50 protein-coding genes and 1 tRNA gene (2 of these 51 only partly in view) are annotated in these 57,671 nt (G+C 71.8%); 35 read left to right on the forward strand and 16 right to left on the reverse strand.

Going from position 1 to position 57,671, the window contains the following annotated elements; genetic code table 11:
* From ACZ7LY_RS09810 to ACZ7LY_RS09860, 11 genes are all read left to right on the forward strand, one after another.
* On the forward strand, positions 1–171 hold the final stretch of the coding sequence (locus ACZ7LY_RS09810) for an adenine nucleotide alpha hydrolase family protein (RefSeq protein ID WP_471623994.1). The gene continues 738 nt to the left of window position 1, outside the view; 171 of the gene's 909 nt are visible here — the last part of the coding sequence; the start codon falls outside the window, past its left edge; it ends in the stop codon at positions 169–171.
* Entirely contained in the window at positions 168–500 is a 333-nt protein-coding gene (locus ACZ7LY_RS09815; protein ID WP_471623995.1) for a hypothetical protein, read from the forward strand. The genes ACZ7LY_RS09810 and ACZ7LY_RS09815 overlap by 4 nt, the downstream gene beginning before the upstream one ends.
* A gap of 54 nt (positions 501–554) precedes the next feature.
* Positions 555–1,070, forward strand: coding sequence for a hypothetical protein (locus ACZ7LY_RS09820; RefSeq protein WP_471623996.1), 516 nt, complete (start codon positions 555–557; stop codon positions 1,068–1,070).
* Between the two features lie 17 nt (positions 1,071–1,087).
* Entirely contained in the window at positions 1,088–1,642 is a 555-nt protein-coding gene (gene traA / locus ACZ7LY_RS09825; RefSeq protein WP_471623997.1) for a plasmid transfer protein TraA, read from the forward strand.
* A 12-nt stretch (positions 1,643–1,654) separates the two neighbouring features.
* A complete protein-coding gene (gene traB, locus ACZ7LY_RS09830; RefSeq protein WP_471623998.1) occupies positions 1,655–3,751 on the forward strand; it encodes a plasmid transfer protein TraB in 2,097 nt (698 codons plus the stop codon).
* 177 nt (positions 3,752–3,928) lie between these two features.
* Positions 3,929–4,378: a hypothetical protein gene (locus tag ACZ7LY_RS09835; RefSeq protein ID WP_471623999.1), complete on the forward strand. Its 450-nt coding sequence runs from the start codon at positions 3,929–3,931 to the stop codon at positions 4,376–4,378.
* A gap of 88 nt (positions 4,379–4,466) precedes the next feature.
* The gene (locus ACZ7LY_RS09840) at positions 4,467–5,192 is read left to right on the forward strand and encodes a DNA methylase (RefSeq protein WP_471624000.1); all 726 of its coding nucleotides are present in this window, start codon (positions 4,467–4,469) and stop codon (positions 5,190–5,192) included.
* Complete coding sequence (locus ACZ7LY_RS09845; RefSeq protein ID WP_471624001.1) at positions 5,189–6,025, forward strand: bifunctional DNA primase/polymerase; 837 nt, start codon at positions 5,189–5,191, stop codon at positions 6,023–6,025. Before ACZ7LY_RS09840 ends, ACZ7LY_RS09845 begins: the two co-directional genes overlap by 4 nt.
* A gap of 2 nt (positions 6,026–6,027) precedes the next feature.
* The gene (locus ACZ7LY_RS09850; protein ID WP_471624002.1) at positions 6,028–7,503 is read left to right on the forward strand and encodes an ATP-binding protein; all 1,476 of its coding nucleotides are present in this window, start codon (positions 6,028–6,030) and stop codon (positions 7,501–7,503) included.
* Between the two features lie 453 nt (positions 7,504–7,956).
* Positions 7,957–8,145, forward strand: a complete 189-nt coding sequence (locus tag ACZ7LY_RS09855) for a helix-turn-helix transcriptional regulator (protein WP_471624003.1) — start codon at positions 7,957–7,959, stop codon at positions 8,143–8,145.
* A gap of 67 nt (positions 8,146–8,212) precedes the next feature.
* Complete coding sequence (locus ACZ7LY_RS09860; RefSeq protein ID WP_471624004.1) at positions 8,213–9,622, forward strand: tyrosine-type recombinase/integrase; 1,410 nt, start codon at positions 8,213–8,215, stop codon at positions 9,620–9,622.
* Positions 9,623–9,759: 137 nt separating this feature from the next.
* Here ACZ7LY_RS09860 and ACZ7LY_RS09865 read toward each other — a convergent pair.
* Together ACZ7LY_RS09865 and ACZ7LY_RS09870 are read right to left on the reverse strand one after the other, a co-directional pair.
* A tRNA-Ser gene (locus ACZ7LY_RS09865) sits at positions 9,760–9,844 on the reverse strand.
* 111 nt (positions 9,845–9,955) lie between these two features.
* On the reverse strand, positions 9,956–11,563 hold the full coding sequence (locus ACZ7LY_RS09870; protein ID WP_471624005.1) for a S1C family serine protease: 1,608 nt from the start codon (positions 11,561–11,563) through the stop codon (positions 9,956–9,958).
* Positions 11,564–11,860: 297 nt separating this feature from the next.
* On the opposite strand from ACZ7LY_RS09870, the gene ACZ7LY_RS09875 reads away from it, so the two are divergent.
* From ACZ7LY_RS09875 to ACZ7LY_RS09885, 3 genes are all read left to right on the forward strand, one after another.
* A complete protein-coding gene (locus ACZ7LY_RS09875) occupies positions 11,861–12,688 on the forward strand; it encodes a glycerophosphodiester phosphodiesterase (protein ID WP_471624006.1) in 828 nt (275 codons plus the stop codon).
* A gap of 159 nt (positions 12,689–12,847) precedes the next feature.
* Positions 12,848–13,399, forward strand: coding sequence for an ATP-binding protein (locus ACZ7LY_RS09880; protein WP_471624007.1), 552 nt, complete (start codon positions 12,848–12,850; stop codon positions 13,397–13,399).
* Between the two features lie 201 nt (positions 13,400–13,600).
* Positions 13,601–14,563 carry a DUF5926 family protein gene (locus tag ACZ7LY_RS09885; RefSeq protein ID WP_471624008.1) on the forward strand — a complete coding sequence of 321 codons (963 nt, stop codon included), beginning with the start codon at positions 13,601–13,603 and terminating at the stop codon, positions 14,561–14,563.
* Positions 14,564–14,887: 324 nt separating this feature from the next.
* On the opposite strand, the gene ACZ7LY_RS09890 is transcribed toward ACZ7LY_RS09885, so the two are convergent.
* Complete coding sequence (locus ACZ7LY_RS09890; RefSeq protein WP_471624009.1) at positions 14,888–15,283, reverse strand: hypothetical protein; 396 nt, start codon at positions 15,281–15,283, stop codon at positions 14,888–14,890.
* Between the two features lie 410 nt (positions 15,284–15,693).
* The gene (locus ACZ7LY_RS09895; protein ID WP_471624010.1) at positions 15,694–16,386 is read right to left on the reverse strand and encodes a bifunctional DNA primase/polymerase; all 693 of its coding nucleotides are present in this window, start codon (positions 16,384–16,386) and stop codon (positions 15,694–15,696) included.
* Between the two features lie 588 nt (positions 16,387–16,974).
* Between ACZ7LY_RS09895 and ACZ7LY_RS09900 the strand changes: the two genes are divergently transcribed.
* Both ACZ7LY_RS09900 and ACZ7LY_RS09905 read left to right on the forward strand, forming a co-directional pair.
* Positions 16,975–18,414, forward strand: a complete 1,440-nt coding sequence (locus ACZ7LY_RS09900; protein ID WP_471624011.1) for a PP2C family protein-serine/threonine phosphatase — start codon at positions 16,975–16,977, stop codon at positions 18,412–18,414.
* A gap of 161 nt (positions 18,415–18,575) precedes the next feature.
* Complete coding sequence (locus tag ACZ7LY_RS09905; RefSeq protein WP_471624012.1) at positions 18,576–20,057, forward strand: aminopeptidase P family protein; 1,482 nt, start codon at positions 18,576–18,578, stop codon at positions 20,055–20,057.
* A 129-nt stretch (positions 20,058–20,186) separates the two neighbouring features.
* Here ACZ7LY_RS09905 and ACZ7LY_RS09910 read toward each other — a convergent pair whose 3' ends face one another.
* Entirely contained in the window at positions 20,187–20,669 is a 483-nt protein-coding gene (locus ACZ7LY_RS09910; protein ID WP_471624013.1) for an ATP-binding protein, read from the reverse strand.
* A 191-nt stretch (positions 20,670–20,860) separates the two neighbouring features.
* Between ACZ7LY_RS09910 and ACZ7LY_RS09915 the strand changes: the two genes are divergently transcribed.
* From ACZ7LY_RS09915 to ACZ7LY_RS09955, 9 genes are all read left to right on the forward strand, one after another.
* On the forward strand, positions 20,861–21,667 hold the full coding sequence (locus ACZ7LY_RS09915; RefSeq protein WP_471624014.1) for a hypothetical protein: 807 nt from the start codon (positions 20,861–20,863) through the stop codon (positions 21,665–21,667).
* A gap of 155 nt (positions 21,668–21,822) precedes the next feature.
* Positions 21,823–22,578, forward strand: a complete 756-nt coding sequence (locus ACZ7LY_RS09920) for a YcnI family copper-binding membrane protein (RefSeq protein WP_471624015.1) — start codon at positions 21,823–21,825, stop codon at positions 22,576–22,578.
* 161 nt (positions 22,579–22,739) lie between these two features.
* Positions 22,740–23,426: an SCO family protein gene (locus tag ACZ7LY_RS09925; protein WP_471624163.1), complete on the forward strand. Its 687-nt coding sequence runs from the start codon at positions 22,740–22,742 to the stop codon at positions 23,424–23,426.
* On the forward strand, positions 23,423–23,932 hold the full coding sequence (locus ACZ7LY_RS09930; protein WP_471624016.1) for a copper chaperone PCu(A)C: 510 nt from the start codon (positions 23,423–23,425) through the stop codon (positions 23,930–23,932). Before ACZ7LY_RS09925 ends, ACZ7LY_RS09930 begins: the two co-directional genes overlap by 4 nt.
* 14 nt (positions 23,933–23,946) lie before the next feature.
* Positions 23,947–25,938: a copper resistance CopC/CopD family protein gene (locus ACZ7LY_RS09935; RefSeq protein ID WP_471624017.1), complete on the forward strand. Its 1,992-nt coding sequence runs from the start codon at positions 23,947–23,949 to the stop codon at positions 25,936–25,938.
* Positions 25,939–25,944: 6 nt separating this feature from the next.
* Complete coding sequence (gene efeB / locus ACZ7LY_RS09940) at positions 25,945–27,210, forward strand: iron uptake transporter deferrochelatase/peroxidase subunit (protein WP_471624018.1); 1,266 nt, start codon at positions 25,945–25,947, stop codon at positions 27,208–27,210.
* A gap of 177 nt (positions 27,211–27,387) precedes the next feature.
* Entirely contained in the window at positions 27,388–28,323 is a 936-nt protein-coding gene (gene pheA / locus ACZ7LY_RS09945) for a prephenate dehydratase (protein WP_471624019.1), read from the forward strand.
* A 678-nt stretch (positions 28,324–29,001) separates the two neighbouring features.
* Positions 29,002–30,273, forward strand: a complete 1,272-nt coding sequence (gene serS / locus ACZ7LY_RS09950; protein ID WP_471624020.1) for a serine--tRNA ligase — start codon at positions 29,002–29,004, stop codon at positions 30,271–30,273.
* A gap of 24 nt (positions 30,274–30,297) precedes the next feature.
* Complete coding sequence (locus ACZ7LY_RS09955; RefSeq protein ID WP_471624021.1) at positions 30,298–31,122, forward strand: HAD family hydrolase; 825 nt, start codon at positions 30,298–30,300, stop codon at positions 31,120–31,122.
* A gap of 166 nt (positions 31,123–31,288) precedes the next feature.
* Here the strand turns inward: ACZ7LY_RS09955 and ACZ7LY_RS09960 are convergent, their stop codons facing one another.
* Genes ACZ7LY_RS09960 through ACZ7LY_RS09975 form a run of 4 tightly spaced genes read right to left on the reverse strand, consistent with a single transcriptional unit; the run spans position 31,289 to position 34,846 of the window.
* Positions 31,289–32,008, reverse strand: coding sequence for an ABC transporter permease (locus ACZ7LY_RS09960; RefSeq protein WP_471624022.1), 720 nt, complete (start codon positions 32,006–32,008; stop codon positions 31,289–31,291).
* A gap of 9 nt (positions 32,009–32,017) precedes the next feature.
* The gene (locus ACZ7LY_RS09965; RefSeq protein ID WP_471624023.1) at positions 32,018–32,929 is read right to left on the reverse strand and encodes an ABC transporter ATP-binding protein; all 912 of its coding nucleotides are present in this window, start codon (positions 32,927–32,929) and stop codon (positions 32,018–32,020) included.
* Complete coding sequence (locus tag ACZ7LY_RS09970) at positions 32,926–33,858, reverse strand: ABC transporter permease (protein WP_471624024.1); 933 nt, start codon at positions 33,856–33,858, stop codon at positions 32,926–32,928. The genes ACZ7LY_RS09965 and ACZ7LY_RS09970 overlap by 4 nt, the downstream gene beginning before the upstream one ends.
* Positions 33,848–34,846, reverse strand: coding sequence for an ABC transporter ATP-binding protein (locus ACZ7LY_RS09975; protein WP_471624025.1), 999 nt, complete (start codon positions 34,844–34,846; stop codon positions 33,848–33,850). Before ACZ7LY_RS09975 ends, ACZ7LY_RS09970 begins: the two co-directional genes overlap by 11 nt.
* Positions 34,847–35,132: 286 nt before the next feature.
* Between ACZ7LY_RS09975 and ACZ7LY_RS09980 the strand changes: the two genes are divergently transcribed.
* The 6 genes from ACZ7LY_RS09980 to ACZ7LY_RS10005 all read left to right on the forward strand — a co-directional run bounded on the left by ACZ7LY_RS09980 (position 35,133) and on the right by ACZ7LY_RS10005 (position 41,635).
* Entirely contained in the window at positions 35,133–35,975 is an 843-nt protein-coding gene (locus ACZ7LY_RS09980) for a M24 family metallopeptidase (protein ID WP_471624026.1), read from the forward strand.
* The gene (locus tag ACZ7LY_RS09985; protein WP_471624027.1) at positions 35,975–37,753 is read left to right on the forward strand and encodes an SDR family oxidoreductase; all 1,779 of its coding nucleotides are present in this window, start codon (positions 35,975–35,977) and stop codon (positions 37,751–37,753) included. Before ACZ7LY_RS09980 ends, ACZ7LY_RS09985 begins: the two co-directional genes overlap by 1 nt.
* A gap of 157 nt (positions 37,754–37,910) precedes the next feature.
* Complete coding sequence (locus ACZ7LY_RS09990) at positions 37,911–38,918, forward strand: MerR family transcriptional regulator (RefSeq protein WP_471624028.1); 1,008 nt, start codon at positions 37,911–37,913, stop codon at positions 38,916–38,918.
* 218 nt (positions 38,919–39,136) lie between these two features.
* A complete protein-coding gene (locus ACZ7LY_RS09995) occupies positions 39,137–39,589 on the forward strand; it encodes a hypothetical protein (RefSeq protein ID WP_471624029.1) in 453 nt (150 codons plus the stop codon).
* A 107-nt stretch (positions 39,590–39,696) separates the two neighbouring features.
* The gene (locus ACZ7LY_RS10000) at positions 39,697–40,656 is read left to right on the forward strand and encodes an LLM class flavin-dependent oxidoreductase (protein WP_471624030.1); all 960 of its coding nucleotides are present in this window, start codon (positions 39,697–39,699) and stop codon (positions 40,654–40,656) included.
* A gap of 88 nt (positions 40,657–40,744) precedes the next feature.
* Complete coding sequence (locus ACZ7LY_RS10005; protein WP_471624031.1) at positions 40,745–41,635, forward strand: HAD family hydrolase; 891 nt, start codon at positions 40,745–40,747, stop codon at positions 41,633–41,635.
* A gap of 184 nt (positions 41,636–41,819) precedes the next feature.
* On the opposite strand, the gene ACZ7LY_RS10010 is transcribed toward ACZ7LY_RS10005, so the two are convergent.
* The 5 genes from ACZ7LY_RS10010 to ACZ7LY_RS10030 all read right to left on the reverse strand — a co-directional run bounded on the left by ACZ7LY_RS10010 (position 41,820) and on the right by ACZ7LY_RS10030 (position 51,341).
* Positions 41,820–42,986, reverse strand: coding sequence for a M23 family metallopeptidase (locus tag ACZ7LY_RS10010; protein WP_471624032.1), 1,167 nt, complete (start codon positions 42,984–42,986; stop codon positions 41,820–41,822).
* Positions 42,987–43,209: 223 nt separating this feature from the next.
* Positions 43,210–44,991, reverse strand: coding sequence for a GAF domain-containing sensor histidine kinase (locus ACZ7LY_RS10015; RefSeq protein ID WP_471624033.1), 1,782 nt, complete (start codon positions 44,989–44,991; stop codon positions 43,210–43,212).
* Positions 44,992–45,168: 177 nt separating this feature from the next.
* A complete protein-coding gene (gene cydD, locus ACZ7LY_RS10020; protein WP_471624034.1) occupies positions 45,169–48,729 on the reverse strand; it encodes a thiol reductant ABC exporter subunit CydD in 3,561 nt (1,186 codons plus the stop codon).
* Between the two features lie 80 nt (positions 48,730–48,809).
* Positions 48,810–49,814, reverse strand: a complete 1,005-nt coding sequence (gene cydB, locus ACZ7LY_RS10025) for a cytochrome d ubiquinol oxidase subunit II (RefSeq protein ID WP_471624035.1) — start codon at positions 49,812–49,814, stop codon at positions 48,810–48,812.
* Between the two features lie 21 nt (positions 49,815–49,835).
* On the reverse strand, positions 49,836–51,341 hold the full coding sequence (locus ACZ7LY_RS10030; RefSeq protein WP_471624036.1) for a cytochrome ubiquinol oxidase subunit I: 1,506 nt from the start codon (positions 51,339–51,341) through the stop codon (positions 49,836–49,838).
* Between the two features lie 234 nt (positions 51,342–51,575).
* On the opposite strand from ACZ7LY_RS10030, the gene ACZ7LY_RS10035 reads away from it, so the two are divergent.
* Positions 51,576–51,971 carry a cyclophilin-like fold protein gene (locus ACZ7LY_RS10035; protein ID WP_471624037.1) on the forward strand — a complete coding sequence of 132 codons (396 nt, stop codon included), beginning with the start codon at positions 51,576–51,578 and terminating at the stop codon, positions 51,969–51,971.
* 108 nt (positions 51,972–52,079) lie between these two features.
* Here ACZ7LY_RS10035 and hisC read toward each other — a convergent pair whose 3' ends face one another.
* Complete coding sequence (gene hisC / locus ACZ7LY_RS10040; RefSeq protein ID WP_471624038.1) at positions 52,080–53,159, reverse strand: histidinol-phosphate transaminase; 1,080 nt, start codon at positions 53,157–53,159, stop codon at positions 52,080–52,082.
* Positions 53,160–53,567: 408 nt separating this feature from the next.
* Between hisC and ACZ7LY_RS10045 the strand changes: the two genes are divergently transcribed.
* The 3 genes from ACZ7LY_RS10045 (at position 53,568) to ACZ7LY_RS10055 (ending at position 57,216) form a co-directional block, all read left to right on the forward strand.
* Positions 53,568–54,680, forward strand: a complete 1,113-nt coding sequence (locus tag ACZ7LY_RS10045) for a LacI family DNA-binding transcriptional regulator (RefSeq protein WP_471624039.1) — start codon at positions 53,568–53,570, stop codon at positions 54,678–54,680.
* 269 nt (positions 54,681–54,949) lie between these two features.
* On the forward strand, positions 54,950–56,167 hold the full coding sequence (locus ACZ7LY_RS10050; RefSeq protein WP_471624040.1) for a metallophosphoesterase: 1,218 nt from the start codon (positions 54,950–54,952) through the stop codon (positions 56,165–56,167).
* 182 nt (positions 56,168–56,349) lie between these two features.
* Positions 56,350–57,216, forward strand: coding sequence for a hypothetical protein (locus ACZ7LY_RS10055; RefSeq protein ID WP_471624041.1), 867 nt, complete (start codon positions 56,350–56,352; stop codon positions 57,214–57,216).
* Between the two features lie 86 nt (positions 57,217–57,302).
* Here ACZ7LY_RS10055 and thiC read toward each other — a convergent pair whose 3' ends face one another.
* A protein-coding gene (thiC, locus tag ACZ7LY_RS10060; RefSeq protein WP_471624042.1) for a phosphomethylpyrimidine synthase ThiC crosses the window boundary here: on the reverse strand, positions 57,303–57,671 show its 3' end. Its footprint extends 1,440 nt past the window's final position; only the last 369 of its 1,809 coding nucleotides appear in the window; its start codon lies off the right edge, out of view; the stop codon is at positions 57,303–57,305.

The following is a 57,671-nucleotide window of genomic DNA, read 5'->3' on the forward strand; positions in this document are numbered from 1 at the left end:
TCGTGCCTGCCGCTGGACCAGGCACCGATCGACAAGGTCACCGCGCACGAATGGGGCCAGCGGCAGGGCTCCCTGCTCGACCTGCTGGCCGACGAGGACGAGCCGTCCGGGTGTTCGCCCTGGACCTGCCGAGGCGAAGACCCCGACGCACGCGCGGGGGTGGCGGCATGAGCGAACCACTCGCCGCTCAAGACGTATGGCGACCGGTCATGGAGGCCGCCGGCCACCGCTGCCAGTGCACCGGCCAGTGCGGCAACGCTCACGCCAAGGCCAAGGGCCGCTGCCCGCGCGAGCACGACCACTACACCAGCAAGCACGGCCGCCGGGTCCGCCTCATCGCGGCGCCCGCCGACCCGCTCGTCTCCACCGTCACGGCGGCCGGCCTGCCCCCGTACGACCTGCGGGCCTGGTGCCCCGACTGCCACGCCGGCGCCGCCCGCACCGCCCGGCGCAACACCCCCGCCGTCCTGGACGGACAGGGCAGCCTGTTCGACCTCTAGCGGCACCGTCCGGTTCTCTTCGGCAACTTCCCTCACTCACCTGGGAGTTTCGCTGTGTCGTCCCGTACCTCTTCCCGTGCGCGCACCGCGAAGGTGCCCGCCGGGGCCACCGTCATCAAGCTGCCCCGCCAGCGCCGTTCCGGCCGTGCCGGGCAGCCGTTCGTCGTCGTCGTTCCCGCGCACGGCCACTCGTGGAAGCAGCGGCTTGCCGCCGCCACGGGGCGCGCCGTCTGGCGCCACCGCCGGGACCTGAGCCCCTCGTTCGCCGCCGTGGCCGCGCTCCCCCTCACCGTCGTACTGCACGCCGTGGCCTGGTGGTCCGGGCTGGTGCTGGCGCCGCTGGCGGCCGGTCCGCTGGTGTGGCTGCTGCTCATGCAGCGCCGCCGTCCCGCCCCGGAGCGGTCCGTGCTCGTCTGGCGGATCGGGCTCGCGCTGCTGGTCACCGCCGCTCTGGCGTGGGTCGCGCTGGCCGCCGCCTTCGGCCTGCTCGCGGGCCCGCTCGGCCTGCTGTGGCTGCTGCTGTGGGTGCTCGCCCAGACCGGCTGGCTCATCGTCCAGCACGCTCGCTGACCTGAGGAGAAGCAGTCATGGCACAGACTCGTTCCTGGAACACCGCCGGCACGGGCTCCCGCGCCGCCACCCGCCCTCGCGCCGGGGCCAACGGCACCCAGAGCAAGGTCAACTCGAAGAAGTTCGGGGCCACGTTCTCCCCCGGCTTGAACATCAACATCAACGCGGGCGGCGCCGCCCACGGTGGGGGCTTCGGCTCCGGGGCCGGCGGGGGCTCGTCGGCCTCGCTGCCCGCCCCCGAGTTCAACTCGCCTGCGCAGATCCGCAATTACTGCAACCACCTGCGCGCCACGGCGGTTTCGCTGTCGCTGGAAGTCGCCATGGCCGCCGAGATCATGAAGGCCGTGCTGTCCACCGTGCCCGACCCCGAGGGCCGCCTCGGCGGGTCGCGGGTGCGGGCGAACAAGGTGGCGCGCAAGCTCCGCAAGTCCGGTGACGCGCTGGTCGGCGCGGCCAAGAACGCCGCCGCCTGCTACGCCACCTTCCAGCAGCAGTACGAGGAAGAGATCAACCGCGTCCGCCACCGTGCCCGCCGCCCCCAGGGGCCGCGCATGGACTGGGCCCAGCAGTAAGGAGGAGGAGAGATGGCCGAGCGTGACGCACAGCAGCAACTCGCTGAACTGCTGGAAGCACAGCTCCAGGGCGGCTCGAACGGCGGCGGGGTGGGCAACTACCTGCTGCACCGGGCTAAGCCCCACATCCCGCCGTGGCTGGGCCTGGGCGGACTCGGTCTGGCCGGCGTGCTGGGTCACCTGAAGTGGGCCGACAGCGTGCCCGCCGCCACCGGGCTCACCCTCACCTCGGTCGCCGTGACCGGCGGGGCGTACCTGATCGGGAAGACGACCAGCAAACAGCGGCGCGTCCACTCGGCCATCACCACCGCCCTCGGCTCCGCCTGGCTCACCGCCGCCTGCCTGGCAGGGCCGAGCGCCGGCCCGCTGGACGACCTGTACCTGATGGGCGGCCCGGCGGTCGCCCTGTCGTGGAACGTACGCCAGTTGATGCGGCACAACCCCGAGGGCCACGCCTCCAGCGGTGACGCGGGCCTGATGGAGAAGATCGGGCTTGCCCGCGCGCAGATCGGTGCCGCGAAGGTGGAGCCCAACCGGGTCACCGCACCCCTCACCCTGGCCGCCGGCGAGCAGACCAACGAGGACGTGGCCAAGGCCCTCAAGCTGCTCGCCTCCGCCACCGACCTGCCCTCCCGGGCCGTGCGCTACCTGCCCCACCCCGACTCTGAGCGGCGCGGCGAGCTGGTCATCGTCCCCGAGGACATGCTGGCCCAGCCCGTCGAGTGGCAAGGGCCCTCCGCCCTCGGCGGCTCCATTGCCGATCCCCTGGTCATCGGCCGCTACGACGATGGGGCGCCGCTGCTGCTGTGGCTGCCCGGCGACCCCGACGCGGGCCGCAACAGCACCCACGTCCTGGTGGCCGGCCAGTCCGGTTCCGGCAAGGGCGATGCGGCCCTGAACCTGCTGACCGAAGTCGTCTCGCGCCGCGACGTCATCGTGTGGATGTCCGACCCCAAGATGTTCCAGGACTTCGGCCCACTGCGCCCCGCCCTGGACTGGGCCGTCGAGGGCGGCACCGCCACCGAAATCATGATCAAGGCCGTAGAGACGGCGATCCCACAGCGGACGAAGTGGCTGGGCCAGCACGGCTACCGCCAGTGGGCCCCGCAAGCAGCGCAGGCGCAGAACGACCCCGCGCACACCTGCCGCACGGACGGCAAGGCGTGCGGCTGCCCCGGCATGCCGTTCCTGGTGGCCTGGATGGAGGAAGCCGCCAACACCCTGCGGGCCCTGGGCGACGACGCCTTCACCGGCATCGCCCAGGAAGCCCGCTCCGCCGGTATCTCCCTGGTGGTCTCGCTCCAGCGCCCCTCCTACGACCAAATGTCCACCAGCACCCGCGCCTCCCTGCCCTCGGTCATCGCGCTCGGCTGCGACCCGCGCGACGAAGGATTCGTCCTGCCGGACACGGTCATCGACCAGGGCGCCCACCCGGGCGCCTGGGGCAACCGCAAGCCCGGATACTGCTACCTCGTCTCCCCGGGCATCGATGAGAGCCGCTACCCCTCACCGGGTCGCACCCAGCAGTTCACCCACCGCGCTACGACGGCCATGGAGCAACTTGCCGCCTGGGCCCAGACCAACGGTGCGAGCGCGGACCCCGTTACCGCGGGCGCCGCCGGCGCCGTCGCGGGCCAGCACTACACCGGCCGCACCGCGCCCGACGCCGACGCAACACACGCCCCGGGCCGCCACACGGCCCCCGGCTTCCCCCAGGCAGCCTGGGGACAGGAGGGAGACGACATGGGCGCCGACACCTACGAGATGCTCACCGACCCCGAGGACGAGCACATCGACCCCGAGGCCGACCTGCCCGGTGACCAGCCCGGCGACGACCAGCCCCTCTTCGGCACCGACACCGGCCGCAAGCCCTCCCCCGAAGAGGCCCGCCGCCTGTTCGTCGCCGCGCTCGCGGAGTTCGAGAGCCAGGGGCAGATGATCGTGGGCCCCAAGGACTTCATGGACTGGTGCGAGCGCAACAACCTCTCCCGCCCCTGGGTCTCCGAGCGGCTCAAGGAAGCCGCCCTGGACGGCCGCCTGGAGCCGACGAACACCACCGGACGGTGGCGCATCATCCCCCACCACGAGCCCACCCTGCTCGCCGCCTGACACCTGACACCGCCTGACACCGTCAGACCGGCCTGACACCCAAAACCCTAGGCACACGCGCTGTCAGCAACGCGTGACGCCCCTGCCTGACACCCACACCCAAGCGCCCTGACACCCGCCCCGCGCGCTCGCGCCCCTACCCGGGCGCGAGCGCGCACCCATCTCCCGGGAGCCACCATGGCCCACCCCGAGCAACCCGCCACGTCCATCGAAATCCACCACCCCCAGCCGCTCCCCCCGCACCCCGCGCCGGCGCCGCTCATCCCCACGCAGCCCGCAGCCGCGCCGACCGTACAGAGCGTCGTCCTGCCCGATGGACGGGTCGTCACCGGCTACGCCATCAACCCCGTCCAGCCCGAGCCGCCCGCCGCCAAGCCGGCCGTGTCCCGGGCAGCGGTGAACGTCGCCCTCGGCGGCGCCGGCTTCCTCGCCGTGTGCGGCGGCCTGCTGCTGCTCACCACGTTCATCGCCGCGCTCACCGCGCTCATCACCCAGCTCATCACCCTCGCCGCCGTCCTCTTCGGCGGCTGGATCGCCGTGCAGATCCTCGGCGGCTCGCGCAGCGGGATCGGGACCACGGTCAACATTCGCAAGGCCGTCTTCAAGCGCAATCACTTCCACGGCTAGCTACGCCAAGGGCGGCCCCCTCAACTCGGCAAAGTCTGGGGCCGCCCTCGCCATCCAGCCCGCTGATGACGAACTGGAGACCCCCAGCATGACGCAACCCGCCCTCATCCGGCGAGACGGCAGCCGGCCGTTACTCCTTGACCTGTTCTCCTGCGCCGGCGGCGCCGCCATGGGCTACGTCCGCGCCGGGTTCACCGTCCACGGATGCGACATCGCCCACCGCCCCAACTACCCCTTCACCTGGCACCGGGGCGACGCCCTCGAATACCTCGCCCACCTCATCGACACCGGCGAGATCGAGCGATACACGGCCGTCCACGCCTCCCCGCCCTGCCAGGACAAGTGCGCACTGACCGTGGGCACCAACCGGTCGCAGGGATGGGGTGGCACCCACGTAGACCTCGTGGCCCCCACCCGAGCCCTTCTCGACACGACGGGCCTGCCCTACGTCATCGAGCAGCCCAACGGACAGGCCGAGATCCGCAAGGATCTGACCCTGTGCGGCGAGATGTTCGGCCTCGGCGTCATCCGCCACCGCAACTTCGAGCTGGGCGCCTGGACCACCCCGCAGCCGGCGCACGTGCCGCACCGGGGCCGCGTACGCGGCTACCGCCACGGCAAGTTCTACGACGGCCCCTACGTCGCCGCCTACGGCAACGGCGGCGGCAAGCCCACCGTGCCCGAGCTGCAAGCCGCCCTCGGCATCACCTGGACGAACGTGCGCGAGGAACTGACCGAGGCCATCCCGCCCGCCTACACCCAGCACATCGGCCAAGCCCTCCTCGCCTCCCGCACGCTGGGGGTGGCGGCATGAACGAGCACCTGCACACCGCCGCACCCCTCGCCGCTTCCGGCATTCCCGTGCTGCCCTTGCGGGCCGGGAAGGTGCCGTTCCGCAACTGCCCCGCGTGTGCGGGCAACGCGTGCGGCGGCCGGCCGAACATGAAAACCCCCGGCCCCTGCACCTGCCCGCGCCCCTGCCACGCGTGGGCCGCCGCCACCACCGACCCGACCGTCCTCAACTCGCCCGCTTGGGCGGGAGCGTGGCGGCGGGCGGTGTGCGTCGGCTACCACCCCGGCGGCGCCGGCCTGACCGTGGTCGACCTGGACGACGCCGACGCCATCGCATGGGCCCGCGCCACCCTGCCCGCGACCCGGACCGTGGCGACGACGCGCGGCGAGCACTGGATCTACCGGGGCGCCATGACCTCCCGCAACGCGGTACGGCCCGGCGTCGACATCAAGTCGGCCATGGCCTACGCCCGCTACCTCGGCCCCGGCACCGGAACCCTCACCGCCCTCCCCGACGCGGTACGCGCCCTCACCGCGCACAAGCCCGCCGCCCGGCCGGTGACGCCCGCCCGCGCGGTGGCCGCCGGGAGCGGCGGCGGGCCGTGCCCGCACCGCACGGCCGTGTTCCTGGAACGCGGTATCGCCATGGCCGAGCAGACCATCACCGCCGCGACCGCCGGCGTCCACGCGACCGTCTACCGCGCGTTCCTCGCCGTGCTGTCCCGCCACGGTCGCTGCGGCTGCCTCACCGACACCCACGTCGATCGGCTGTTCACGGTCGCGCAGGCCAAGGGCGAGACGGCACGGCACTGCACCGATGCCTGGAACAACGCACGCGCCACGTTGGGACTGTGAGCATGGCTGACGACGACAAGAACCCCGCCCGCGAGGTCATCACCGACTACGCCAAGACGCACTTCCGCTACTTCCGCACCCCGGACGGCACCGTCTACGCGCAGAAGAACGGCCGCCCCGTGGCCCGCCCGATCCGCTCGCAGGGCACCACCGGCAGCCACCGCCAAGAACTCATGGTCGGCATGTTCAGGGAAGGCGTAGGCGTCTTCAACGGCACCGCCCTCAAGGAAGCGCTGGACTTGATCGAAGCGCTCGCGCTGACGGAGGACACCCAGGCCGTGCACATCCGCGTCGCGCCCGGCTTCGACGGAGCGACCTGGCTCGACCTGGGCCGCGACGACGGACAGTCGGTGCGCATCCACCCCACCGGCTGGGAGATCACCGTTCCCGACCCGCGCGAGGTCTGCTGGAAGCGCACCCAGCTCACCGGGGAACTCCCCCTGCCGGCCAAGGACACGGACGGCAAGGGCATCGACCTGCTGCTGCGGCTGTGCAACTTCGCCAACGCCGCCACCGAATCCCTCGCCATCGCGTGGCTGATCGGCTGCCTCGGCCCCTCCGTGCCCGTCCCCGCCCCGTTCCTCACCGGCCCCCAGGGCGCGGGCAAGTCCACGGGCGGGCGGATGCTCATGCGGATCGTGGAGGGCATGAGCGGCGACCTGCGCCGCGCCCCGAAAGACGAAGCGAACCTGATCGCGGCCGTCGCCGCCGGGTGGGTCACCGCACTGGACAACCTCTCCCACATGAGCCCGGACCTCTCGGATGCGATGTGCTGCATCGTCACCGGCGCCGAGGACGTCAAACGGGCGCTGTTCACGGACGGGGACGTGTTCCGCACCGGCTACCGCCGCCCGCTGCTCCTGACCGGGATCGACGTCGGAGTCATCCGGCCCGACCTTGCCGAACGGCTCCTTCCGCTGCGTCTGGAGCGGCCCAAGGTCCGGCGCACGGAGGCGGAGCTGTGGGCGGAGTACGCCGAGATCCTGCCCGTCGTGCTCGGCTCGCTCCTGGACCTCACCGTCACCGTCCGCGCCGCTGAGGCCGAGACGCCGACCGACCTGCGCATGGCGGACTTCGCGCACCTGTGCGCGCAGCTCGACGCCGCGACCGGCCTCGGCTCGCTCGCCGCGTACCGGGCCAGCCTGGACGACCTCAACGACGACGTGATCGAGGGTGACCTGCTCGCACAGACCGTCCTCAAGCACGCCGAGAGCATCGGGCCGGGCGCCTACGAGCGCCGGACGTCCACGGAGTGGCTGGCGCACCTCAGCGCCCTCTACAGCGGCGAGGACTTCCGTCCCCTGCCCAAAGGGTGGCCGACCACCGGCAAGGTCCTCTCCGACCGTCTCAAGCGCATCCAGCCCACCCTCGCCGCACGCGGTGTCGTCATCGACTCCGGGCGCACCGCTGAGGGCCGCTACATCGAGATCGCCCGCCCCGGCCCCCCGCCGCCACCGGAACACGAGCCCATGTTCTGACCCGCCCGCACTCGAAAAGGCAAGAGGAGCACGCATCGCCGCGCCGGGTGCTCCTCTTGCTGTTCGGCGCCTCGGCGCCGCTCGAAGGACGCGCCGCGAAGCGGCTCCTTCTTCGCTCTTCAACAGGCGCACTACCTACAGACACCCCCTCTCTTTTTCCTAAGAGGGAAGACCCTGCGTCATCTGCGTCATGAACGCCCCGAAAACGGCCCGCCACCTGCACAGACAGGCATGACGCAGACGGAAATCCCTGCGTCATCCCGCGTCATCTGCGTCATGGCCTACCCCGCCGATGACGCAGACCATGACGCACGCATGACGCAGACCCACAGCCCTGCGACATGCAAAACAGCAGCTCACAAGCCTGCATGACGCTGATGACGCAATGACGCAGAAATCCCCAGTTCGGACACGCGCGAGCCCTCACCCACCCGACACCCGAAGGAGTCGAACGTGGCCCGCCCCCAGATGCTCAAGCTCCCCGAAGTCCTCGAAGAGATCCAGATGAGCCGCGCCGCCTTCTACCGCATGCGCGCCCGTGGCAAGGCCCCCCGCCTCCGCAAGCTCCCCAACGGTCAACTGCGCGTCAGCCGCTCCGACCTGGACCGCTGGTGGGAGTCCTGCGAGCAGAACGCCGCCTGAGTCCACCCTGCGTACAGGCGCCCGCCACCGGACTGCCGGGGGCGGGCGCCGCTTCACCTGGAGAGACATGCTCACGTACGACGTCGTCTTTTGGTCCATTCGGAAACGCTCAGGCCGGCCGAAACCGTGGGAGCTGCGGTGGCGGGTCGGGACAGAGCCGCACTCCAAGAGCTACAAACTCAAGCCCCAGGCCGATGGGCGCCTGTCGGAGCTGATGACGGCTCTGCGGGAGGGGCAGCAGTTCGACGTGGAGACCGGCCTGCCCGCCAAGGAGTTGGCCGCCCTCGCCATGCCCACGTGGTTCGACCACGCCAAGGCGTACGCCGTCATGAAGTGGCCCGGAGCGGCAGCAAAGCACCGGGCGAGCATCGCGGAATCCCTGGCGGTCGTGACCCCGGTGTTCGTCAGCACGAACAAGGGGCGCCCGGACCCCAAGATCCTGCGCGCCGCCCTCTACCAGTGGGCGTTCCGTGCAGCGCTGACCCAGGACGGCGAGCACGTCGCCCGCTGCGAGGTCGAAGACGTTCCGGAGGAGGTCAAGCGCGCCCTCGACTGGATCGCAAAGAACTCGCTGAGGGTCGACGAGGCAGCTCAGCCCGAGCGCGTCCGCGCCGCCTTCGCCGCCCTCTCGAAGCTGCTCAACGGGAAGCAGGCTGCGGAGAACACCGCCAACCGCAAGCGCATGGTCCTGAGCAACGCCTTTCGCTACGCGGTCGAAGAACGCGCCTTGCTCACCCGCCATCCGTTCCTCGCCGTCGACTGGTCCGCGCCCGCTTCCTCGGATGAGGTGGATTTCCGCTACGTTCCGGGTCCCAAGCTGGCTCGCAAACTGCTCGATGCAGTCGCACAAGAAGGGCCACGCGGACGCCATTTGCTGGCGTTCTTCGGGAGCATCTACTACGTCGCCACCCGGCCTGGGGAAGCGGTGACGCTCAGGAAGAAGGACTTCATCCTTCCTCCCGAGGACGAACCCGACGCCTGGGGCGAAGTGCTCGTCTCGGAGAGCCACCCGGAGGTGGGTTCGGGCTGGACAGACGGCGGCAAGTCGCACGACGAACGCGGACTCAAGCACCGCGCCCGCAACGCCGTCCGCTCAGTGCCGATGCCGCCGGCGTACGTGCGCATGATCCGGGCCCACATCAACGAGTTCGGTGTCGCTGATGACGGACGACTCTTCCGGGCGGCCCGTGACGGGCGGGTCACCTCGAACGAGTACTGCGACGTATGGAGTGCGGCACGCGAGAAAGCCCTGAGCCCGGAAGAGGCGAAGACAGGCATGGCCGAGGTGCCCTACTGCCTACGGCACGCGGCGGTCTCGTTCTGGATCAAGAGCGGAGTGGACCCGGTGGAAGTCGCCTACCGCGCCGGCCACAGCGTCGCCGTCCTCTACCGCTTCTACGCCAAGATCCTCAAGGGCGCCTCAGAGCACGCGAACCGACTGATTCAGAAGGCGTTCGAGGCAGAGGACAGCGGGTGATCCTGGCCCACGACTGGCCCACACGTACTGGTCAGAGGCGGTACACGCCCGATTCAAGGTGAGACAAGGTGAACGAGAAGGGCGCGAACCCCATCGGGATTCGCGCCCTCTGACCAGCTAGTTCGCTGACCTGCATGCGGTGGGTGTGGGATTTGAACCCACGGTGACTTGCGCCACGACGGTTTTCAAGACCGTTCCCTTAGGCCGCTCGGGCAACCCACCCCGCCCCGCCCGGCGGCGCGCCGGGCAACGGGCGGCTACAGCCTACCGGCTGGCGGGGCAGGCGCTGCGACCTGTCCTTCGGATCTTGCCGCCTGATCCGAAGGGCCGGCGCTAGCTGTCGCCCTTGCGTTCGCCCAGGGTGACGTCGACCGTGTGGTCGCGGCCGTCGCGCGTGTACGTGATCTTCACCGTGTCGCCCGGCTTGTGCGTCCAGATCTGGCCGATCAGGGTCGGGCCCGAGTCGACCACCGTGTCGTCGAGCTTCGTGATGACGTCGCCGGGCTTGAGGCCCGCCTTCGCCGCCGGCCCGTTCGGCGTGACCGCCGCCGAGCCGCTCGCCCCCTGCTCGGTGATCTTCGCGCCGCCCGTGCCCTCCTCCAGGGAGACGGACGCGCCGATCACCGGGTAGACCGGCTCACCGGTCTTGATGAGCTGCGTGGCGACCATCTTGGCCTGGTTGATGGGGATGGCGAAGCCGAGGCCGATGGAGCCGGACTGGCCGCCGGAGCCGCCGAGACCGCCGCTGGAGGCGGACTGGATCGCGGAGTTGATGCCGATGACGCGCCCGCTTCCGTCGAGCAGGGGGCCGCCGGAGTTGCCCGGGTTGATCGACGCGTCGGTCTGCAACGCGCTCATGTACGACGCCTTGCTGCTGCCCGATCCGTCGCTCGACGCCACCGGGCGGTCCTTGGCCGAGATGATGCCCGTCGTCACCGTGTTCGACAGGCCGAAGGGCGCGCCGATGGCGATGGTCGAGTCGCCGACCGCGACCTTGTCGGAGTCGCCGAGGGTCAGCGGTTGGAGGTTGCGCGGCGCGTTCTTCAGCTTGATGACGGCCACGTCGTAGCCCTGCGCGTGACCGATGACCTCGGCGTCGTACTTCTTGCCGTTCGAGAAGGTCGCCGTCAGCTTGCCGCTGTCCACGGCCTCCGCCACCACGTGGTTGTTGGTGAGGATGTGGCCTTCCTTGTCGTACACGAAGCCGGTGCCGGTGCCGCCCTCGCCGTTGTTGCCCTCGGCCTCGATGGTGACCGTGCTCGGCAGCGCCTTCGCGGCGACGCCCGCGACCGTGCCCGGGTCGCGCTTGAGGTCGGCCGGGTTCGACGCGGTGACCGTCGTGGAACCGGTGCCCGCGTCATCCCCGCGCTCAGCGGCCCAGTAGCCGACGCCACCGCCGACCACGCCCGCGATCAGCGCCGCGGCGATCACACCGGCGAGCAGTCCGCCGCGCCGGCCGCCGGACTTCGGCTGGGGCTGCTGGTAGGGCGCGCCCCAGCCGGAACCGCCGCCGCCGGACCAGCCGGAACCGCCGGACCAGCCGGTGCCGCCATCGCCATGCCCATGCCCCTGCCCGGCGTGACCCTGGCCGGGGCCCGCGCCCACCCCGGAGGCGTACGCGGGGACGGCCGGCGGGGGCGGGGGCGGCCAGTCACCGGCCGGGGCCGCGCCGCCGGGGTGCGGGGGCGTGTGCGGGGCGGGAGCCGGGGTCTCGTGCGCCGCTGAGGCCGGGGCGGGCGCCACTGCGGCGGGCTGCTCGGGGGCGCTCTCGTGGACGCTCTCAGGGGCCGCGTCCTGCGTCGCCTCGCCCGAAGCCGCCGACGGGGCGGCCGACGGGGCGGGTCCGGCCGGGGCCTGCGCGGGAGCAGCGGGAGCGTCCACCGGCACGGGAGGTGCGGACGGGGCCGGGGGGACCGCAGTGCCCTCGTTCTCGGTGCTCACAGCTTTCTCTCCTCGATCCACGGCTGTCGTCGCCGGTCCGGTGAATCCGGCATGGTCCTGTCACAGTCCGGCTGATGCTGTGCTCTTGTACTCGTCGGCTCTTGTACTCGTTGCGGGTGCGCTCATCGCTGGTGCACTCGTTCAGCTTTTGTACTCGTTCAGCTTTTCCCATAACGCGTCAGGGCACGATAAGCCGAGCCTGTGCGTCCCCCGCCATCCTTTATCCCGGACGAAACGGACGCATCCGCTAGGCCGAACTTTTCTCGGCGACACCGCGCGCGGTGGCACCATGACGCGGTGACCCACGCACGACAGCAACGCATCCAGGTCGTCGCCCACCGCGGCGCCTCGGATGACGCCCCCGAGCACACTCTGGCCGCGTACAAGAAGGCGATCGAGGACGGGGCCGACGCCCTGGAATGCGACGTACGGCTCACCGCGGACGGCCATCTTGTCTGCGTGCACGACCGCCGTGTCAACCGTACGTCGAACGGCCGCGGGGCCGTCTCCGCCCTGGAGCTCGCCGATCTCGCCGCCCTCGACTTCGGCTCCTGGAAGTTCTCCGACGCGGGCCCCGACGACGGCCCCGACGAGGCCCCGGACTGGGCGGGCGGCGGCCCCGACACCTCCGTGCTGACGCTGGAGCGGCTGCTCGAACTGGTCGCCGACGCCGGCCGTCCCGTAGAGCTGGCCATCGAGACGAAGCACCCCACGCGGTGGGCCGGGCAGGTCGAGGAGCGGCTACTGCTCCTGCTCAAGCGGTTCGGCCTGGACGCGCCGCCGGCCGAGGGCCCCTCGCCGGTGCGCGTGATGAGCTTTTCGGCCCGCTCTCTGCTGCGCGTGCAGGAGGCGTCGCCGACGCTGCCGACGGTCTACCTGATGCAGTTCGTCTCGCCGCGCCACCGCGAGGGACGGCTCCCCAAGGGCGTACGGATCGCGGGCCCCGGCATCCGGATCGTGCGCAACCACCCCGCCTACATCCAGAAGCTCACGCGCGCGGGGCACAAAGTCCACGTCTGGACCGTGAACGAGCCCGAGGACGTCGACCTCTGTGTCGAGCTGGGCGTCGACGCGATCATCACCAACCGGCCGGCCGCCGTGCTGCACCGGCTCGGCAGGGGCTGATTCCGGCCACGTTCGCGCCGTCATGTCACGGGGAGTGCACCGGCGCGTTCGATCCGTATTCGATCGTCACGAGTGCGTCACCCGGCTCGGGCCGGCCGGTTTCCGGTCCAGTCCAGTGGGGCATTGACACCGTGGCGTGGGGCAAAGGAGGTCTCGGGGGTGGCGTTGGTGGTGGCACAGGAGGTGCCCGCGTCGTCGAGCATGGCCGTTCCCCATGGCCCTGCGGGCGTGGGCGAGGCACGGCATCGTATGCGTGATCAGTTGTGCGGGCGCGGGGTCCCGGAGTCGGTCGTCGACGACGCGGTCCTGATCCTGTCCGAGCTGCTCAGCAACGCGTGCCGGCACGGCAGGCCGCTCGGCGGCGATCCGGTGGGCGACGGCGGCGTACGGGCGGCGTGGCGCATCGACGACCGCGGATGTCTGACGGTCGAGGTCACGGACGGCGGCGGGCCGACCCGTCCGGTTCCGGCCACACCGTCGGTCACCGCGCACGGCGGCCGCGGGCTCAACATCATCACGGCGCTCGCCGACGACTGGGGCGTACGCGACGACGCCCGCGGCGAGGTCACGGTCTGGGTCGTCGTGCACAAGGACGTGCACGCCGAGGCGGCCGCGCACCGCAGGGACGACTTCGCCAGCCGCGTCATCGCCCCGCCCGTGTCGGAACTGGCGGACCTGGACTTCGCGGACGCCTTCGACGACATGAACTGACAGCGGCCCGGAACTTGAGCTGACAGCGGCCCAGGACCTGAGCTGACAGTGGCCCGGGACCCGAGCTGACGGCGGCCCGGCCGGGCCCGGTGGGCGAAACGCTCTCGCGGGCAGCGCACTTGGTCCGCATCCCTCTCTTGTCAGTACGAGCGGCTAGGCTCGCGCCCGTACGTACTTGAGCCGTATCCGGGAGACCTTCAGATGGCGAAGAAGCGCCCTCAGCCCAAGGGCAAGCCGCAAGTCACCAGTGGAGAGATCCCGGTCGTGGGAGCGCGCGAGCCCTGCCCCTGCGGCAGTGGCCGCCGCTACAAGGCATGCCACGGGCGCGAGGCGGCGCACGCGGTGACCGAGCTGGTGCAGCGCCCGTTCGAGGGCCTGGCCGGCGAGGGGGACTGGGTCGCGCTGCGCGAGCTGGTGCCCGCCGCGACGGTCGCGCTGACCCTCAAGGACGGCCTGCCCGAGGGCGTTCCGTCCGTCACCCTGGCGACCGTGCTGCCGATGGCGTGGCCCGCGCTGCGCCGCGACGACGGCTCGGTCCTGCTCGGCCTGCAGAACGAGACGGCCTCCGGCGACATCAGCCGCGACCTGGCCGACACGCTGCTGCGCGCGCTGGAGGCCGAGCCGGGCTCGCCCGTGCCCTCGCGCCGGGCGCCCGCCGAGGGTCCGCGCCTGCAGGACGTGCTGGACCCGCGCGCGGAGTTCGCGCCGGTCGTGCACACGGGCTTCGAGTTCTGGGTGCCGGACGCGGAGAGCGCGTCGGGCGAGGTGGCCGCGTCCCTGGAGCGGGCGAACGCGGCGGCGATCCCGACCGTGAAGCTGTCCGGCGTGGACAGCGCCTACTGGTGCGAGACGCCGGAGAAGAACCACCTGCGGTGGGTCATGCCGCACGCGGAGGAGAAGCTGCTCGACGCGCTCGCGCGGCTGCACGCTGCCGGTACGTCGTCGCTGGGCGAGGGCACGCGGCTGGTCGGCTCGTTCCGCGCGCACGGCCTGACCGTGCCGGTGTGGGACCTGCCGACGACGATGAAGGCCGAGGACGTGGAGAAGCCGGCCGCCGAGTTCGCCGAGCGGCTGACCGCCGCGCTGGCCACCGACGCGCCACTGACCGCCGACGAGCGACGCGCGCGTGGCGGACTCACCAACCGCCAGGTCACCCTGAGCTGACGACGACGCTCACCCTGAGCTGACGCTCACCCTGAGCCGACGCCAGGGCCGTTCGTCCCGAGTCGGTCGGCACCGAGGACCCCGATCCTCAGGTGCTGACCGACTGATCAGTACAACGGGGGAGAGGAATCCGCTTCCGGACCTCCGGAACGGGTGACTCCAGTCACAACTCGCCGTGGTCACAGGTAAATCCACGAACGAATGGAAGAGATCGAATTTGCTAACCGCCGATCTCTTGTTACGGTTCAGATAGCCCGGTTGCTGGTGCATCCCCCGTCGCCAGCAACCGGGCGCTTTCATGCCCGCGTCCGGTCGTCGGCCCGCTCAATCCCCGTGCGGGGGCGCCGAGTTGCTGCCCGAGCGCAGCAGCAGCGGCCCGCCGGTGCCCCTCGCGTACTCCGCGAACGCCGTATAGGCGCCGAGGCCGCCCCGGATCCGCTCGCGCGGCGTCTCGCACATCCCCGGCTCGTCCTCCGCGCCGACCGCGCAGTCGATCTGCACGGTCCGCCCGCCGGGCGCCAGCAGGGTCAGCGCCGTGCTCAGCGGCCCGCCGGTGGTGTTGCGGTAATAAGTACGGGCCCAGGCGTCGCCGGCGCGCTCCAGTACGCAGGTCTGCGCCTCGATGCCGTCGGGTGAGGTGAGTTGGGGCCCGCAGCGCACCGCTGTCCCCGTACGGGACGTCGGCGCCGGGGAGTCCGTCTGGCGCCCGGAGCCCGACACCTGCTGCGCATCCTGTGGCCCCTGCGCCTCCTGTGACCCCGCGGAACCCGGCGCCCCGGGCACACCCTGCGGCACCGCTGAATCTGGCGCCCCGGGCACACCCTGCGGCACCGCTGAATCTGGCGCCCCCGGCGCCCCCGTACGCCCCGGCTCCCCCAACGGCCCCAGGGACCCCAGCGCCCGCAACGCGCCCCGGGCCGTCACCGGGCCCGCCGCCGCGCCCGCGAGGGGCAGCGCCGCCGTGAGGACGACGACGGCGACGATTCCGAACAGGCGCAGGCGCGAAGAGGGTCTCCCCTGGTCGGGCCCGTCCGGACGCGGGGGGAGCGAGGGCGCGGCAGGCATGCGCCGAACATATCGGCGCATGCCGCGCACGGCGGGGCGCCGCGCGCCTGATACCGCCGCAACCGCTACAACTCCGGCGCGCTCACACCCGTACGAGTGAGTGCGTCGACGACCGCGTCGACCACGGCCTCCACATCCGGCACCCAGGGCGCGGCCGAACCGGGCAGCGGCGCGCGCTCCCAGCGGACCTGGCCCGCGCCCGTCGTGGACGGCGGCAGCGCGAGGTAGCCGCCCTCGCCGTGGAAGCGGAGCGAGCCGGGGACGAAGTCCTTGGCGTACAGCAGCTCGCCCAGTTGTTCCATGGAGTAGGGCGCGACGAGGATCGACAGTCTCTCGGGCGTGGCGATCACCGGGCCGAGCCGGATGCCGGTGCGGTCGAGCACCGCGAGCGCGCGGGCGCCGGCGAGGGCGGGCAGGCTGACGGCGCACGGGGCGCGGCCGCCCGTGCCGGAGGGGGCGCCGGTGGCGAGGACGAGCGGCGCGTCGGGCCGGTTGGTCCACCACCAGCGGACCATGCGCGCGTCCGTCGTGGCGGCGAGCAGCCCGGGGTCGAACGGGTGCGCGCCGGGAACCGTGCACTGAGGGTCGGGGCAGGCGCAGCGGACGCCGTCGCGGCGGCCCGCCGTCTCGTGCCCTATGCCCGGCAGGATCGGCCACCGCCACGCCGTCGCGCACGTGAGGGCCGCGCTGAGCAGGTCAGACTTCCCGTTGTCACGCTTGGACAGGAGCCTGCGTCGCCTTCCGAGGATCTCGCGCATGAGCGCTCGTTCCTTTCCGTTGAACGCCGATGGCCACATCACACCATGTGTCGAACAGTCACTGTGCGTACGTGCTGAAGCGTCTGACCCCGGCCTGAGATTGCCGGCCCGGGGCAGGGTTTGACCCCTATAGTCCGAGCGCTTGCCGTGTCCTTCGAAAGCCTGGCGCGGGGTGGCGGCGCCTGGCGTTTACCGTCGCGCGTATTACTCGCCGTCTCCCCCGCGGGAGGATGGGGCACGGTCGTCGATGGTTAAGACGCCCGGGTCCGTCGCCAGGTTCCGGGCTGATCCCAACTGCCCCTGGTCTTCACCGAGTACGTACCCATCACGACCGCTATGACGCTCCGTCGACCGCAGCCGAACGAGGCCAGTCGACCGCAATACACCGTTCCCTCAGTCAGTTTTTGGCCAACTTGGAACGGTCACGATCAAGGCGAGAGCGAGCAGAAGAACGGTGATCGCATTACCTCGGAAGCCACTTGGGCCTCACGGACACCAGGAATCCCCGCAGGACAATGCTGGACATCCCCTCTCCAGTCCGTGTACATGTGGAGACATTGCTAGCGGCGCAGCGCCGAAAAGGCTGACATGGGGGTTTGCGATGCTATCGAGCAATACGCGCCGGTCGGAAAGCCGGAAGCCATGACAGCCCCGCGCCTCCCGAAAGTGGCTGGAATCGATTCACGGTCTGGACAGGTTCCCCCACCCGCGCACACCGTCGCGCCCGCGGAGCCGCCGGCCGCCGACTCCCCGGCGGCGCCCACCGCGGTGATCCAGGACCGGCTCGCCGGCTGGGTCTCCGACCTCACGACCCTGCACGAACTGACCGAGCGGCTGGCCCGGACCTCCGCTCTCGACGACGCCCTGCACGAACTCCTGCGCGCCGGTGCCGCCCTGGTGGGCGCCCGGCGCGGTCTCGTCGTGCTCGAACCCGGGGACGGGCTCGGCCCGGACACCACCATCGGCCTCGGCCTGTCCCGGCCCGACCTCGGGCACATCGAGACCGTGCCGCGCGGCGCGACCTCGTACGGGCGCATCCTCGACGGGCTGAGCACGGACCCCGAGTCGCGCGCCGATCTGCTCTCCGAGGACGGCCTCGACCCCCGGCACCGCGAGGTCGCCGCCCGCCTCGGCTACGCGGCGAGCTACGCGCTGCCCCTGCACACCGACGCGGCGGGCCGGCTCGGCGCCGCCGTCTGGCTCTACGACGAGCCCGCCGAACCCGTCGAGCGCCAGCGCCACCTCATCGGGCTATACGCGCGCTACGCGACCGAGCACCTGGCCCGCCTGGTCGAGGGTGAGCGCACGCGCGCGTGGTCCCACACCGTCGCCGAGGAGCTGCTGCCGTCGCGGCTGCCCCGCGTCACCGGCGTGCAGCTCGCCGCCCGGCACCGCACCGGGCCGCGCGGCGGCGGCGACTGGTACGACGCGCTGCCGCTGCCCGAGGGCGCCCTCGGGCTCGCCGTCGGCTCGGTCACCGGCTCGGGCGCGAGCGCGGTCGCCGCGATGGGCCGGCTGCGTGCCTCCTTGCGCGCGTACGCCGTCATGGAGGGCGAGGACCCGGTCGCCGTCCTGTCCGACCTGGAGCTGCTGCTGCGGCTGACCGAGCCCGCGCGCAGCGCGACCGCCCTGTTCGCCTACTGCGAGCCGGCCCAGCGCAAGATCGTGCTCGCGGGCGCGGGGCACAGTCCGCCGCTGGTGATCGGCGAGCGGCGCACGGAGTACGCGGAGACCACGCTGTCCGCGCCGCTCGGGATGCTGGCCTGCTGGGAGGCGCCGAGCGTGGAGATCACGCCCGAGCCGGGCGAGACGGTTCTGCTGTACACGGACGGGCTGCTGCACCGTACCGGTGACGCCATGGACCGCGCGTTCGCACGGCTGCACGCCGCCGCCGCGAGCGTGCCCCGGGCGCTGCGCGACGACCCGGGCGCCATCGCCGACCACGTGCTGCACACGGTGCTGCCCGAAGGGCTCGACACGGCGGACAGCGACGAGGACGTCGTGCTTCTTGCGGCACGTTTCGCGTAGACGCGCGGACAGGCCACATAGAGCGGCACGTTTCGCGTACGCGGATGCGTACGGGCCGTGAGGGGTCCGGTGGCGGGAGAACCCGTACCGGGCCCCTACGCGCACGCTCGTACGATGGGAGGGGGGCCATCGCCCCATTCAGGCCGTAACCAGGAGGAACCGTGTCGGAGGAGCTCACCACCCCGGGCTGTGCCGAGAACGCCGCTACCGCGGCAGGGCCGGAAGACGAGCCCATCAAGCAGCGCAAGAACGGCCTCTACCCGGGCGTCTCCGACGAGCTCGCCGAGAACATGAAGTCGGGCTGGGCCGACACCGAGCTGCACGACCTGCGGCCGATCGCCCAGGCGTCCGAGACCGCCGCCCGCCGTGCCGCCCTGTCCGCCCGTTTCCCGGGTGAGCGCCTGGTCGTGCCCGCGGGCAACCTGAAGACCCGGTCGAACGACACGGAGTACGCCTTCCGCGCCTCCGTCGAGTACGCGTACCTCACGGGCAACCAGACCGAGGACGGTGTCCTCGTCATGGAGCCGGTGTCGGACGGCCACAAGGCCACGATCTACCTGCTGCCCCGCTCGAACCGCGAGAACGGCGAGTTCTGGCTCGACGGCCAGGGCGAGCTGTGGGTCGGCCGCCGGCACTCGCTGACCGAGGCCGAGAAGCTGTACGGCATCCCCGCGTCCGACGTGCGCGAGCTGCCTGACGCGCTGCGCGAGGCCACCGGCCCGGTCCGCGTCGTGCGCGGCCATGACGCCGGCATCGAGGCCGCACTCGCCGACAAGGTCACCGCCGAGCGCGACGAGGAACTGCGCGTCTTCCTGTCCGAGGCCCGCATCGTGAAGGACGCCTTCGAGGTCGGCGAGCTGCAGAAGGCGGTCGACTCGACCGTGCGCGGCTTCGAGGACGTCGTGAAGGTGCTCGACAAGGCCGAGGCGACCAGCGAGCGCTACATCGAGGGCACGTTCTTCCTCCGCGCGCGCGTGGAGGGCAACGACATCGGATACGGCTCGATCTGCGCCGCAGGACCGCACGCCTGCACGCTGCACTGGGTGCGCAACGACGGCGCGGTCCGCTCCGGCGACCTGCTCCTGCTGGACGCGGGCGTGGAGACGCACACGTACTACACGGCCGACGTCACCCGCACGCTGCCGATCAACGGCACGTACAGCGACATCCAGCGCAAGATCTACGACGCCGTGTACGAGGCGCAGGAGGCCGGTATCGCGGCCGTGAAGCCGGGCGCCAAGTTCCGCGACTTCCACGACGCCGCGCAGCGCGTGCTCGCCGAGAAGCTGGTCGAGTGGGGGCTCGTCGAGGGTCCCGTCGAGCGCGTCCTGGAGCTGGGTCTCCAGCGCCGCTGGACGCTGCACGGCACCGGCCACATGCTCGGCATGGACGTCCACGACTGCGCGGCCGCGCGGACCGAGGCGTACGTCGACGGCACGCTGGAGCCCGGCATGGTCCTCACCGTCGAGCCCGGCCTGTACTTCCAGGCCGACGACCTGACCGTGCCCGAGGAGTACCGGGGCATCGGCGTCCGCATCGAGGACGACATCCTCGTCACCGAGGACGGCAACCGGAACATGTCGCAGGCCCTGCCGCGCCGCTCCGACGAGGTCGAGGCGTGGATGGCCGGCCTCAAGGGCTGACCTCGCGCGCGTAGTGACATGAAACGCGTAGCTACGTGAAAGAGGGCCGTGGACGATCCCCACGGCCCTCTTTCACGTGGCCGAGGCGTTTTTCACGTAACCAAGGCGTGTTTCACGTGACCGAGGCGTTCAGACCGCCACCAGCGGAGCGTCCTCGCGCCACTTGAGCATCTTGTCGAAGCTGACGACGGCGCCGCCCCGGCCGGGCCGGTTCACGAAGTGGACGTGGTCGGCGAGCTGCTCGATGAGGCACAGGCCCCGCCCGTTCTCGTCCTCGTCGCCGGGCAGGCCGCGCCGCCCGGGCAGGTCCGGCACCGCGCGCAGGGCGGGGCGCGCGGGGGCGACGGGGAAACCGGGGCCGGAATCGGCCACCTCGATGCGGCACTTCTCGCCGTCCAGATACGCGGTGACGCGGTAGGCGGCCGATGCCTCGCTCGCGGTGCCGCCGCCGTGCTCGACGGCGTTCGCACACGCCTCGCTGAGGGCCACCGACAGGTCGTAGGAGATGTCGGGATCGACGCCCGCGGTCTCCATCGTGCCCATGAGCAGGCGCCGGGCGAGCGGCACGCTGGCAGCCTCGCGCCGCAGATGCAGGGACCACCAGATGCTCATGCTCCAGCCTCCTGGCCGCGGCTCGACATACCGATACCTATTGCCATCACCGCCCGCGCGCAATCGCGCAGTTGACGTGATACCGCCCATACGGCCGACGCGAAAAGGCCACCTGGCCCGGTAAGGGAGATTCCGGACCTTGTGGACCTGCCGTATGGAGGGCGTGAGGCTGGTGCGATGATGAGGCGGCCATGACTGCCCCCCACCAGCGCGAGACGCACAGCGCGGCCGATGTGAGGCTGCTGAGGGCCGCGGTGTTCGCCGCGGTCTGCGTCGTGCTGTCCGCGGCGGGGCACGTCCTCGGCTCGAACGCGACAGTGCCCTGGTGGACACTGGGCCTCGGGCTCGTCGTCGCCCTCACCGTCGCCGTCCCGCTGGCCGGCCGTGAGCGGTCGCTGCCCGGGATCGCCGCGCTGCTGGGCGCCGGGCAGATCGCGCTGCACAGCCTGTTCGGGCTCGGCCAGCAGCACGCGGGGATGGCGATGGGCGGCTCCGCGCAGCCCTCGGTCGTCGAGCGTGCGGCGCGGCTGATGTGCGGGGCGGGCGCCTCGACACTCAGCCCCGTACAGGCGCAGCACATCCTCGACCGCGCGCGCGTGCCCTCGGGCGCCGGTGAGGCGCAGAGCCATCTGGCGGCGGGTGCGGCGGGGTCCGCGATGCCGCTGCTGCCGTCGCTGCCCATGCTGATCGGCCACCTGCTGGCCGCCGTCGCCGCCGGCTGGCTGATGCGCCGCGGTGACGTGGCCCTCGGCCGTGTCGTACGGCTGTCCCGCCTGTCGGCGCACGCGGTCGCGGACGGGGCGCTCGTACGGGCCCTGCGCGCCGCCCTCTTCTTCGTACGCGCCCTGCTGGCCGGGCTGACCGGTGCCCGCCTCGCGCCCGTGACGCGGCGCGGGGACGCGTACCCCGAGCCGCCCGCGCCGCGCGCGCGGGTGCTGCTGCACGCGGTGATCCGGCGCGGGCCACCCCCGGCCGCCGCGTTCCTTCTCGCTGCCTGAACGGCGCCCTGCTCCACCGCGTGATCGCGGGGTGAGGTGTGCCGTGGGCACGCGCGCGTAGCCGCGTGTTTCCCGCCGCCCGACCGGGGCCGGCCGGACGCGGACGCGCCCCTTCATCCTTCGCTGGATCCCGCAGAACGTGGAGTTCTCCTGTCATGAAGAAGATGTCCCGCGCCGCTCTCGTCGGTGCCGCCGCCGTCTCCTCCGTCGTCGTCCTCTCCGCCCCCGCCTTCGCGCACGTGAGCGTGCAGCCGGAGGGCGCGGCCGCCAAGGGCGGTTACGCCGTGGTCGACTTCAAGGTGCCCAACGAGCGTGACGACGCCGCGACGACCAAGCTCGAGGTCTCCTTCCCGACCGACCACCCGCTCGCCTCGGTGATGCCGGAGCCGGTGCCGGGCTGGAAGGCCGAGGTCACCAAGTCCAAGCTGGACAAGCCGCTGGAGATGCACGGCGAGAAGATCACCGAGGCCGTCACCAAGGTGACCTGGACCGCGACCGGTTCGGGTGACGACAAGGGCGTACGGCCCGGCTACTTCCAGAAGTTCCCGGTGTCCATCGGCCAGTTGCCGACCGACGCCGACCAGCTCGTGTTCAAGGCGCTCCAGACGTACGACGACAAGAAGGTCGTGCGCTGGATCGAGCCGCAGCAGAAGGGCCAGGAGGAGCCGGAGAACCCGGCGCCGACGCTGGCGCTGACCGCGGCGGCGGACGACGAGCACGGCGCGTCCGGCGCCTCGTCGGACGGCGGGAAGGACAAGGGGGCCACGACCACGGCCTCCGACAGCTCCGGCGGTTCCGACAGCTCCGGCAGCGACACCACCGCCCGCGTCCTCGGCGTCGTCGGCATCCTCGTCGGCGCCGCGGGTGTGGCGTTCGGCGTGCTGGCCGGCCGTCGGCGCACCCACAGCTGAGCCACCGGCCGTCGCGGGCCGGGGCCGCGGTGGGCGACCCCGGCCCGTGCCGGCCCCCTCCACCACAGGGACATCTCTCCATGCGCAAGACCATCAAGACCACCGAGACCGCCTCCGGGACCGCCGGTACGGACATGACCTCCGGGACCGCCGGTACGGACATGACCTCCGGGACCCCCGCGCCCCGCGCGCGGCGCCGTAAGACCCTGCTCGCCGCCGTCGGCCTGGTCACCGCCGCCGCGTTCGCGCTGACCGCCTGCGGCGGTGGCGACGACAGCGGCAAGTCCGTCGCGGACGTCTCCTCCGACGCGGGCTCCAAGAAGGCCGCCACGGTCCTCGACAAGCCGTTCGAGAAGCCGGACCTCGTCCTGACCGACACCCACGGCAAGAAGTTCGATCTGCGCGAGCAGACCAAAGGCAGGCCGACGCTGATCTACTTCGGCTACACGCACTGCCCGGACGTCTGCCCGCTGACCATGAGCAACATCGCCGTGGCGAAGAAGGCGCTGCCCAAGGCCGAGCAGGACAAGCTGCGGGTCGTCTTCGTCACCACCGACCCCGACCGCGACAAGCCGGCCGTGCTCGGCAAGTGGCTCAAGGCCCAGGACCCCGACTTCATCGGTCTGACCGGCGACTTCGCCACCATCCAGGGCGGCGCCCGCACGCTCGGCATCTCCATCGAGCCGACGCGGAAGGACAAGAACGGCAAGCTCGTCTCGATGCACGGCACGCAGGTCATCGCCTTCTCGCCGAAGACGGACGCCGGTTACGTGCTCTACGGCGAGGACGCCACCGCCGACGACTACACCAAGGACCTGCCCAAGATCATCAAGGGGGCGAAGCCGTGAGGCCCGCACCGCACCCGCCCCGCGCGTCCCGTACGCCCCTGACCCTGGGCGCGATAGCGCTGGCCGGCGCCCTCGCCCTGACCGCCTGCGGCTCCGGCGAGGGCAGCGGCGACACCGGGTCCGACGGCGCGAAGCCCGCCCTGAAGATCGAGGGCGCGTTCATCCCCGCGCCCGCCTCCGGCGACATGGCGGCCGGCTTCTTCACGGTGCGCAACAGCGGCGGCGCCGACACCCTCACCTCGGTGAGCAGCCCCGCCGCCGGCAAGGTCACCCTGCACTCCACCGAGAAGGGCGTGATGAAGGAACGTACGTCCTTCCCCGTGCCCGCGAACGGCGAGCTGGACTTCGAACGCGGACGCAACCACCTGATGTTCGAGGGCATCAAGCACCGGCCGAAGGAGGGCGACAAGGTGACGGTCACGCTGCACTTCGCCGAGTCGGGCGCCATGAAGGTCGCCTTCCCGGTGAAGGCCGCCACCTACAACCCGTCGCACGCGTCGCACTGAGGGGCTGACCGTACGTGAAGACCTCCGCTCCCCGCCTGGTCCATCTGGTGCTGCTGTTCGTCGCCGTGACCGGCGCGCTGCTCACCGGCGCCGCCCCCGCGTCCGCGCACGCCGCGCTGACCGGCAGCGACCCGAAGCAGGGCGCGGTGGTCCAGCAGGCGCCGAAGAAGGTGTCCCTGACGTTCTCCGAGGAGGTCGCGCTCTCCGGCGGTGCCGTACGCGTCCTCGACCCGGCCGGCAAGCGCGTCGACGACGGCAAGATCGGCCGCCCCGGCGGCACGACGTACACCGTGGGCCTGCACGCGGGCCTGCCGGACGGCACGTTCACCGTGGCCTACCAGGTCGTCTCGGCGGACAGCCATCCCGTCTCCGGCGCGTTCACCTTCTCCGTGGGCGCGCCCTCGAAGGCCTCCGCCGTGATCGGCGACCAGAACGCGGGCGGCGGGGTCGTCGGCGGGCTCTACGGCGTCGCGCGCTATGTCTCGTACGCGGGATTCGTGCTGCTCGTGGGCGGCGCCGCGTTCGTCCTCGGGTGCTGGCGGCGGGGTGCCGGGATCCGGCCCGTGCAGCGGGTCGTGGTCACCGGCTGGACCGCGCTGACGGCGGCGACGCTCGCGCTGCTGCTGATGCGCGGCTCGTACACCGGGTCGGGCAAGGTCGGCGACATCTTCGACATGACGCTGCTCGGCCAGGTCCTCCAGACGAAGACCGGCGCGGCGCTCACCTCCCGGCTGCTGCTGCTCGCGGCGGCGGCACTGTTCATCGCGGTCCTGTTCGGCGCGTACGTGAAGCGCGCGGAGGAGGTCGCCGCCGAGGGCGCCGTCCCGGACGGGCAGCGGGCGCGGGAGGCCGGTGACGCGACGCAGGCCACCGATCCGCGCAAGGAGCTGCGGGACCTGACGTTCGGGCTCGCGGTCGGCGGCGCGGTCGTCGCGGCCGGGCTCGCCGCGACCTGGGCGATGGCCGAGCACGCCTCGACCGGGTTGCAGCCGGGGCTCGCCATGCCGGTGGACGTGCTGCATCTGCTGGCCGTGGCCGCCTGGCTCGGCGGGCTGACCACGCTGCTCGTCGCCCTGTACCGGGCGCCTTCCATCGAGGGCACCGCCGTACGCCGTTTCTCGCGCGTGGCGTTCGGCAGTGTGTGCGTGCTGGCCGCGACGGGCCTGTACCAGTCCTGGCGGCAGGTCGGCTCGTGGTCGGCGCTGACCGACACGCGGTACGGGCAGTTGCTGCTGGTCAAGGTGGGTCTCGTCGTCCTGCTCGTGGGCATGGCGTGGATCTCGCGGCGCTGGACCGGCCGGCTCTCCGAGACGCTGGAGTCCCATGCGGCCGAGGAAGCGGACACGGAGGCCGCGTCCGGCGCCGAGGAGGACGCGGCCCTTCCCGCGCCGCGCAAGAAGGAGCCGGTCACCGTCGGCGCCGGCGCGGAGGGCGACTCCGAGCGGGCCGCGCAGCTCGCCCGGCAGCGCGCCGCGATGGCGAGCGCCCGCCAGAAGCGCGTCCGTGACGGCGATCCGAACCGCTTCGGGCTGCGCCGCTCGGTGCTCGCCGAGGCGGGCGTCGCGGTGGTGCTGCTCGCGGTGACCACCGTGCTGACCTCGACCGAGCCGGGCCGTACGGAGGAGGAGGCGCAGGCCGCGACCTCCGCCGCGCAGACCCAGTCCGGGCCGCTCTCGCTGGAGCTGCCGTTCGACACCGGCGGCAAGGACGGCAAGGGCACCCTCGGCCTCGACCTGGACCCGGGGCGCACCGGCGACAACGACCTGCACGTCTACGTGGAGCGGCCCAACGGCAAGGCGTTCGACGTCCCCGAGGTGAAGGTCGCCCTCACCCTGGAGTCGAAGAACATCGGCCCGCTCACCGTCACCCCCGACCGCATCGCCACCGGACACTGGTCGGCGAGCGGGGTGCAGGTGCCCGTGGCGGGAGACTGGAAGATCGCGGTCACCGTGCGCACCTCCGACATCGACCAAGTGACCGTCACCAAGAACGCGAAGATCGGCTGAACGACCATGGCTGACACCGAGAGCCGCATCGAGTCCCCCGCACAGAGCCCGGGGATCTCGCGGCGCAGGCTGATCGGGACGGCGGGCGCCACGGGCGTCGCGCTCGGCGCCGTCGGCGCGGGCGCGGGCTACGCGGTGGGCGCCTCGCGCGCCCCCGAGCAGTCCGCCGCGCTGACGACGCTCGGCTCGGACCGGGCGATGTTCCACGTGAAACATCAGCCCGGCATCATCACCCCGATGCAGGCGACGGGGCATCTCGTCGCCTTCGACCTCACCCCCGGCACCGGCCGCCGCGAGGCCGCCGCCCTGCTGCGCCGCTGGTCAGGGACGGCGGAGCGGCTGATGGCGGGGGAACCGGCGGGCGCCGGCGACACGGATGTGGCGCGGGACGCGGGCCCTTCGTCGCTGACCGTCACGTTCGGTCTCGGGCACAGTTTCTTCTCCCGTACGGGGCTGGAGAAGCAGCGGCCCGCGGAGCTCGACCCGCTGCCGGACTTCTTCTCCGACCGGCTCGACAAGGCCCGCAGCAACGGTGATCTGTGGGTGCAGATCGGCGCCGACGACGCGCTGGTCGCCTTCCACGCGCTGCGCGCGCTCCAGAAGGACGCGGGCGGGGCGGCGCGGGTGCGCTGGCAGATGAACGGCTTCAACCGTTCGCCCGGCGCCACCCCGCACCCGATGACGACCCGCAATCTGATGGGCCAGATCGACGGCACGAACAACCCCAAGCCGTCCGAGTCCGACTTCGACAAGCGGATCTTCGTCCCCGCCTCCGGGTCGCCGGAGTGGATGGCGCACGGCTCGTACGTCGTCGTACGGCGGATCCGGATGCTCCTCGACGACTGGGAGAAGCTGTCGACGGGCGCGCAGGAGGCGGTCATCGGGCGCAAGAAGTCGACGGGCGCGCCGCTGACGGGCGGCGACGAGAGCACCGAGCCGGACCTGGAGAAGACGGACGCGTCCGGCGATCTCGTCATCCCGCTCAACGCCCACGCGCGCATCACCCGTCCCGATCAGAACGGCGGGGCCGCGATGCTGCGCCGCCCGTTCTCCTACCACGACGGCATCGACCGGGACGGCGTGCCGGACACGGGCCTGCTGTTCGTGTGCTGGCAGGCGGATCCGCTGCGCGGCTTCGTCCCCGTCCAGCGCAAGCTCGACCGCGGCGACGCCCTCTCCCGCTTCATCCGCCACGAGGCCAGCGGCCTGTTCGCGGTGCCGGGGGGCGCGGAGCGCGGCGGGTATGTGGGGCAGGCGCTGCTGGAGGGGTGACGGTTCTTCCCGGGGGGCGCGTCGTGCGGTTCTTCCCCGGGGCGGGCTCCGGAGGGCGGGGACGCCGGCGGGCCGTCCCGGTGGCGCGTCGTGCGGGATCGGGCGGGCGGGGGTGCGTGCGGGTGGTGCGGGGGCGATCCGTGGGTTCGGGGGGCGCGGGCCCATTAGGGTGACGTCATGCCAGCCAGCTACGCGTATCTCGGCCCCGAGGGCACCTTCACCGAAGTCGCCCTGCGCACGCTCCCGGAGGCCGCCACCCGGGAACTCGTCCCCATGGTGTCCGTCCCCGCGGCGCTCGACGCCGTCCGCAGCGGTGAGGCCGAGGCCGCGTTCGTGCCGATCGAGAACTCCGTCGAGGGCGGCATCACGACGACCCTGGACGAGCTGGTCGCGGGCGCGCCGCTGATGATCTACCGCGAGGTGCTGCTCGACATCACCTTCGCGCTGCTGGTGCGGCCCGGCACGAAGCTGACCGACATCAAGACGGTCACCGCGCACCCGGCGGCCCAGCCCCAGGTGCGCAACTGGATGAAGGCCCACCTCGCCGACGACGTCGTCTGGGAGTCCGCCGCGTCGAACGCGGACGGCGCCCGGCTGGTCCAGGAGGGCCGCTACGACGCCGCGTTCGCGGGCGAGTTCGCCGCCGAGCGCTACGGGCTCGTTCCGCTGGTCACCGAGATCCACGACGCGCAGAACGCGCAGACGCGGTTCGTGCTGGTGGGCCGCCCGGCCCGGCCGGCGGCCCCGACGGGCGCGGACAAGACGTCGGTCGTCATCTGGCAGCGCGAGGACCACCCCGGTGCCCTGATGGAACTGCTCCAGGAGTTCGCCATCCGCGGCGTCAACCTGATGCTGCTCCAGTCCCGGCCCACCGGGAAGGGCATCGGCGACTACCTGTTCGCCATCGACGCGGAGGGCCACATCAGCGACCGCCGCGTGGCCGAGGCCCTGATGGGCCTGAAGCGGGTCTGCCCGAAGGTGCGCTATCTGGGCTCGTACCCGCGCGCGGGCGTCGCCCCCGCGGACGTACGGCCGCCGCGGGCGGGGACCACGGACGGTGAGTTCGTGGAGGCGTCCGACTGGCTGGCGCGCTGCCAGGACGGCCGCTTCTAGCCGCTCGCTGCCGCTCGCACGGCACTGCCACCCCGCGCGTTCGTACGGCGCCGCCACCCCTGCCGTTCGTACGGCACCGCCGGGCCCGGGTTCTCCACCGCCGGGCCCGGGTTCTTCGTGCGCGCGCACCCGGTCCTACCAGCGGATTTTCTTCGTCCACAAGAGTTATCCACAGGTGACCTTCTCGACCTGGGGACAAGTCGACAGGAAGGCGTGACATGGTCGACAAATCGCCCTACAGCGCACAAGATCGTCCACAGTCCCCCACGTCACCCCTCGTCCACCTGTTTACGGCGATCAACGCTTTGGAGTGACGGGTATCCCCCCGAAAGTGAGCATGGGTCGGGTTTGGATCGGGAACCGTTCGCACCGGATGCGGCTTTCGGGACTCACCCCTCCGGCATCCACAGCACTTTCTCACAGCCTGTGGATAACTTTTCGAGGGGGCCGCACACTGTGGATCACTGTGGACAACAGCCGCCCAAGTCCCGCCCGCCGCAAGGGAATCACGTCAAGGCGACACCCGACGCCTGCCTCTTTCCAGGGAAATCGACCGGTTTTATTGACGCGGCGCGCGGGCGCATTCCCCCATTGATTCACATTCCGACAAATAGGGCGCAAAGCGGCGCAACGGATATCGGGTCGTGAGCCCGAAGCGCGCACCGGTAGCCTTGAGGGGTGATTGACCTTCGCCTGCTCCGTGAGGACCCCGACCGTGTTCGCGCCTCCCAGCGCGCCCGTGGAGAGGACGTCGCGCTCGTCGACGCCGTCCTGTCCGCCGACGAGCGGCGCAGGTCGTCCGGTCTCCGCTTCGACGAACTGCGCTCCGAGCAGAAGTCGCTCGGCAAGCTGATCCCCAAGGCCTCCCCCGAGGAGCGCCAGGAGCTGCTGAAGAGGACCGGCGAGCTGTCCGCCGCGGTCAAGGCCGCCGAGGCCGAGCAGCGCGACGCCGAGGAGGAGACCCAGCGTCTCGCCCTCCAGCTCGGGAACATCGTGCACGCCGACGTCCCGCGCGGCGGCGAAGAGGACTTCGTCGTCCTGGAGACGCACGGCACGATCCGCGACTTCGGCGCCGAGGGCTTCGAGCCCAAGGACCACCTGGAGCTGGGCGAGGCGCTCGGCGCCATCGACGTCGAGCGCGGCGCGAAGGTCTCCGGCTCGCGCTTCTACTACCTGACCGGCGTCGGCGCCCTGCTGGAGCTGGCCCTGGTCAACGCGGCGATCGCGCAGGCCACCGAGGCCGGCTTCACGCCCATGCTGACCCCCGCTCTGGTGCGCCCGCGCGCCATGGAGGGCACCGGCTTCCTCGGCCAGGCCGCGGAGAACGTGTACCACCTGGAGAAGGACGACTACTACCTCGTCGGCACCTCCGAGGTCCCGCTCGCCGCGTACCACATGGACGAGATCGTCGACGCGGACCAGCTCCCGCTGCGCTACGCCGGCTTCTCCCCCTGCTTCCGGCGCGAGGCGGGCACGTACGGCAAGGACACCCGCGGCATCTTCCGCGTCCACCAGTTCGACAAGGTCGAGATGTTCTCGTACGTCGATCCCGCGGACGCGGAGAACGAGCACCGGCGCCTGCTGGAGTGGGAGAAGCAGTGGCTGACCGCGCTTGAGCTGCCGTTCCAGGTGATCGACGTCGCCACCGGTGACCTCGGCGCCTCGGCCTCCCGCAAGTTCGACTGCGAGGCGTGGATCCCGACGCAGGGCAAGTACCGCGAGCTGACGTCCGCGTCGAACTGCGACGGCTTCCAGGCGCGCCGGCTCTCCATCCGCATGCGCGACGGCAAGAAGGTCCAGCCGCTGGCCACGCTGAACGGCACGCTGTGCGCGGTCCCCCGCACGATCGTCGCCATCCTGGAGAATCACCAGCAGGCCGACGGCTCCGTGCGCGTGCCGGAGATGCTGCGGCCGTACCTCGGGGGACGCGCCACTCTTGACCCCAAGTAACCGCTGTCTGGAGCCGATCACCAAGTGAGCCAGCCCGCTCCCTCCGCACCCGCCTTCCCCTACAAGCTCGTCGCCACCGACCTCGACGGGACGCTGCTGCGCTCCGACCACACGGTCTCGGCGCGCACCCGGGACGCCCTCGCCGCGGTCACCGCGGCGGGCGCCGCGCACATCGTCGTGACCGGCAGGTCCGTGGCCTGGACCCGCCACATCCTCGACGACCTCGGCTACGAGGGGCTCGCGGTGTGCGGGCAGGGCGCGCAGGTGTACCACGCGGGGGAGCACCGGCTGCTCACGTCCGTGACGCTGGACCGCCAGCTCGCGGGGCTCGCCCTGTCGAAGATCGAGGCCGAGACGGGTCCGCTGGCGCTCGCCGCGAGCCGCGACGGCATCGAGGGGGACGTCATCGTCGGCCCCGGCTACCAGGTGACGGAGGGGCCGCTCCCCGTCACCCCGTTCACCGACGTCTCCGACCTGTGGGCCGCCCCGCTCAACAAGGTGTACGTCCAGCACCCCACCCTCACCGACGACGAACTCGCGGCGGTCGCGCGGGCCGTCGCCGGTGACCTGGTGGGCGTCACCATGGCCGGCGAGGGCATCGTCGAACTGCTGCCGCTCGGGCTCACGAAGGCGACGGGGCTGTCCCTGGCCGCCCGCCGCCTCGGCGCCAAGGCCGTCGACACGATCGCCTTCGGCGACATGCCCAACGACGTCCCGATGTTCGGCTGGGCGTCCTACGGCGTCGCCATGGAGAACGCCCACGCGGAGCTGAAGGCTGTCGCCGACGAGGTCACGTCCTCCAACGAGAACGACGGCATCGCCCAAACCCTGACCCGCCTACTCCCGTAACCAACCCCGCCCGCCGAAGGGGCGCGAGGAACCGCGCACGCCAAGGTCAGCCGGCCGGACCCGGAATCTCGGCCGAGGCCAACCCCGAAAAGGGGCGCGAGGAACCGCGCACGCCGAGGCCAACCGGGCAGAACCCGGAGACTCCGACGCGCCCGGCGCCCTACGCCTACTCCTCCCCGGCCAGGGTCAACGCCCGCAACCGCTGCCCCGCATACCAAGTGGCAAGCACGGTCACGACAACCAGCAACACCGTCGCCGCGGGCAGCCCCACATCCGAACTCACGAGATCCCCACCGGCGACCTTCTGCGCGACGGCGAGCGCCCACTGCTGCACGCTGAGGGTCCGCGCCCCCGCGACGAGCGAACCGAACAGCGCCTCCCACACCAGCGCGTAGACGAGCCCGAAGACGACGGCGTGCCGGGTGACCGTCCCGAGGAGCAGGAAGATCGCGGCGTACGCGATGGACGCGACCAGCGCCGCGATCGTGTAGGCGACGGCGATCTGCTGCCCGTTGCCATTGAGGATCAGCCCCGCGATCAGCGTCGGGACCGCGGAGAAGACCATGGTGACGCCGATGGCGACGATGAGCTTGGTGAAGATGATCGTGGGCCGCTTGACCGGCTTGGACAGCAGATAGACCACGGAACCGTCGTCGATCTCCGGCCCGATCGCCCCCGTACCGGCGATGACACCGATCAGCGGCACCATCGTGGCGAGGGCGAACCCGCCGAGGACATCGACCGCGGTCTGGTCGTCGGCTCCGGTCAGCCCCCGCACCAGCCCGGCGATCACGATGAGCAGCACGGGCAGCGCGAACAGGATGAGGGCCCGGCGCCGGCCGAGCAGCGCCCGGTAGGTGAGCCGGGCGACAGTGGGGTCGTACATCAGGGCCTCCTACGCCGCGACGAGATACGAGAAGACGGACTCGAGGGACTCGTCGGACGGCGAGACCGTGAGGAGCCGGATGCCATGCGCCCGCGCGACCTCGGGGAGCAGGGTGGTGAACCGTCCGAAGTCGACGGCCTGGACCCGCAACGCGCCTTCCGTCAGGTCGACTTCGATGCCCGCGGTCGACGGGTCCGCGATGAGGGCCGCCGCGAGGGCGCGGTCGTCGCTGGAGCGGATGAGGTAGCGGTGCGGCCGGTCGGTCATCAGCCGGCGGATCTTGCGGAAGTCGCCGCTGGCCGCGTGCCGTCCGGCCACGATGACCTCGATGTGCGAGGCGAGTTGCTCGACCTCTTCGAGGATGTGCGAGGAGAACAGGACGGTGCGGCCCTCGTCCCCCATGCTCCGCAGCAGGTCCATGAGTTGCATGCGCTGGCGCGGGTCCATGCCGTTGAACGGTTCGTCCAGGAGCAGCACCGACGGTTCGTGCACGAGCGCGGAGGCCATCTTGACCCGCTGCCGCATGCCCTTGGAGTACGTGGAGATCTTGCGGTCCTGCGCGTACTCCATCTCGACGGTGGCGAGCGCGCGCTGCGCCTCCTTCGCGCCGAGGCCCTGCAACTCCGCGTTGGCCACGACGAATTCACGGCCGGTGAGGAAGTCGTACATGGCCTCCCGCTCGGGTACGAGGCCGAGGTCGCGGTAGATCTGTTCGTTGCGCCAGATCTGCCGGCCGTCGAGGGTGACCGTCCCGTTCGACGGGGCGAGGAAGCCGCCCATCATGTTGATGAGGGTGGACTTGCCCGCGCCGTTCGGTCCGAGCAGGCCGGTGACGCCGGGGCCGATGGTCATGGTGATGTCGTTGACGGCGACGACGTTGCCGAACCAGCGGGAGACGTGGTCGATTTCGAGGGTGGTCACAGCCCCACCTTCCGGTAGCGGCGCATCAGCAGTCCGTAGGAGCCGGCGATGAGCGCGAGGACGACGAGCAGGTACAGGGCTCCGAGGCCGGCGGACGGGCCGTGCGCGCCGGGGAAGCTGGAGGCAGCGCCGAGGAACGCGGTCTGGACGCCGTCGATGAGGGTGATCGGCGAGAAGAGGCCGAGCCAGGTGACCGCGCTCGCGTTGTCCTGGGAGAAGGCGATGGCCTGGACGGTGCTGATCGCGCCATAGGGGATGGTCAGCACGGCGACGACGGCGGCGATGCCGAAGCCGCGGCGCGGGGTGACGGCGGAGACGACGAGCCCGATGCCGGCGAACAGCAGGGACAGCAGCGCCACGGAGACCAGTCCTTCGGCGAATCCTCGGGTCTGGTCGCCGAAGTCCAGCTTGGCGAGCAGAGCACCTGCGTACAGGATGACGAGCGGCGCGGCGGTGAGCACGAAGAGGGCGGACGCCAGCGCGGCGTACTTCGCCACGACGTAGTCGACGCGCTCGATGGGGCGGGAGAAGTACAGGGGGACGGTCTTGAAGCGCAGGTCGCGCGAGACCGCCTGGGGTGCCTGGGAGGCGACGTAGAGGCCGATGACGGCCTGGAGGAGGATCGCGTAGCGCGTGTAGTCGACGGGGAGGTCCTTGGCCTTCGTGGCGACGGCGACCGCGACCATGATCAGCGCGGGCAGGCACATCACGACGAAGAGGAGCATCGGGAGCACCTTCGACTTCACCGAGCGCCCGAGGCCGTACGCGCCGCGCAGGCTCTGCGAGTACAGCGAGCGGCGTGCGTAGGCCCGGCCGAGGCGCTGGCCGTCGTAGTGGCGGTAGCCGATGTTGTGGATCTGGGTGGACGCGCGGTCCGCCAGGCTCTGTCCTGCGGTCGTCGGGCCGGTAGTCGTGGGGTCAGTGGTCATCGGAGCGGGCTCCCGTCTGCTGTGCCGCCGCGGAGGTGAGCTGCTCCGGCCGGGTCTCCGCCGGGCGGAAAACCTCGGCGATGTGGTGCCGGCGCTGCTCCATACGGACCAGGCCGAGGCCGAGGTCGGCGACGGTGTCGCGCACGATGTCGTACGTCTCCTCGCCCTGGGCGGTGACGAGGAGGGTGTGGCCCGCGCCGGGCAGTTCGCCGCCGGTGCCGGTCTCGATGCCGCGCAGGGCGAGGGCGTCGCGCAGGGCCCGGGTGCCGTCGGGGTGCGTGTCGCTGTCGGTGACCTCGATGGCGAGGGTGGCGGTGGACTGGGTGAAGTCCTTGGTGGAGCTGGCGCGCAGCAGCTTGCCGCCGTCGATGACGACGACGTGGTCGCAGGTGCGCTCCAGCTCGCCGAGCAGGTGGGAGGTGACGAGGACGGAGATGCCGAAGTCGGAGTGGACGCGGCGGATCAGATCGAGCATGTCGTCGCGGCCCGAGGGGTCCAGGCCGTTCGTCGGCTCGTCCAGGAAGACCAGTTGGGGGTCGTGGACGAGGGCCTGGGCGAGCTTCACGCGCTGCTTCATGCCCGTCGAGTAGCCGCCGATGGGGCGGTAGCGCTCCTCGTACAGACCGACGTGGCGCAGGGTGTCCGCGGTGCGCTCGCGGGCCGCGGTGGGCGGCAGGCCCGACATGCGTGCCATGTGGACGACGAACTCGGTGGCCGAGACGTCGGGTGGCAGGCAGTCATGCTCGGGCATGTACCCGACGCGCTCGCGGATCTCGGCGCCCTTGGTCGCAACGTCGAGCCCGAGCACTTCGGCACGGCCCTCCGAGGCGGGGGACAGACCCAGCAGGATCTTGATCATGGTGGACTTGCCGGCTCCATTGGCTCCGACGAGTCCGGTCACCCCGGGCTCGATGTCCATGGTCAGCCGGTCAAGAGCGGTCACCCGGGGGAACCGCTTGCTCAGGCTTTCGGTTGCGATCACAGTCACGATTCGAAGGTAGTGGCGCACGCCACACCAGTCGTCAGACCCTGGGGTCGACCTCGTGTAAGACCTGAGTATTACAAGGCCCTAGGGGTCGTACCCGGGTATCGCATCGGGCCTCGGGGTCGGCGCGTAAGGGTGGCGGCGTTGTGCACAACCGCAGGGTTTTCCACAGTCTTCCGCCGACCCCTTGACGCCGCCGCCAGGCATTGTCACATTCATCAGTGTCAAGTTACGAGCGCGTACGGCGACCGCCCGGTCACGGGCGGCCGGGACACGGACGGACGGTGGCATGACCTCTGCAGCAGTAGGGGAACTCTCCGCGGAGCTGCGGGGATTCCGGGAAGTCCAAAGGCTCGCGTACGCCTGCGCCGAGGCGGTCGCTGCCCAGCTCAAGCCCGGCGTCACCGAGCGCGAGGCCGCGCGGATGCAGCGGGAGTGGCTGCGCGAGCGGGGGGTGCGGGACTGGTTCCATCTGCCGTTCGCCTGGTTCGGGGACCGCACGGCCTTCGTGAACTTCCGTGTGCCCTTGCAGTTCTTCCCCACGAACCGCCGGCTCGAGGCGGGCATGCCCTTCATCCTCGACATGGCCCCCGTGCACAACGGCTTCACGGCCGACATCGGCTACTCGGGCTGCCTCGGCCTCGATCCCCTGCACGACAAGCTCCTGTCGGACCTGGGCGCGCACCGCGAGCTGATCCTGCGCGAGGTCCGCGAACGCCGCACACTGCGGGAGATATACGAGGACGTGGACCGCCTGATGGTCCGCCAGGGATATGCGAACCGGCATCGGGCGTACCCCTTCGGCGTCATCGCGCACAAGATCGACCGCGTCCGCGAGCGCCGGGTGAACCCCACGCTGTTCGGTTTCGGACTCCAGTCCCTCAAGGGCCTGGCGAGCGACGCGCTGCATGGTCACCGGGACGGCTGGTCGCCGCTCTGGTCGCCGTACCGCTTCTCCGACCACCCGCCCAGACCCGGCCTGTGGGCGGTCGAGCCGCACCTGGGATTCCGCGGCACCGGCGCCAAGTTCGAGGAGATCCTCGTCGTCACCGACTCCAAGGACCCCGAGCAGAGCGCCTTCTGGCTGGACGACGATCTGCCGCATGTGCGGCGCTGGGCGGAGGACATCTGATGACGGACCTGACGACGCTGCACGGAGCGCGCGAGCGCCGGGTGCGCACAGGCGGGATCGAGCTGTGCGTGGTCGAGCTGGGCGACGCGGCGCGGCCCACGGTCGTCCTCGTGCACGGCTACCCGGACTCCAAGGAGGTGTGGTCGGAGGTGGCCACGCGCCTCGCCGACCGCTTCCACGTCGTGCTCTACGACGTGCGCGGCATGGGCCGTTCCACCGCGCCGACACCCCTGCGCGGCGGCTTCACGCTGGAGAAGCTGACCGACGACTTCCTCGCCGTCGTCGACGAGGTCAGCCCGGACGCGCCGGTCCATCTCGTGGGCCACGACTGGGGTTCGGTGCAGGCGTGGGAGTTCGTCACCGTCCCCCGCACCGAGGGACGCGTCGCGTCGTTCACCTCGATGTCCGGCCCCTCCCTCGACCACTTCGGGCACTGGATCAAGCGCCGCATGAAGCGGCCCACGCCCCGCAAGGTGGGCCAGCTCCTCGGCCAGGGCGCCAAGTCCTGGTACGTGTACATGCTGCACACGCCCGTGCTGCCGGAACTGGCCTGGCGCGGCCCGCTCGGCAAGCGCTGGCCCGGCATCCTGGAGCGCGTGGAGCGTGTCCCGGCCGGCGACTACCCGACGCCGTCGCTGCCCACGGACGCCGCGCACGGCGCCTGGCTCTACCGGGACAATGTGCGCGCCCGCCTGTCCCGTCCCCGCGAGGACGCGTACGCGCACGCGCCCGTGCAGCTCATCACGCCGCTCGGCGACGCCTTCCTGTCGCCCCAGCTCTACGACGACCTGGAGCGGTGGGCGCCGGATCTGACGCGCCGCTCGCTGCCGGCCAAACACTGGATACCCCGTACCCGGCCCGACCAGCTCACCGCGTGGATCGGCGAGTTCGTCACCGCGCAGGAGGAGCGGGCCGCCGGGGCTCCCCGTAAGCAGGCGCCCGACGGCAAGTACGCGGAGCGCTTCGGCGGGCGGCTCGTCCTGGTGACGGGGGCGGGCAGCGGGATCGGCCGGGCCACGGCGTTCGCGTTCGCGGAGGCCGGCGCGCGGGTGATCGCGGTGGACCGGGACGCGGAGAGCGCCGCGCGCACCGCCGAGATGGCCCGGCTGCTCGGAGCGGCCGACGCCTGGGACGAGGTCGTGGACGTGGCCGACGAGCAGGCCATGGAGAAGCTCGCCGAGAAGGTGGCGAGGGAGTACGGCGTGGTGGACGTCCTCGTGAACAACGCGGGCATCGGCCTGTCGGGCTCGTTCTTCGACACCTCCACCCAGGACTGGAAGAAGGTCCTGGACGTCAATCTGTGGGGCGTCATCCACGGCTGCCGGCTGTTCGGGCGGCAGATGGCGGAGCGCGGCCAGGGCGGGCACATCGTCAACACGGCGTCGGCTGCCGCGTTCCAGCCCTCCAAGGTGCTCCCCGCGTACTCCACGTCCAAGGCGGCCGTCCTCATGCTCAGCGAGTGTCTGCGCGCGGAGCTGGCGGGTCAGGGCATCGGCGTCTCCGCGATATGCCCCGGCCTCGTCAACACCAACATCACGGCCACGGCCCGTTTCGCCGGCGCCGACGCGGAGGAGGAGAAGCGCCGCCAGAAGAAGTCCTCGCGCCTGTACGGCCTGCGCAACTACCCGCCGGAGAAGGTCGCCGACGCGATCCTGGACGCCGTGGCGCGCGACAAGGCGGTCGTCCCGGTCACGCCCGAGGCGCGCGGCGCCCACTTCATGTCCCGCTTCACGCCGCGCGCGTTGCGGGCCGTCGCCCGGCTCCAGCCGCCGGTGTGAGCGGCGCCCCGGGCCCGGCGCCGGCCGTACGATCCCTCGCAGGAGGGGCCGGGCCAGTGACGGGCGCGGGGGATAACGGACGTGGGCCGGTGACGGGCGCGGGCGGATAACGGACGTGGGCCGGGCAGCGGGGACGTACGACCGAGGGGCGTGAGGTGTGACGGAGCAGTCGGCCGAGGTCGCGGAGTACCGCATCGAGGACCTGGCGCATCACAGTGGCGCCACGGTGCGCACGATCCGCGCCTATCAGGACCGCGGGCTGTTGCCCCGGCCCGAGCGACGCGGCCGGGCCAATGTATACACCGACACGCATCTGGCCAGGTTGCGGCAGATCGCGGACCTCCTGGACCGCGGTTACACACTGGCCTCCATCAAGGAGTTGCTGGAGGCGTGGGACGCTGGCCGGGGTCTCGGCGGGGTGCTCGGTCTGGTCGCCGAGGTGGACGGGCCGTGGACGGACGAGCGGGCGGGGCGGATCACGCGCGCGGAGCTGGACGAGACGTTCGGCGTCGGCCCGGCGGCGGCGAACGACGGGCAGAGCACGCCGAGTTCGCAAGGGGGGTCGGCGGAGGAGCTGTCGGAGGGACTGACCGCGGCGGAGGCCGCCGTACGGGACGCGATCGAACTGGGGGTGCTGGAGCGGGTGCCGGGCAGGGACGACGAGTTCCTGGTGCCGAGCCCTCAAGAGCTGGCGGTGGCAGCGGAGTTGCACGCGGCAGGGGTCCCGCTGGCGGCGATCTCGGACCATTTGCGGGAGTTGAGGGGACAGATCGAGCATATCGCCGCCCGTTTCCTGGAGTTCACGACCGAGCATGTGTTCGCGCGCTATTTGGGTCCGCAGCCGCCGACCGACGCGGAAGCCGCCGAGGCGGCAGCGCTCGTACGGCGACTGAGACCGCTGGCGCAGCAGTCGGTCGATGCCGAACTGGCTCGGGCTATGCGGAGGTTCGCCACGCAGCACCTGCACCGGCATCTCGCGGAGGGGCCGACGGTGCGGTCAGCCGACGCGCCGCAGTCGGTGCGGCTTCCGGCCGAGACGATTCGGGCTGTGCGCAGGCTTGTTGGGGAGGAGAACGTCGCGGAGTTTGTCGCTGTCGCCGCCGAACGGGAGGTGCAGGCAAGGACATTGGATGCATTGGCGTCAAATCGCCCACAGCATAACTAAGTTGATCAAAAGCCCTTTATCGCAGCGCAGTTGTCCACAGAATCGCCAATTAGCCTGTGGATAACTGCACTTGGCTGTGGATCAAACATGCGAGTCGACATCAGCGACGGAAGCCCGGCGGAAATCCAGGTGCACGGCGAGTGACTTCACCTGCCCAGTCGAACGTACCGGCGGACCACGCTGGCCGCACCCCGGGCCGCTCGGGCAGGATCGGCGGCATGGACCACCCGCATCTGCCCACCACGGAAGCCGCCGTCGAGGCTGTACGCGCCCTCGCCCGGGAGTTCTCGCTCGCCGTCGAGGTGACCCACGACATCGGCGCCGACCAGACCTCGCGCCGCTCCGCCGCGGGCGTCGGCGTGACGACCGACGGGGACGGTTCGCTGCCGCACGAGGCGTACATCGAGCTGGGCGGCTCGCCGCGGATCGACGTACGGCTGTACCCGGAGGACGATGCGCAGATCACAGTCGAGGGCATCGCCTTCGACGACGTGCCGCGCGAGGAGGTGCCCGCCTTCCTGCGCTCCTGCTACGAGGGGCTCGCGCACGTGCGGACGAAGCGGTTCCCGCCCGGGTACCGGCTCGTCGTGCCGCTGCCCGGCGACCGTACGTACAAGGAGTACCTGCCGATCATGTCGCTCACCCCATGGATGACGAGCCACCTGCGCTGATCTGCCGGCCAGGGCACCGGCTGCGGCACATACCCACAGGCGGCACATACCCGCAGGCGGCGCGGGCCCACGGGCGCCACGTGCCCCGGGCGCATACGCTCGCCTGCATGAGTGACACCGCCCCGCACCGCACCGCGCACCGCCCCCCGCTCCGCCTGAGCACCGTGATCCTGCCCTACCGCCGCTGGCACGAGGGCGCCCGTGACGCGTGGGTGCGCGCCGAGCAGCTCGGTTTCCACACCGCGTACACGTACGACCATCTGTCGTGGCGGGTGCCGTTCCGGGACGGGCCGTGGTTCGGCGCCGTGCCGACGCTGACCGCCGCCGCCTGCGCGACCGAGCGGCTGCGCCTGGGCACGCTTGTGACCTCGCCGAATTTCCGGCACCCGGTCACGCTCGCCAAGGAGCTGATCTCGCTCGACGACATCTCCGGCGGCCGGATCACCCTGGGCATCGGCGCCGGTGGCACCGGTTTCGACGCGACCGCGCTCGCCGCGAGCGGGCAGGAGCCGTGGACGCCGCGGGAGCGGGCGGACCGGTTCGCGGAGTTCGTGCCGCTGCTGGACCGGCTGCTGACCGAGGACGGCAAGGAGGGCGTCTCGTACGACGGCACCTTCTACTCCGCGGGCGCAGCGCAGAACATCCCGGGCTGTGTGCAGCGCCCCCGGCTGCCGTTCGCGGTGGCCGCGACGGGCCCGCGCGGGCTGCGGCTCGCGGCGCGGCACGGGCAGGCGTGGGTGACGACGGGCGACCCGAAGCTGTTCGCGGCGGGGACGCCCGAGCAGTCGGTTCAAGCCATTCGCGGGCAGATCGAGAAGCTGTCCGCCGCGTGTGCGGAGATCGGCCGGGACGCGGACGCCATGGACAAGGTGCTGCTGACCGGGTTCACGCCGGACCGGGGCCGCCCGCTGGAGTCCGTGGACGCGTTCGTGGACTTCGCCGGCACCCACCACGAGCTGGGCTTCACTGAGCTGGTGCTGCACTGGCCGATCCCCGGGACCGACTTCGCGGCCGACCAGAAGGTCTTCGAGTCGATCGCCACGGAGGCCCTCGCACAACTCGGCTGAAAACCGTTCCTCCACGCCCGGGACAGGCGGGTCGCCTGCGACAGAACCGCACTCATCTGCGCGACCCGCCGCACGCCCGTGCACGCATATGCGCGACCATGGGGCGGTGACCTCATCGACTCCCGGGCCCCGCACCGCGGCCCCCAGCGCGCCTCGGCTGATCGCCACGGATCTCGACGGCACTCTGCTGCACGACGACAAAACCGTTTCTCCACGTACGGTCGCCGCGCTCGCCGCCGCTGAGGAAGCGGGTCTTGAGGTGTTCTTCGTGACCGGCAGGCCGGCGCGCTGGATGGATGTGGTCAGCGCCCATGTGCACGGCCATGGCCTGGCCATCTGCGGTAACGGCGCGGCCGTCGTCGATCTCCACGAGGGCCCGGGCCGGTACCGGTTCGTCACGGTGCGCGAGCTGCCCGTACCGGACGCGCTGGAGGTCGTACGGGTGCTGCGCGAGGCGGCGCCCGGCACGGCGTTCGCCGTCGAGCGGACCGGCGGGCTGCACCACGAGCCGTCGTACCCGCCGCTGCACCTCGACCCGGGCGAGAGCGTCGCCCCCGCCGAGAAGCTGCTCGCCGAGCACCCGGACGGCGCGGACGTCGGTGAGCAGCCCGTGCTCAAGCTGCTGGCGTACCACCCGGAACTGGCCCCCGACGCGTTCCTGACGCTGGCCCGCGCTGCGGTCGGCCGGCGGGCGGCGATCACGCGCTCCAGCCCGAGCGCTCTGCTGGAGATCAGCGGCCGGGGCGTGTCCAAGGCGAGCACCCTGGAGATCGCCTGCCGCCAGCGCGGCATCTCGGCCGCCGAGGTCGTCGCCTTCGGGGACATGCCGAACGACCTGGAGATGCTGACCTGGGCGGGCACGTCGTACGCGATGGGCAACGCGCACCCGGACGTCCTCGCCGCCGCGACCGGGGTGACCGCGACGAACGAGGAGGACGGCGTCGCCGCCGTCATCGAGCGGATCCTCGCCGCCCGGTAGACCCCGCCGTATTTCCAGCCCTGCGGAAACGTCACTTCCGAGAGTCGGGCGCGCGTGCAGGGACCGTACGTGTCACTACGCGCGCGTGGATGGCCGTACGTGTCCCTACGCGCGCGTGCAGGGCGTACGCGCCACTACGCGCGCGCGTGCAGGCGTACGTGCCACTACGCGCGCGTGCCGGCGCTCAGAGCCGCACCCCGCGCTCCGCGAACCACCGGACCGGGTCGACCCCCGAGCCCAGATACGGCGTCAGCCGCACCTCGAAGTGGAGGTGCGGGCCCGTGGAGTTGCCGGTGGTGCCGGACTGGCCGACCCACTGCCCGGTGCGGACCTTCTCCCCCTGGTCGACGGCCGCGGCCGCCAGATGCGCGTACTGCGTGTAGTAGCCGCCCGGGTGCCGGACCAGGACCTCGATGCCGAACGCGCCGCCGCACGACACGCTCGCCACGCGCCCAGCGCCGGCCGCCCGTACGGGGGTGCCGATGCCGACCGCGAAGTCCTGCCCGGTGTGCCGGTGGGCCCAGTGCGCCCCGGCGCTGTCGAAGCCGGCGGACAGGGTGTAGTGCTCGACGGGCGGCACCCACGCGCGCGTAGGGCGATATTTCGGCTGGCGCAGCCGTACCGCTCCTCGGCAGCGGCCCGCGGCGACCGAGCGGTCCGCCTGGCCCTGGAGGGTGCCCTGCGCGCGTTCCAGCTTGCTCTGGATGCCCGCCTTCAGGGCCGCCAGGGACGCCGTGCGTGACTCCAGGGAGCGCCATGCGGCCCGCGCCCTGCTCTGCCCGACGGCGAGCCTCGCCTCGGCGCGGCGGCTCTTGTCGACGGCGTTGTTCAGCGCCAGGTCCGCCTGCCACACGGCCCGCTGACCGTGCATCATCTCCTCCGGGTCCGCGGCGAGCAGCATCTGCGCGGTGAAGGGGAGGTCGCCGCCGCTGCGGTACTGGGCGCGGGCGATCCGGCCGAGGTCGTTGTGCAGGGCGAGGCTCGCGCGGCGCTCGCGGTCGAGCAGGCGCCGCATCCGCAGGGCGGTCGCGCGCTGCGCGGTGGCGGCCCTGCGGCCCGCCTCGTAGCGCTGGGTCGCCGCCGACGCCTCCTCGTACAGCCGGGCCACCTCGGCGCTCGGCTCCGCCGCCTTCTCCTCCGCCGCCTTTTCCTCCGCTCCGTTGTCCTCCGCCGCCTCAGCGGCGTCGGCGCGCGCGATGTACGTGCGCGCGGGCGCGTCGGCGGCCGGGTTCGCGGCGGCGGGCGGTCCGGCGGGGGCGGCCAGCGCGCACAGCAGTACGGCGACGAGGAGGCAGCCGCGCGGGGCGCGAAGGCCGTGGGTCGCCGGGGCCCGGCGGGGGCGTGGACGCATGACTGGCATGCTTGCCCGGCCCGGGCCGTGCCCTCCTGCCGGACTCGTGCGCCCGGGGGAACACGTGCCCCGCACGGCGCAGGGACGTACGGCCGTTCCGGGGACGGGCGGTTCGCGGGCGCGGACGGTTCCGGGGACGGCGCCCCCGGGGACGGACTCAGGCGGTCCAGGGCCTCCCCCGGAGCCGACCCACCCCACACGCCCGCCCAGCAGGCCGCAGCACCTAGTAAGGCGCCTGCCACACCACCGTCGTGCCGCCCCCGTCCTCGCCGAGGCCCGCGCCGTACCAACTGTCGCCGCCCAGGGACTCCGCGCGGCGCTTGAGGTTCTTCAGGCCGCTGCGCCGGCCGCCCTCGGGGATGCCGACGCCGTCGTCCGCGACCGACAGGCGTACGCCCTGGCGCCCGTCGGGCAGCAGCACGGTCGCGTCCACGACGACCTCGATCCTGGTCGCCTCGGCATGCCGGAACGCGTTGGAGAGGGCCTCGCGCAGCGCGGCGATGAGGTTCTTGCCGGTGAGTTCGCCGACGACCGTGTCGACCGGGCCGAGGAAGCGGTGCGAGGGCTTGAAGCCGAGCGGGACGGCGGCCATGTTGATCTCGCGCAGCACGCGTGTGCGCAGCCCCGATGGCGCCTCGGCCGGCCCCTGCTGGAGGGCGAAGATCGCCGTGCGGATCTCCTGGATGGTGACATCCAGCTCGTCGACGGACTTGCCGATGCCGGCCTGCACCTCGGGCACCACCGACCGGCGCTGGGCGCTCTCCAGCATCATGCCCGTGGCGAACAGCCGCTGGATGACGAGATCGTGCAGGTCGCGGGCGATGCGGTCGCGGTCCTCGAAGACGGCGAGCCGTTCCCGGTCGCGCTGCGCCTCGGCCATCATCAGCGCGAGCGCGGCCTGCGAGGCGAACTGGGCGGCGAGCGTGCGCTCCGCCTCGCTGAACGGGCGCGCGCCACGCGCGCGTGGCGTCACGAGCGTGCCGAGCACCCGTCCGTCGCTCTGCAACGGCAGCAGCATGACGGGCCCGTAGTCGCTCGCCAGGTCCGTCATCATGCGCGGGTCGGAGGCCGCGTCGTCGACGAAGACCGCGTCACCGCCGAGGAGTTCGGAGACGATCTCGCTCTCCGGCGGCACGATCACACCGAGCGCGGGCAGGGGCTTCTCGGAGGCGACGGCGACGATCTCCATGCCGCCGTCGTCGGCGGGCAGCAGCACTATGCCGGCCGACGACTCCGAGAGCTGGCGGGCCTGTTCGGCGACGACCTGGAGGGCGTCCTCGGCGTCCCCGCCGGACAGCAGGGCGGTGGTCACGGCCACGGAACCGTCGATCCAGCGCTCGCGCTGCTTGGCCGCCTCGTACAGCCGCGCGTTGCCGATGGCGATGCCGGCCTCGGTGGCGAGGACGCGGACCATGTTGAGGTCGTAGTCGTTGAACTCCCCGCCGCCGTTCTTCTCCGTCAGGTAGAGATTGCCGAAGATCTCGCCCTGGACGCGGATCGGGACGCCGAGGAAGGTCCGCATCGGCGGGTGGTGCGCCGGGAAGCCGCAAGAGCGCGGGTCGTCGGCGAGGTTGGCGAGGCGCATCGGCTCGGGGTCGTGGATGAGCGCGCCGAGCAGTCCACGGTGGCCGTCGGGCAGGTGGCCGATACGGCGGGCGGTGACGTCGTCGATGCCGTAGTAGACGAAGTCGGAGAGCCCGTCGCGATCCTCCGAGACGACACCGATGGCCGCGTACTTGGCGTCGGCCAGTTCGGCGGCCGTCTCGCAGATGCGGTCGAGCGTGGAGTGCAGCTCCAGACCGGTGCCGACGGACCGCATCGCCTCCAGGAGCTGCGGCACCCGCGCGGTCAGCTCCGTGGACAGCCCCTGAAGGCTGCGGGTGGCCTGGGTCGCCGCCTCCACGGGGTCCGTGGACGGCGCGGCGGACGCCGGGGCCTGCGGGGACGTCGAGGGCGTCGAGGACTCCGGCGAGGAGGCGGGGCGGTGGTCCGAGGGAGCTGGCATGTCTTTGAGCCTAATTAGTCCGATTTAGCGGCGAAAGTCGACAAGTACGACGAGACCCGGCGGCCGCCCCGACAGCGGGCACCCCCACGCCCCGCCGCCGAGCAGCGGGCAGCCCACGCCCCCGCCCTGGAGCACCGCACACCCCCAGCCCCCGCCGCAGAGCAGCACCGGACATCCTCACGCCCCCGCCCCGGCCGTCATCGCGGCCCCGGCGCCCACGGGCACGGCCGCGACGCCCCGCCCTGCCGCCTCCTCGCGCTCCCGCAGCGCGCGCAGCGGCCCGTCCACGGCGGCCAGCTCCGCGTACGGCCCGCGCTGCGCCACGCGGCCCTCGTCGAGGACGAGGACCTCGTCGACGGCGTCGAGACCGGCGAGCCGGTGCGTGATGAGGACGGTGGTGCGCCCGCGCGTCACGTCGAGCAGGTCCGCCGTCAGCGCGTCCGCCGTCTCCAGGTCGAGGTGTTCGGCGGGCTCGTCCAGGACGAGGACGGGGAAGTCGGCGAGGAGCGCGCGGGCCAGCGCGAGCCGCTGCCGCTGCCCGCCGGACAGCCTTGCCGCGTGTTCGCCGACGAGCGTGTCGAGCCCGTCGGGCAGCGCGTCCGCCCACTCCAGGAGCCGTACGCGGGCCAGGACCGCCCGCAGTTCGGCCTCGTCGGCGTCCTTCTTGGCGAGCAGCAGATTCTCCCGCACGGTGCTGTCGAAGAGGTGCGCGTCCTGAGCGCAGAGCCCGACCAGGCGGCGTACGGCGTCGCCGTCGAGGGTGTTCGCCTCGGTTCCAGCCAGCGTGTAGGTGCCGGCGTTCGCGTCGAGGAACCGCAGCAGCACCTGCGCGAGCGTCGTCTTGCCCGAGCCGGACGGCCCGACGACGGCGATCCTGCGCCCGCGCTCCAGCGTGAGGTCCACGCCCGCGAGCGCGTCCCGCGCCTGGCCCTCGTAGCGGGCGGTGAGCCCGCGCAGCTCCAGCGGGAACGGCTCCTCGGGCGCCCGCGCGGGCCGCTCCGGCTCGCGTACGGGGTCGGGGGCGTCGAGTACGTCGTGGACGCGCTCGGCGCTCTTGCGGACGCGCTGGCGGTACTGGACGGCCAGCGGCAGCCCGAGGACGGCCTCGAACGCGGCGAGCGGAGTCAGCACGACGACGGCGAGGGTGACCCCGTCGAGCTGCCCGGAGCGTACGCCCTCGACGCCGACGAGCGCCGCCCCCGCCACGGTCAGACCGGTGATCAGGGCGCTGAGCCCGTCGCCGAGCGCGGTCGCGGTGGCCGCCCGCGAGGCGATCCGGGTCAGTGTCGTGTCGGCGTCCCGTGCCTGCCGCGTGCGGCGCGGCAGGGCGCCGGCGACGGTCAGTTCGGCGGTGCCGGTGAGCAGTTCCGCGACCCGCGTGGCGAGCACTCCGCGCGCGGGCGCGAGGCGGCGTTCGGCGCGGCGGGCGACGGCGCCGGACAGCAGCGGCACGCCGACCCCGGCGAGCAGCAGCCCGGCGGCGAGCACGGCACCAGCGGCGGGCAGCAGCCACGCGGTGAACGCCACGGACCCCGCGCCGACCAGTGCCGCGACGGAGGCGGGCAGCAGCCAGCGCAGCCAGTAGTCCTGGAGAGCGTCCACGTCCGCGACGAGCCGGGACAGCAGGTCGCCTCGGCGCGTCGTCCGCAGTCCGGCGGGCGCGAGCCGCTCCAGGCGCCGGTAGACGGCGACCCGGGTGTCGGCCAGCATCCGCAGCACGGCGTCGTGCGAGACGAGCCGCTCGGCGTACCGGAAGCAGGCCCGGCCGATGCCGAACGCGCGCGTGGCCGTCACCGCGACCATCAGGTAGAGCACGGGCGGCTGCTGCGAGGCGCGCGAGATCAGCCAGCCGGAGGTGGCCATCAGGCCGACGGCACTGCCGAGAGCCAGCGCGCCGAGCAGCAGCGCCAGCGCGAGCCGCGAGCGGCGCGGCCGGGCAGCGGCCCGCAGACGCGCGAGCGCGGAGCCCCGGTGCCGGGGTTCGGGCGCGGCGCCGGCGGCGGCCTCCTCGACGGCCTCGGCCGGGGTCGGCGCGGGCGCGGCGTCGCCGTTCGACAGGGCGCCCGAGGCGGGGGAGACGGCCGGGCGGGCGGTGTCGGCGGTGGCGGCGGAGCTGAGGCGTACGACACGGTCGGCGACGGCCAGCAGGGCCGGGCGGTGCACGACGAGCAGCACGGTCCGGCCCACGGCGAGCCGCCGCACGGCCTCGACGATGCCCGCCTCGGTCTCGCCGTCGAGCGCGGCGGTCGGCTCGTCGAGCAGGACGACGGGCCGGTCGGCGAGGAACGCGCGGGCCAGCGCGAGCCGCTGCCGCTGCCCCGCCGAGAGCCCGGCGCCGTCCTCACCGAGCCGGGTGTGGACGCCGTCGGGCAGCGCGTCGACGAACTCCAGGGCACCGGCCTCGCCCAGCGCCTCCCGTACGGCGGTGTCGTGCGCGTCGGGCCGGGCGAGCCGGACGTTGTCCGCGATCGACCCGGCGTACAACTGCGGGCGCTGCGGGACCCACGCCACGCGCGCGTGCCACTGCGGACGGGACAGCTCCGCGAGGTCGGCGCCGCCGACGAGGACCCGCCCGGCGCTGGGGGCCGTGAAGCCGAGCAGGGCGCTCAGGAGCGTCGACTTGCCGGCGCCGCTCGGCCCGACCAGCGCGACGGTCTCACCCTCGGCCACGTCGAAGGTGACGTCGTGGACGGCGTCCTCGGTGCGGCCCTCGTAGCGGACGGTGACGCCGTCGAAGGCGATGCCGCCGCCGGCCGGGACCTCGCCGGTGCCGGAGGCGGGCAGCGGCGTCTCCAGGACCTCGAAGATCTCCTCGGCGGCGGCCAGCCCCTCGGCGGCCGCGTGGTACTGGGCGCCGACCTGGCGCAGCGGCAGATACGCCTCGGGCGCGAGGACGAGGATGACGAGACCCACGTAGAGGTCCATCTCGCCGTGCACGAGCCGCATGCCGATGGTGACGGCGACCAGCGCGACGGAGAGCGTGGCCAGCAGCTCAAGCGCGAACGAGGAGAGGAAGGCGATCCGCAGGGTGCGCATGGTGGCCCTGCGGTACTCACCGGTGATCTTGCGGATGGACTCGGCCTGCGCCTTGGCCCGGCCGAACACCTTGAGCGTGGGCAGACCCGCGACGACGTCCAGGAAGTGCCCGGACAGCCGGGACAGCAGCCGCCACTGCCGGTCCATCTGCGACTGGGTGGCCCAGCCGATGAGGATCATGAAGACGGGGATGAGGGGCAGCGTGCCGACGATGATCGCCGCCGACACCCAGTCCTCAGTGACGACGCGGGCCAGCACCGCCACCGGGACCACCACCGCGAGCCCCAACTGCGGCAGATAGCGCGAGAAGTAGTCGTCCAGCGCGTCCACCCCGCGCGTCGCCAGCGCCACCAGCGAACCGGTGCGCTGCCCGCTGAGCCAGCCCGGCCCGAGCTGCGCGGCCCGCTCCAGGAGCCGTCCGCGCAGTTGGGCCTTGACGGCGGCGCTGGCCCGGTGCGCCGCCAGTTCGGTCAGCCACGCGACGAGCGCCCGCCCGCCCGCGACCAGGGCGAGCAGCACCAGCGGGCGCCGCAGGTCGGCCACGTCGAGGCCGTGCTGGAAGGCTCCCACCACGATCTCGGCGATGAGCATCGCCTGCGCGATGACCAGCCCCGCCCCGACGGCGCCGAGGACGACCACCGCGATCAGGAAGACGCGGGTGGCCCGGGCGTGACGGAGCAGTCGCGGGTCGATCGGTTTCACGTGAAACACACCCTCACGTAGACGGGGCGGGACTCACCGGGCGTGTTTCACGTGAAACACGCCCGTGGGCGGAGGCGGACTCAGTGGGCGGCGTCGGCGATGTGGTGCGTGCCGATGCGCTTGCGGAACACCCAGTAGGTCCACGACTGGTAGAGCAGGACGATCGGCGTAGCGATCCCCGCGCACCACGTCATGATCTTCAAGGTGTACGGGCTCGACGAGGCGTTGGACACGGTGAGGTTCCACGCCGGGTTGAGCGAGGACGGCATGACGTTCGGGAAGAGCGTCAGGAAGAGCATGGCGACGGCCGCCGCGATGGTCACGCCGGACAGCGCGAACGACCATCCCTCGCGCCCGGCCTTGATGGTGGCGAGCGCCCCGAGGAGCGCGACCACGGCCACGATCATCGCCACGAGCGAACTGGTGTCGCCCTTGTCGGCCTGCGTCCAGATCAGGAACCCGAGCGCCAGCACGGCGGTCACCAGACCCAGCCCGAGCGCGAGCTTGCGGGCCCGCATCCGGATGTCGCCCACCGTCTTGAGCGCGGTGAAGACCGTGCCGTGGAAGGTGAACAGCGTCAGGGTGACCAGGCCGCCCAGGATCGCGTACGGGTTGAGCAGGTCCCAGAAGTTGCCGACGTACTCGAAATTCTTGTCGATCTTGACGCCGCGCACGATGTTGCCGAAGGCCACACCCCACAGCAGCGCCGGGATCAGCGAGGTCCAGAAGATCGCGTGTTCCCAGTTGGTCTGCCACTTGTCCTCGGGCCGCTTCGCCCGGTACTCGAAGGCCACACCGCGCACGATGAGGCAGACCAGGATGATCAGCAGCGGCAGGTAGAACCCGGAGAACAGCGTGGCGTACCACTCGGGGAAGGCGGCGAAGGTCGCGCCGCCGGCCGTCAGCAGCCACACCTCGTTGCCGTCCCAGACCGGGCCGATCGTGTTGATCAGGACCCGGCGTTCCGTGCGGTCACGGGCGAGCAGCTTCGTGAGGACGCCGACCCCGAAGTCGAACCCCTCCAGGAAGAAGTAGCCGATCCACAGGACCGCGATGAGCACGAACCAGACGTCGTGAAGTTCCATGACTTGATCGCTCCCTGGGCCTCAGTACGAGAAGGCCATCTGCTTGTCGGCGTCCCGGTCTCCGCCGATCTTGGTGGGCGGGTTGAGGTCGTCCTCGGTCAGCTCGGGCGGGCCCGCCTTGACGTACTTCACGAGGAGCTTGACCTCGATGACGGCGAGCACGGCGTAGAGCAGGGTGAAGACGATCATCGACGTGAGGACCTCGCCCTGCGAGACACCGGGGGAGACCGCGTCCCGGGTGCGCAGGACGCCGTAGACGACCCACGGCTGGCGGCCCATCTCGGTGAAGATCCAGCCCCAGGAGTTGGCGATCAGCGGGAAGCCGAGCGTCCACAGCGCCGCGATCCAGTACAGCTTGGTGAACTTCGGGCTGAGCGCCTTGTTCTTGAACAGGACGAGGTTCGGTGCCTCGTCCTCACCCACCCGCAGATGCTGGGGCAGCATGAACTTCTTGCGGGTGAGCCACAGTCCGAGGATGCCGAGCGCGAAGGACGCCATCCCGAAGCCGATCATCCAGCGGAACGCCCAGAAGGTGACGGGGATGATCGGGCGGTAGTCGCCGGGCCCGTACTTCTGCTGCTCGGCCTTGTTGGTGTCGTTGATGCCGGGGACGTACGAGTGGAAGTTGTCGTCGGCGAGGAAGGACAGTATCCCGGGGATCGACAGCTCGACGGAGTTGTGACCCTTGCTGACGTCGCCGTACGCGAAGACGGAGAACGGCGCGGAGTTCTGGCCGTCCCACAGGGCCTCGGCGGCGGCCATCTTCATGGGCTGCTGCTTGAACATCACCTTGCCGAGCTGGTCGCCGCTGATCGCGGTGAGCAGGCCGGCGATGACGACGGTGACCAGGCCGAGCCGCAGCGAGGTCTTCATCGTGACGATGTGCTTCTTGCGGGCCAGGTGGAAGGCCGCGATGCCGACCATGAACGCGCCACCGGTCAAAAACGACGCGGTCAGCGTGTGGAACGCCTGGGTGAGCGCGGTGTTCTGGGTCAGGACGTGCCAGAAGTCGGTCAGCTCGGCGCGTCCGGCCTGCTTGTTGATCCGGTAGCCGACCGGGTGCTGCATCCAGGAGTTGGCCGCCAGGATGAAGTACGCGGACAGGATCGTGCCGATGGACACCATCCACATACAGGCCAGATGGATCTTCTTCGGCAGCTTGTCCCAGCCGAAGATCCACAGCCCGATGAAGGTGGACTCGAAGAAGAAGGCGATCAGTGCCTCGAACGCCAGCGGGGCGCCGAAGATGTCACCGACGAAGCGGGAGTAGTCCGACCAGTTCATGCCGAACTGGAACTCCTGCACGATGCCGGTGACGACACCCATCGCGATATTGATCAGGAAGAGCTTTCCCCAGAACTTGGTCGCCCTGAGGTACTTCTCCTTCTCCGTCCGCACCCAGGCGGTCTGCAACCCGGCGACGAGAGCCGAGAGCGAGATCGTCAGAGGGACGAACAGGAAGTGGTAGACGGTCGTGATGCCGAACTGCCATCGCGCCAATGTCTCCGGCGCCAGAGCCAGGTCCACTGCGTCTCTCCTTACATCGCCGTGGTCACAGCGGCAGTTTGCCCCTTTAATCCCACAAATCCCGGGAGGAACCGGGACACGCTTGTGAACGCGTTCACATTCACAAGCATTATGTCGTACTGGTTGTCGGCATCTGCAGGGGGGTCCCCTTTCTGGGAGGAACGCCACAGCCGCCCGGTCCGGGTGCTGGAATGGGGGTTCCGGGGAACTTCAACATCTTGTTGAATGCGCCGCATGCAGCCGACACCCGAACAGTCACGGACCCGCATCCGCTTCGTCTGGCCGGCCGGCCACGCCACGGCGGCGGTCGAGGACACCCCGACCGCCCGGGCCCTGCTCGCGGTGCTCCCGCTCTCCGCGACGGCGCAGACCTGGGGCGAGGAGGTCTACTTCGACACCGGCGTCCGCGTCCCGCGCGAGGGCGGCGCCCGCCAGGTCGTCGAGCCCGGCACGGTCGCTTTCTGGACGGACGGCGACGCGCTCGCCCTCCCCTTCGGCCCGACGCCGATCTCCCGAGACACGGAATGCCGCCTGGCGAGCCCCTGCAACCTGCTCGGCACGCTGGACCAGGACCCGCGCACGCTGGCCTCGGTCCGCGCCGGCGACCCGATCCGGGTGGAACTGGCCTGACAAGTGCGCGGGGCCCGGGGCACGAGGCAGGACTCCCCGCCCCCGCGCCGCAGGCCCCGTACCGCAGGCCCCCGTGCCATAGGCCCCGCGCCGCAGGCCCTCGTACCGTCAGAGTTCCTTGCGGAAGGCCTCCGCCGCGTGGAGGAAGATGTCGTTGGCCTCGGTCTCGCCGATCGTGGCCCGCATGCCCTCGCCGGCGAACGGCCGCACGACGACCCCGGCCGCCTCGCACGCCGCCGCGAAGTCCATCGTCCGCTCCCCCAGCCGCAGCCACACGAAGTTGGCCTGCGTCTCGGGCACCGTCCAGCCCTGCCCGCGCAGCGCCTCGACGACGCGGGTGCGCTCGTTGACCAGGGCGCCGACCCGACCGAGCAGTTCGTCCTCGGCGCGCAGCGACGCGACCGCCGCGTCCTGCGCGAGCTGGCTCACGCCGAACGGCACGGCCGTCTTGCGCAGCGCCGCCGCCACCGGCTCGTGGGCGATGGCGAAGCCGACCCGCAGCCCGGCGAGCCCGTACGCCTTGGAGAAGGTCCGCAGCACCGCCACGTTCGGCCGGTCGCGGTAGATCTCGACGCCGTCGGGGACCTCGGGGTCACGGATGAACTCGCGGTACGCCTCGTCGAGCACGACCAGCACGTCGGAGGGGACCCGGTCGAGGAATCGTTCCAGCTCGGCCCGGCGCACGACGGTGCCCGTGGGGTTGTTGGGGTTGCAGACGAAGATGAGGCGCGTGCGGTCCGTGATGGCGTCGGCCATCGCGTCCAGGTCGTGCACCTCGCCGTCCGTCAGCGGCACCTTGACGCTCGTCGCTCCGCTGACCTGCGTGATGATCGGGTACGCCTCGAAGGACCGCCAGGCGTAGATCACCTCGTCGCCGGGGCCGCTGGTCGCCTGGAGCAGTTGCTGGGCGACGCCGACCGATCCGGTGCCGGTCGCCAGATGGCTCAGCGGCACCCCGAAGCGGTCCGCCAGCTCGTTCATCAGGCCCGTGCAGGCCATGTCCGGGTAGCGGTTGAACGTCCCGGCCGCCGCGACCGCCTGCTCCATCACGCCGGGCAGCGGCGGATACGGGTTCTCGTTGGAGGACAGCTTGTACGCCGCCGGGCCTCCCGCGGCGGCCGGCTTGCCCGGCTTGTAGGTGGGAATCCCCTCCAGCTCGGCACGCAGCTTGGGGTTCGTCTCGCTCACCGCAGTCCTCCTCATGGCCACCGTTCCAATACTGCTCACCTTAAGAGGATTCGGCGCCCGCCCCAATGGGCCGGGGGCCACGGGCCTCACCGGGCTCCGCACCGGCACGCGCGCCCACGTACGGGGCCCGGGGGGCGCGCGGGGCAGGGGGAGCGCTTTTGCTGCGGCCGCGCGCCGGTGGCCCGCGCCGTGGCGCGCATCCCCCTTGCAGGTGAGTTGAGACCTGTTCGCAACCTGTCGGACTTGGCAGGTCCGCGTACGCCGAAGCATGACGTCCCACCGTCATGACCAGCAACTCCCTTGCTTTCCAAGGGTTCTGACAGCAAATCACCTTGCAGAAACGTGCCTGTCAACGCGTGCATATGCAACCCCGCCATGCGGCCGCATGAGCCCTACTATCGGCTCGCCATGACAGCAGCAGGGAAGCATCAGGTGAGCCGGGCGGAGACTACGCGCCGGGGCACCCGGCCAGGTCGGGCAGGCATCAGAGACGTTGCCGCCGCCGCCGGGGTCTCCATCACGACCGTGTCCGATGCGCTCAACGGCAAGGGTCGGCTCCCCGACGCCACCCGACGCCATGTCCGTGAGGTCGCCGACCGGCTGGGCTATCGCCCATCCGCGGCCGCCCGCACGCTCCGCACCGGAAAATCGGGCCTCATCGGCCTGACCGTGACGACGTACGGGGATGAACCTTTCACCTTTACCGAATTCGCGTACTTCGCGGAGATGGCCAGGGCCGCCACCTCCGCCGCGCTCGCCCGCGGCTACGCACTCGTCATCCTGCCCGCCACCTCCCGTCACGACGTCTGGTCGAACGTCGCCCTCGACGGGACCGTCGTCATCGACCCCTCCGACCACGACCCGGTCGTCAGCGAGCTGGTCCGCCAGGGCCTGCCCGTCGTCTCCGATGGACGTCCAGCGGGCACCCTGCCCGTGACCGCCTGGGTCGACAACGACCACGAGGCCGCCGTGCTCGGCATCCTCGACCATCTCGCCGAGGCCGGCGCCCGCCGTATCGGGCTCCTGACCGGCACGACCACCGACACCTACACCCACCTGTCCACCTCGGCGTATCTGCGCTGGTGCGAGCGGATCGGGCAGGAACCGGTCTACGAGTCCTACCCCGCGCACGACCCGTGCGCGGGCGCCGTGGCCGCCGACCGTCTGCTCGCCCGGCCCGACCGCCCCGACGCCGTCTACGGCCTGTTCGACCCCAACGGCACGGATCTGCTCGCGGCGGCCCGCCGCTACGGGCTGCGCGTCCCGGAAGACCTGCTGCTCGTGTGCTGTAGCGAGTCGAACGTGTACGCGAACACCGAGCCGCCCATCACGACCCTCTCGCTCAAACCGCGGCGCATCGGCACCGCGGTGGTCCAGCTCCTCATCGACGCCATCGAGGGAGTCGACTCCGACCAGCCGGTCGAGCAGGTGATACCGACGGAACTGATCGTGCGGACGTCCTCCCAGCGCCGCCCGTCGCGCACCACCGTCAGCCCGCCCCGCTCGCCGGGCAAGGGCTGACGGCCCGAGCGACACCCACCACGCCCGCCTTCCGACCACCACCACGCCCGCCTCCCGGCCGGCGGACGCGCCCCGCCCGTCCGCCGGCCGCCCTCACGTCCGAGAGGAAAAGTCCGCACCAATTCGGGAGAAAAGCGTGGGGAACAGCCGCCCGTCACCGATTCACCACCCCTGGTGCATCACACAGCGCGAGCCGCATTCCTATGATGGGCGCACGACACCGCGGGCCGCTGCGACCAGGCAGTCCGATCCGGTGCACAGGCGGCGCAATGGTGGAGGGGTCGATGACTCAGGGGGCCGGTCAGGGACCCGCAGCGCGCACGGAGACGCTGCGCGACTTCCGTGTTCCCGCGTACGTGCATGACGTACCGGCGAACATGGTGCCTGCGGACCCCGTTCCCGACCCGATCCCCGGCCCCCGCGAGGGCTCCGCCGACGGCCAGGCGACCGGGCTCGCGCCCGCGCCGGGCCCCGAGGCCCAGCACCCCGCGCCGCCGCCAGCCTCCGCCCCCGCGCCCCTCACCGCCTCCACGGAGGGCGCCGAGGAGTACCCCGACGGCTACACGCCCACCGAGCGCGACCTGCCGGTCATCAACCGAGGCGACACCCTCCAGCTCCCCGTGCCGCAGCCGGCCCCCGCGCCCGCCCAGGGCGACGGCGGCAAGGGCCCGCTGTTCGTCGTCGGCGACGTGCACGGCTACCTCGACGAGCTGCTGGCCGCGCTGCGCGACAAGGGCCTCGTCGACGAGGAGGGCTCCTGGGTCGCCGGCACCGCACGCCTGTGGTTCCTCGGCGACTTCACCGACCGCGGCCCCGACGGCATCGGCGTGATCGACCTCGTGATGCGGCTGTCCGCCGAGGCCGCCGCCGCCGGCGGGTACTGCAAGGCGCTGATGGGCAACCACGAGCTGCTGTTGCTCGGCGCGAAGCGTTTCGGCGACACCCCGGTCAACTCGGGCGCGGGCACCGCCACCTTCCAGGCGGCCTGGCTGCTCAACGGAGGCCAGAAGTCCGACATGGACCGCCTCCAGGACGTGCACGTGCAGTGGATGTCCCGGCTCGACGCGATCGAGATCGAGGACGACCACCTGCTGATGCACTCCGACACGACCGCCTACCTCGACTACGGCGACTCCATCGAGGCGGTCAACGACACGGTCCGCGAGACCCTGACCCGCAACGACGCGGACGAGTGCTGGGATCTGTTCCGCAAGTTCACCAAGCGCTTCGCGTTCCGCGACGAGGAGTCGGGTCCCGGCGCGGTCCGGGAGCTGCTCGGGGCGTACGGCGGCTCGCGCGTCGTGCACGGGCACAGCCCGATCCCGTACCTGCTCGGTGAGGTCGGCGCCGAGGACGACGACGGTGAGGACAGCCGTCCGGTCGTGGAGATGCCGCACGTGTACGCGGACGGACTGGCGATCGCCATGGACGGCGGCGTGACCATGGCCGGAAAACTGCTGGTCCAGCAACTTCCCATGCGTGACTGACGGTTGAGTGGCGGTGCGGCGGGTGCGGGGTTTCGCCCGCCGCCGTGGCCAATTTCCTCAAACCCCCTGTCACCGCGCGCCGTGACCGCTCTACCATCGGCTTATCCGTAGCAGGCTCCCCTCCGTTTCTGCCCGACGGCTCGTAACCATGCGGGCCACCAAGCCCTACGGAGCATCGGGGGATGCACATGAACAGCGCTCCGCATTTGCTGAACGAGGACCGCCCCGAGTTCGAGCGGGTCCTCGATGAGGCGCTGCGTACCGCACCGAACCGTCCTGAACTCGCCGCAGTGGGCCGGCGGCTGAACCCCGAACAACTGCGCACGATGGCGCTCGGCGCGGTGGCGCTGATCAGCGCCGCGGCGGCGGCCGAGTACGACCACTACGTCGCCGTCCGCGAGGAACTGCGCGCCGGGCCGCCGTCCGGCCGCCCGCTCACGGAAGGAGAGAGCACCACCGACCCCGCCGGCTCGCCAGGCGGCGCGCTCGGCCTGGTCGCGGAGGCCACGGGCCCCGGCGTCGCGGCCGTCACCGTCGTGCTGGCCCCGGTCCTCGCGGGCACCGCCGCCGCGATCTTCCTGCTGGTCGGCTACATCCTGAAGATGCTGAAACCGGCGCCCGACTTCGCCGACACGCTCCTGGCGTTCGGCTGGACGTTCGCCGCGCTGACCGCCGCGAGCATCCTCGTGGCGGCCGTCTGCCTGCTGATCGCGGCCCTGCGCAACGGCGCGACCTCGCTCCAGGCCGGCGCCCATGGCGCCGAGGCCGAGGCGCTGGCGCAGGCCAGAGAGGCGTGGGCGAAGGCGCTCCTGGAGAGGGGCATCCTGCCGTTCCTGCGGGAGGCCCTGGCCGAGCCCCCGGCGGGCGAGCCCGCGCCGGGCGGCGGCCGGACCGGCGGTTCCCCGGGGCGCATGCCCCAGCTCGGCTACCACCGGCCCGGGTTCTCCAGCCCCGACGGCGGCGGCACCGCCACCGGGCAGCGCGCCGGGTACTCCAGCCCGGACTTCAGCAGCCCGGACTTCGGCGGGCCCGAGCACCGGCCGGACTGACCCGGGGCGGGCGCGGCGGCACCGGCTCGGCGTGTCCCCTCGCGGGGGCCGGGTCCGTGCGTGCCGCTCCCGCGCCGGGCGGGCGGTCAGTCCGCGAGGGGCAGGTACAGCCGGTTGCCCGCCTCGGCGAACTCCTTCGACTTGGCGAGCATGCCCGCCGTGACCTCGTCCTGGCTGACGGCGTCGCCCTGTGCCGCGCCGGCCCGGTCGGTCCCGAACTGCTCGCTGATGCTCCGGCTGATCTTCATCGAGCAGAACTTCGGGCCGCACATCGAGCAGAAGTGCGCGGTCTTCGCGGGCTCGGCGGGCAGTGTCTCGTCGTGGAACTCCCGTGCCGTGTCCGGGTCGAGCGCCAGGTTGAACTGGTCCTCCCAGCGGAACTCGAAGCGGGCGTCGGAGAGCGCGTCGTCCCACGCCTGCGCGTCCGGGTGGCCCTTGGCGAGGTCGGCCGCGTG

This window comes from Streptomyces sp. NPDC107550 (assembly GCF_055639095.1).

Coding starts and splice junctions, on each gene's coding strand:
- ACZ7LY_RS09815 (WP_471623995.1), top strand. CDS start 168: ATGAGCGAACCACTCGCCGCTCAAGACGTATGGCGACCGGTCATGGAG.
- traA (WP_471623997.1), top strand. CDS start 1,088: ATGGCACAGACTCGTTCCTGGAACACCGCCGGCACGGGCTCCCGCGCC.
- traB (WP_471623998.1), top strand. CDS start 1,655: ATGGCCGAGCGTGACGCACAGCAGCAACTCGCTGAACTGCTGGAAGCA.
- ACZ7LY_RS09835 (WP_471623999.1), top strand. CDS start 3,929: ATGGCCCACCCCGAGCAACCCGCCACGTCCATCGAAATCCACCACCCC.
- ACZ7LY_RS09840 (WP_471624000.1), top strand. CDS start 4,467: ATGACGCAACCCGCCCTCATCCGGCGAGACGGCAGCCGGCCGTTACTC.
- ACZ7LY_RS09845 (WP_471624001.1), top strand. CDS start 5,189: ATGAACGAGCACCTGCACACCGCCGCACCCCTCGCCGCTTCCGGCATT.
- ACZ7LY_RS09850 (WP_471624002.1), top strand. CDS start 6,028: ATGGCTGACGACGACAAGAACCCCGCCCGCGAGGTCATCACCGACTAC.
- ACZ7LY_RS09860 (WP_471624004.1), top strand. CDS start 8,213: ATGCTCACGTACGACGTCGTCTTTTGGTCCATTCGGAAACGCTCAGGC.
- ACZ7LY_RS09885 (WP_471624008.1), top strand. CDS start 13,601: ATGGCGAAGAAGCGCCCTCAGCCCAAGGGCAAGCCGCAAGTCACCAGT.
- ACZ7LY_RS09895 (WP_471624010.1), bottom strand. CDS start 16,386: ATGCGCGAGATCCTCGGAAGGCGACGCAGGCTCCTGTCCAAGCGTGAC.
- ACZ7LY_RS09900 (WP_471624011.1), top strand. CDS start 16,975: ATGGGGGTTTGCGATGCTATCGAGCAATACGCGCCGGTCGGAAAGCCG.
- ACZ7LY_RS09910 (WP_471624013.1), bottom strand. CDS start 20,669: ATGAGCATCTGGTGGTCCCTGCATCTGCGGCGCGAGGCTGCCAGCGTG.
- ACZ7LY_RS09915 (WP_471624014.1), top strand. CDS start 20,861: ATGACTGCCCCCCACCAGCGCGAGACGCACAGCGCGGCCGATGTGAGG.
- ACZ7LY_RS09920 (WP_471624015.1), top strand. CDS start 21,823: ATGAAGAAGATGTCCCGCGCCGCTCTCGTCGGTGCCGCCGCCGTCTCC.
- ACZ7LY_RS09925 (WP_471624163.1), top strand. CDS start 22,740: ATGACCTCCGGGACCCCCGCGCCCCGCGCGCGGCGCCGTAAGACCCTG.
- efeB (WP_471624018.1), top strand. CDS start 25,945: ATGGCTGACACCGAGAGCCGCATCGAGTCCCCCGCACAGAGCCCGGGG.
- pheA (WP_471624019.1), top strand. CDS start 27,388: ATGCCAGCCAGCTACGCGTATCTCGGCCCCGAGGGCACCTTCACCGAA.
- ACZ7LY_RS09960 (WP_471624022.1), bottom strand. CDS start 32,008: ATGTACGACCCCACTGTCGCCCGGCTCACCTACCGGGCGCTGCTCGGC.
- ACZ7LY_RS09970 (WP_471624024.1), bottom strand. CDS start 33,858: ATGACCACTGACCCCACGACTACCGGCCCGACGACCGCAGGACAGAGC.
- ACZ7LY_RS09980 (WP_471624026.1), top strand. CDS start 35,133: ATGACCTCTGCAGCAGTAGGGGAACTCTCCGCGGAGCTGCGGGGATTC.
- ACZ7LY_RS09985 (WP_471624027.1), top strand. CDS start 35,975: ATGACGGACCTGACGACGCTGCACGGAGCGCGCGAGCGCCGGGTGCGC.
- ACZ7LY_RS09995 (WP_471624029.1), top strand. CDS start 39,137: ATGGACCACCCGCATCTGCCCACCACGGAAGCCGCCGTCGAGGCTGTA.
- ACZ7LY_RS10000 (WP_471624030.1), top strand. CDS start 39,697: ATGAGTGACACCGCCCCGCACCGCACCGCGCACCGCCCCCCGCTCCGC.
- ACZ7LY_RS10005 (WP_471624031.1), top strand. CDS start 40,745: ATGCGCGACCATGGGGCGGTGACCTCATCGACTCCCGGGCCCCGCACC.
- ACZ7LY_RS10010 (WP_471624032.1), bottom strand. CDS start 42,986: ATGCGTCCACGCCCCCGCCGGGCCCCGGCGACCCACGGCCTTCGCGCC.
- ACZ7LY_RS10015 (WP_471624033.1), bottom strand. CDS start 44,991: ATGCCAGCTCCCTCGGACCACCGCCCCGCCTCCTCGCCGGAGTCCTCG.
- cydB (WP_471624035.1), bottom strand. CDS start 49,814: ATGGAACTTCACGACGTCTGGTTCGTGCTCATCGCGGTCCTGTGGATC.
- ACZ7LY_RS10035 (WP_471624037.1), top strand. CDS start 51,576: ATGCAGCCGACACCCGAACAGTCACGGACCCGCATCCGCTTCGTCTGG.
- ACZ7LY_RS10045 (WP_471624039.1), top strand. CDS start 53,568: ATGACAGCAGCAGGGAAGCATCAGGTGAGCCGGGCGGAGACTACGCGC.
- ACZ7LY_RS10050 (WP_471624040.1), top strand. CDS start 54,950: ATGGTGGAGGGGTCGATGACTCAGGGGGCCGGTCAGGGACCCGCAGCG.
- ACZ7LY_RS10055 (WP_471624041.1), top strand. CDS start 56,350: ATGCACATGAACAGCGCTCCGCATTTGCTGAACGAGGACCGCCCCGAG.